Origin of the sequence: Bradyrhizobium sp. LA2.1 (assembly GCF_040547725.1) — a bacterium.
Taxonomy (GTDB): Bacteria; Pseudomonadota; Alphaproteobacteria; order Rhizobiales; family Xanthobacteraceae; genus Bradyrhizobium; species Bradyrhizobium barranii.
Genome location: NZ_JBEPQI010000014.1, coordinates 1 through 57,671 on the forward strand (window position 1 = coordinate 1; position 57,671 = coordinate 57,671).

The following is a 57,671-nucleotide window of genomic DNA, read 5'->3' on the forward strand; positions in this document are numbered from 1 at the left end:
CTCTCGAATCATCTCAAAGTCGTTCTCGCAAAACAACTTTCGCTGATTCGGCGCCTCGATGCGCTCGATCCGTGTGAGATATCCGGGCTAGGCCGGTGCACTGCGCTTCGCGCTGCAGGCAAACCCACCCTACGGGTCATCCGCCGATAGTCGCAGGAACTGCCGCTTCATCGCGTTGACCCTGGCGATATAGCTTGCAACCGAGTGATCGCCGCAGCGTTCGTCGGCGATCATCTGAAACTTGCGGCGCGCGTAGGCTGTGGCGGGACCGGCGCCGCAGAGATGGATGAAGGCGGCCAGATCCTGCTTCTGCTCGCGGCTTGCCTTCACATCGCCCGCGCGGGCGAGAACGTCAGCCACGTTGCGGTCCAGGTACACCGATGCAAGCTCGATGGCGTGGCTCGGGATCGCGCGGCTATAGAGGCCAGTGAACCCGCAGCCGGTCTCCGTGACCGCGTTGCCGCGGACACAGAACCGTGCGGCGTCGGCGAAGGCTGGATCGGTCATCTGGTAGAGGCCGACGGCGCTGGAGGCGGGCCGGTAGATCGCGAGCGGATTGAGGCTCAATCGCCAGCGCCAGTAGGTGCGCGCCACCGGATTGCCCGAACTCTCGACCTGCGCCAGCGCCGCCAGCAATTCCGGCGTGATCGTCGCGGTGGAAAAGCTTCGGAACAGCGGCCCGTATTGCCGCCAGTTCTCGGCCGGTTCCTTGTCCAGCGCGTTGCCGACAAGGACGAACAGCTCGGTCGGCTTGCGGATGACGTGATAGACGATGTTCACAAGCGCTGCGACCGCAAGCAGGATCGCCACGCTACCCGCGATCCGAACCACGCTCGGTGCGCGCGCGAACCTCTTTCGCACCCACCGGGCGCCCCGCCGGACGCTGCGAAGGCGGGGGAGGCGGCTCTTGCTTTTCCTTGGCATGGGTCTGGTGGAAGCGCGTGGATGAGTTGAGGCTTTGCGAAATCCATCACCTGACGAAGTTGATGGGGATCGATCCGCTCCACCCATCCTATGGATCGTGTGGGGGTATCACTGCAACGATTCGTCCCGATCCTCTGAGAGTTGGGGGCACCGTCGCCGCAATTCGAACCGCGACTAGGAGAGGTTGAGCGCTGATGACATCCATCATCGCTGCGTGCCGCGGCGGCAACTGCACAAAAATGGCAAAGCTGCGACTGTCAACTGCATATCTGATTAGAAGGTCGCTTATCCACGTAATACACTCAGTGCCGTTTGGGGTACGGGGAGCGTATTGGGAGGGTCAATCATGGCAAGTGTCGAACAATTGCGCAGACGTGAAGGCGTAAACTTGGTCCAGCTCGAGGCGGACATTGCATCGGTGCGCACGGGAAGCTCGATTGCTTCAATTGCGCTGCCCGATTACGTCGAGCACACCGAGGGGGTCACGCGCGTGGGCGCGCTCAGTGCAGAGGCGGTCATTCGTGACTATGAGTCCGCTGCGAAAGAGATCGAGGCCATGGGCGCCGAGCTGATCGATGCCGCGCGAAAATGCGAGGCGCTGACAGCCCAGGTCCATGATGCGATCGCCTTCATGCGCGAGACGGCAGCGGGGTATCGCGACGAGGGGCGGAAGATCTTCAAACGCATCGAGGAATGCGCGCTCTTCACGGAAGACGTCCGCAAGACGTGCGAGCAGGTCAAGCGCAGGATGAAGGACGTCTCGGTCGGCGAGTACTGCAGCGAGGAGCTTGCGACGGAAGAGCTCGAGCCGACCGGGATCGAAGCCAAGGTGTCGGTGTGCGAGGTACGGTGAGGCGGGCGTAGAGCGTCGTTCGCAGGATGGGCTGAGCGCTCGCGCGCCCCCATCCTGCGGGCTGGGCTTCAAAGCCAATCGCGCGTCGACGGGAAACAAGCCCGTTTGCGAGAGTCCCAGACGTAATCTGAACCGCCGCAAGGCGGACGCGCACGCGACGTGGCCGGACATTGATTCCAGACCCGCGCACCCGTTGCCCAGCCATCGACCACGCACGCGCCGGAAACGGTGGCGTGGCAACCGGTGCCGCAGCCGTCTGCGGCGCTGGCCGCGCAGACTGCAAACAGAAGCATCATTGGGGTCAACAGGGCGCGTGAAAGGTGCCTGGTCATGGGCTTGCTCCTTCATGCCGAGGCCCGTCGTGACGTCGCACAGATCTGGCCGAGGGCCTGCCGGCCGATCACCGCCCAGCATAGCACCAAGGTTCTTGGCACCAACGGTCTTGGCACCAAGGCTCTTGGCACCAAGCCTCTTGGCCGAGAACGCTGACGGCTTACCAATCCGGATCGTAGGGGTCGGCCATATAGGGCGGGGGCATCCAGCGTCCTCGCGGCGGCGGTGGCCTGGGCCGCCGGGGTGCCGCCGCTTGCACGTGCGGCCGTGCAGGCGCAGCCGTCTCGTTGCTCGTCGCGCTCCGCACGACCGGTTTCGCGGGTGCAGGCGCGGCTGACGTCGTCAGTTGCGTTTGCAGCGCCTGGACCTGTGCGGCGAGGCGCGCATTGTCCGCGGCATCCTTCTCCTGCGCCGCCTTGAGCTGTTGAATGGTGTCGGCCTGCTCGCGCAGCGTCTGCTCGTTGCGGCTTTTCAGTTGCTCGAGCTTTCCGTTGATGCTCGCAAGCTCGCTGGTGATGGTCTTGAGCGATTGCGCGAGATCGGACGATGACGGATCAGGCGCCGTGGCGCCGGTTCTTGGCGCGTCAGGTCTTGCAGCGTCAGGTTTTGGAGCCTCAGCTCTTGGAGCGTCAGTTCTTGGAGCGCTTTCCGTTTCCTTGCCGAGCGGCGGCGCGGGCACCGGACTGGGCCCATCCGCGGCAGCCAGTTGCACGGCCGGCGGTTGCGCCGGACTTTCGACCACGGACGCTCGCGCGGGTTCGCTCGCGGCCGGCGGAGCCCATCGCGCCATGATGGACCTGGTCATCGACTTGGCCTCATCGCGATATTGCGAAGCGAAGGCGGCGCCGAGAAGGCCGATCGCCAACACGAGGCCAACCAGGGCACACAGCATGGTCCGATCTCCCTTCAGGCCTTGATTGCCCACCTTGCTAACCGGTGCCGGCACCTTGTCCTTGGGACCCTCGGCTGCCTTCGCTCCGGCGCTGGCCTGCGAGGTCCGCGGGGCTTCGTTGCCGCGTTCCATTCCGGAAACCAGCCGGTCCAGCCGCGCAAGGTCTTGCTCTGCGCTCTTGATCTGGTCATAAGCCCGCGCCAGCCCGCCATCGGCGCGCACCTCGTCCGGCTTGGCGGCCTCAGGCTTTTGGGCCTCAGGCTTGTCGGTATCAGGCTTGGGGTCGTTCGCTTCAGGCACCGATGCGCGCTCCATCCAGTCGGGCGTCAATGGGAGTGCGGCAGTCCGATCGTCGGAAGGATAGGCCTCACCGTTGTCCAACACAACGCGCGAGCGAAGGAGAAATTATGGCGGGCTACGGTTGCTGAAGCAGCCGGGCGCTGCTCCCCGGGGCATCCCTGCGACGTGCTGTGCTATCGCGGGAGGAAGCGCCATGAGGGTCTCCACCGCGACACTCGCTCTGCTTCTTTCAGGTCCGGCCGCGGCCCCAGGAGTGCCAGACATGCTCAATGGCCGACGCCTGCATGATGGAGTACGTTAAGACGACGTCGGAGGCCCAAAAGGCCACCAAGCAAGCCATCCGGGATTGGAAGCAGAATCTGGACAGAAAGGCCTCCGCAGAATTGTCCAGCAGGGGCATACTCGCATTGCAAGACGCCATGGAGGCGCAGGTTCGTACGGAGCTGGAGCGCCTGAAGGAGTCCCGGCGAAGATCAGGTAGGGAGGGGCGCAAAGGAGGATCCAATGAAATCGCTTCTGCTGCTCACGGCGAGCGGTCCGCTGCTCATTCTCACCTCGCACCAGTCCCTGGACGACCAGAAGCTCCTTGGGGTGCTCAGGCAAAAAGGCATCGGCAAGTTCGTCGCGTTCGAGGTTCCCTTGTCGCTCGCCAGAGAGCGCTACGGCGGGCACTTTCACGCGGTCGAAAGCAATCTGCACGAGACCGATGATTTGAGAGTGCTCGACTTCAACGGCCAGCGGGTCTTTCAGCTCTTTCATTTCGAAGAGCTCGGTTCACCGATCCTGGTAGAGCGGTCGTGATCCGGTTTTGTTCGGCGGCGAAAGGGGATGTGTCGAGCAGGGCTGTTCCGAAGGGACGCCGATTGAGGTACGGTGAAAGCCTGGACCCGTGGAGTCTGCCATGACGTCATATACTGTCGGGTTGAAGCTCGGGGTGCGTGCCAAGGTGCTCACGATCGAAGCCGAGGACGCATTGGTCGCGGCGCTGAAGATCAAGCTCGAGAACCCCGAGGCACTCGTCACCTACGTTCGCAAGTCAAATCGGCGCGGCGATCGTCGCCACCCGCACGAAGTGCAGCGGGCCAAGACAACCGGCTAAAGCGCGATGAGATTGGGATGAATCGTCATCGCGCTTTAGGTTGTTGTTTGAGCATGATCTTTTCGGAAAACCGCTTCGCACTTTTCCGGATCATGCGTTAGCCGATGCCGAGACCGCGGCAGGTAGCCCGGATTTCGCTTCCGCCTTCGCTCTTCGAGCTACGGCGGACAAGTCGCTCCATCCGGGCTACGCTCGCTCCCCCCCGCTGTGTCGGAATACGCAGTTGTCGTTAGTGACGTGTCGCGCGAATTTCGAGCGTCGTCTGGGTGAGCTTGGCCACGAATCCCTCAAAATGCATGACCCTTTGTCTGGTCAATTGTCCATGCAACTCAGCGATCTTCTGGGATTCGGCAATCAACGATCCGCACACCTGTTTCGCGTACTCCATCTGAAGCTCAAAGGCCTCGACGGGTGAGCGCGCCGCCGCGAGCTTTCCCAGGAAGTTCCAGGCGTGCTCAAGCGACGTCCTCGTGTAGTCGCTATAGGCATCGGCAATCGCCTGCGGACTGGCCTGGGAGGGTTCCACCGGTGCGACGGGCGCGCTTGCAGCGATCTCCATCCCGGAAGCCTCGCCCGGCAAGGCTGCAGCCGAGGGTACCTGAGCACTGATCTCTCGGCTCGTCTCTTGCCTTATCTCTTGCTCGGCCTCTTGCCTGTTCTCTTGCTTGTTCTCTTGCTTAGTCTCTTGGCTGATCTCCGCCGAGGCATCCGGCAGTTGATGGGCGGCAGCTGCGTGTTGCTCGCCGGCCCTGGTCCGTTGCCCGGCCTTCTTCTTCGCGCCGCGCCGGCCGGATTTTCCCGTTGTCTTATTTTCGCCCGCACTCAACATTGCAAATAACTCCTGAATATCGCTGAAGCCGCAAGCCTCCGTCGTGTTTGCGCTGAAATCGCGATTGTGGGTTGTCGCTTGCGTGGCGGCCATGTGGTGAGATTTTGCCGGGCATCGGCAAGGCGCAATTCGCGGGTGACGGCCTGGACTGCTTCGCAGAGCCCGTCATCGGGCCGCGCTCCGCGCGGACCCGGTGGCTCGCAATGACGGGCGTCCTGGTCCTCGCGCGTTCGTCGTCACCCGAACAGGGCGACATAGACCACGTAGAGCCAGCCCAAGATGCCGTGGATGATCGCCCACAGGATCGAATGATTGTTGGTGTAGGAGATTGCGATGGCGAGTGCGGAGCCAAAACCCACGCCGTATTTGGCGCCCTCGACCCGAACCCCGTAGTAGCGATTGCCGTTCATGGCGGTCCTTCCTGCGGGCCACGCTTGCTCATCACGCCTTATAAAAGTCTTCCGCCAATTGTGAAATGGCACACAGACGGCAGCCCTCGGGTCTGCTTCTTTAGCACCGACGCTATACCCTCGTGCGCTTGCTCGGCGATGCGCACCGGCGGGTCGGCATTTGGCAATTTCGGGATGATCGCTATGGGCGTTTTTAATCGCACGGCCATGCTTTGCAGCTCTTTCATCGTGTCCACCATGAGCGGGTGAACCGAGAGATTTTCGCGTGCGCGCAACGGCGCGTGCAGGGATTTTTCTTGAGGCCCCGCCGGTGACGGACGGGGCCTTTCCATTTTTCATGTCAGCCCACGACTGCCCGGCGGTGCCTTCGCGAAGAAGGATGCAGGGTCATGTGGGAGTATTTTGGACCCGATTTCGCTTTTGACGTGGTGAAGGGATTTGTCGCCGGCGTTGCCTCCATGGCGTTTCAGGTCGTGGCGCCGCGGGCGTTTCATGCCGCGAAGCGATTTCGCGCGCACTGGGTTGCCAGAAAAGACGCAAGACAAGCCGCAAGGCAAGCACGCCGCAACGCGCCGGCGAATGAGGAGCCGTGAGGTCTCGCAGGATGGGTGGAGCGAACGCTCCACCCGTCCTACAGCGTACTAAGCGGCACCGATATTTTTGCGGGCGGTAGCTCTATAGGATTGGTGAACTGCAGAGGCCACGCTCTGTGACGATCGGCTCCACTCATGAGGTGCCCGCAGAGGTTGTTGTCCAAAGTCAAAGAAAGCCGCTCTCTCGAGCGGCTTTCCGTGGTGTCGTCGTTTAGAAACCGGGAAGGAGAGCGCTCATGCTCACGAACACCCGGTCGTGCTGCCGCAAGTATCGCACTTCATGCACGTGCCATTTCGCACCAGCGTGAAGTTGCCGCACTCGCTGCACATCTCGCCTTCGTAGCCCTTGGCCTTGGCTTCCGCGCGGCGCTCTGCCTTGGAGGGGACGAGTGTCTGTGCGGTGCTGCCGGCCTTGCTCCACTGGAGCGCCTCGAGCTTCTCCGTCGGCGAGAGGTCGTGGCTGGCTTCCTGCTTCAGGGCGACGGCGCCTTCGATGGCATCGCCGGCGCGGGCCGAGGTGCCGTGCGAGGCGAGAGCGGTGACCTTGCTGCCGCCGGTCGGGGCGCTGTCGTTGCCCTGGGCGACCGCGGCGGAGCCGCCGCGCATCACGACGAGGTTGTCGGTGCGGGAGCGGGTGAGGCCGCGCGAGACCAGCTTGGTCGCGTGCTGGGTCTCGTCCGGCTCCTTGCCTTCCTCGACGCCCTTGCCGAGCGCGTCGAAGTTCGACTCGGTCGGATCGACATGGGCGAGGTCGAAGCGCGACATGTAGCTCACCGCGAGCTCGCGGAAGACATAGTCGAGGATCGAGGTCGCGTACTTGATGCTGTCGTTGCCCTGCACGGGGCCCGCCGGCTCGAAGCGGGTGAAGGTGAAGGCGTCGACATATTCGTCGAGCGGCACGCCGTACTGGAGGCCCAGCGACACCGCGATGGCGAAGTTGTTGATGAAGGAGCGCAGCGCCGCACCTTCCTTGTGCATGTCGATGAAGATCTCGCCGAGACGGCCGTCGTCATATTCGCCGGTCCGGAGATAGACTTTATGTCCGCCGACGACCGCCTTCTGGGTGTAGCCCTTGCGGCGATCCGGCATCTTCTCGCGCTCGCGCATCACGATGATCCGCTCGACCAGCTTCTCGACGATCTTTTCCGAGACCTGGGTGGCACGCGCCGCCATCGGCTTCTCGTAGAGGCTCTCGACCGCGTCCTCCTCGTCCTCATCGTCGGCGATGAGCTGCGAGTTGAGCGGCTGGGAGAGCTTGGAGCCGTCGCGATAGAGCGCGTTGGCCTTCAGCGCGAGCTTCCACGACAGCATGTAGGCGGACTTGCAGTCCTCCACCGTGGCGTCGTTCGGCATGTTGATGGTCTTGGAGATCGCACCCGAGATGAAGGGCTGGGCCGCCGCCATCATGCGGATGTGGCTCTCGACCGACAGATAGCGCTTGCCGATCTTGCCGCAGGGATTGGCGCAGTCGAACACCGAATAGTGCTCGGCCTTCAGGTGCGGAGCACCTTCCACCGTCATCGCGCCGCAGATGTGGACGTTGGCCGCCTCGATCTCGCGCTTGGTGAAGCCGACAGCCTGAAGCAGGTCGAAGCCGGGGGCCGCGATCGCCTCGGCACCGATGCCGAGCTGGTCGCGGATGAAATCCTCGCCAAAGGTCCACTTGTTGAAGGCGAACTTGATGTCGAAGGCGGTCGGCAGGGCCTTTTCGACCTTGGCGATGGCTTCATCGGTAAAGCCCTTGGCCTTCAGCGTCGAGGCGTTGATGGCCGGCGCGTTGGAGAGCGAGCCGTGGCCGACGGCGTAGGCCTCGATCTCCGCGATCTCGCTCTCGCGATAGCCGAGCGCGCGCAGCGCCGCGGGGACCGCGCGGTTGATGATCTTGAAGTAGCCGCCGCCGGCGAGCTTCTTGAATTTGACCAGCGCGAAGTCGGGCTCGATGCCGGTGGTGTCGCAATCCATGACGAGGCCGATCGTGCCGGTCGGCGCGATCACCGTGGTCTGGGCGTTGCGATAGCCGTGCTTCTCGCCGAGCTCGAGCGCCGCATCCCAGGCGGCCTGCGCGTGGCTGACGAGGTCAGCCTGCGGGCAGGACACGAGGTCCATCGGCACCGGGTTCACCGAGAGCGCCTCGTAGCCGTTGGACTGGCCGTGGGCGGCGCGGCGGTGGTTGCGGATGACGCGCAGCATGTGCGCGGCGTTCTTCTTGTAGCCCGGGAAGGTGCCGAGCTCGGCCGCCATCTCCGCCGAGGTCTTGTAGGTGATGCCGGTCATCACAGCGGTGAGGGCGCCGCAGAGCGCGCGGCCTTCCTTGCTGTCATAGGACAGGCCCATGGTCATCAGCAGGCCGCCGATGTTGGCGTAGCCGAGGCCGAGCGTGCGGAACTCGTAGGAGAGTTCGGCGATCGCGCGCGACGGGAACTGCGCCATCATCACGGAGATTTCGAGCACGATGGTCCAGAGCTGGCAGAGGTGCTCGTAGCCGGCGACGTCGAACTGCTTGGTCTCGGTGTTGTAGAAGGTCAGCAGGTTGGCGGAGGCGAGGTTGCACGCCGTGTCGTCCAGGAACATGTATTCCGAGCACGGATTGGACGCGCGGATGTCGCCGGACGCCTTGCAGGTGTGCCAGTCGTTCATGGTGGTGTTGAAGTGCAGGCCCGGGTCGGCCGACGCCCAGGCGGCGTAGCCGATCTTCTCCCAGAGGTCGCGCGCCTTCAGCGTCTTGGTGATCTTCTTGGTGGTGCGTCCGACGAGATTCCAGTCGCCATCCGTTTCCACGGCGCGGAGGAAGTCGTCCTTCAGCGAGACCGAGTTGTTGGAGTTCTGGCCCGACACCGTGAGGTAGGCTTCCGAATCCCAGTCGGTGTCATAGACGTCGAACTGGATGTCCTTGTAGCCCTGCTTGGCGAACTGCATCACGCGCTTGATGTAATTGTCAGGCACGAGGCTGCGGCGCGCGAGCTTGATCTCGCGGCGGAGCGCCGGGTTCTTCTCGGGATCGAAGCAATCGTCGCCCGAGCCTTCGCAGTTCACGCAGGCCTTCAGCACCGCCTTGAGGTGCTTCTGGTTGATCTTGGAGCCGGTGACGAGAGCGGCGACCTTCTGCTCCTCCTTCACCTTCCAGTCGATATAGGTCTCGATGTCGGGGTGATCGACGTCGACGACGACCATCTTGGCCGCGCGGCGCGTGGTGCCGCCCGACTTGATCGCGCCGGCTGCGCGGTCGCCGATCTTGAGGAAGCTCATCAGGCCGCTCGAGCGGCCGCCGCCGGAGAGCTTCTCGCCTTCGCCGCGCAGGCGCGAGAAGTTGGAGCCGGTGCCGGAGCCATACTTGAACAGGCGGGCTTCGCGGACCCAGAGGTCCATGATGCCGCCCTCGTTGACGAGGTCGTCACCGACGCCCTGGATGAAGCAGGCGTGCGGCTGCGGGTGCTCGTAGGCGGACTTGGACTTGGTCAGCTTGCCGGTGAAGGGGTCGACGTAATAATGGCCCTGGCCGGGGCCGTCGATGCCATAGGCCCAGTGCAGGCCGGTGTTGAACCATTGCGGCGAGTTCGGCGCGACCATCTGCATGGCGAGCATGTAGCGGATCTCGTCATAGAAGGTCTGGGCGTCCTCGTCGGAGGAGAAGTAGTTGCCCTTCCAGCCCCAATAGGTCCAGCAGCCGGCCAGCCGATCGAACACCTGCTTGGCCGAGAGCTCGCTGACGAAGCGCTCTTTCTCGGGGAGAGCGGCGAGCGCCTCGGTGTCGGGCACGGAGCGCCACAGGAAGGAGGGGACGGACTCCTCCTCGACCTTCTTCAGGCGCGCGGCGACGCCGGCCTTGCGGAAATACTTCTGGGCGAGCACGTCGGAGGCGACCTGCGACCAGTCGGTCGGCACCTCGACGTTCTCAAGCTTGAACACGACCGAGCCGTCGGGATTCCGGATCTCCGACGTGGTCAGCCGGAAATCGATCCCGGCGTAAGGTGACTGTCCCGAAGTGGTGTGGCGCCGCTCAATCCGCATGGTCTTGCCCCGTCCTTTTATCTGCCGGACTGCCTCCGCAAGGCGCCCGGGTCGCTATTTCGGTTCGCGATTCCTCCGAGGGCCTCATCGGCCCAAAGGCTTCGCAGTTCAGCCGGTGGATCCGGCCCAGTTTCTCCCGGCGCGATGGTTCTCATCCGCCGGCATGTCCACACCCATCCGCCCCCAAGGGGATGTGCGCGACATGCGTTCAACGCCCCACACGCCACTTCAACCAATGCCATCCGAGCCTGTTGCCGGCCCGTTCTGGCGCCCGAAAGGTCTGCATTTCGAGGGCAGACAAGCCCTCATCCGCGGCCTTTGGCTGGCTTGGCGGAGTGACGATTTGCGAGACCCTTTGGGGGAGTGCCGGCGGGACGCAAACTCACTCGCGCCGAACGGACCGAAAGCTAGGACTCTCCGTTGCGCCCGTCAAGAACTAGTGCGAGTTCCTGAATCAAATACTAAATATGGTGGATTGCGGGGGATAACAGGGGGCAAGCCCGCGCCTGTTGTTGAGCCAAGTATCAGTGAGTCCTCAGGGATTCCCAACCAAAAAAATTTGCATCCCGTGACGATATGGACCCTTCACCCCGCTGTTCACAGGGCAGGTATATTTTTCGGGACCGGGGTTGCCTCAGCGGGACTCACGTAGGGCTACGGAAGGTGAGGGCAGGCATGCCCGCCGGGGTGGTGGTGGCGCGCGCGAATCCGCGCCAAGCTGACCGCGATTTCGCCGGGTACCCCACATGCTTGATTCGACTCGCCGGGATGCGCGACCGCGCATCGCCCCGGCCGGCCTGATGTTCCTCGCCATCACCTCGATCGGCTGGGGCTTCAACTGGCCGGTGACGAAGTTCCTGCTGTCCGAGCTGCCGCCGCTGACACTGCGCGGGGTGACCGGCGTGCTGGGCGCGGTGCTGCTCGCCGCCCTCGCGCTGATCCGCCGGCAGAGCCTCAAGGTGGGGCCGGGGATCTGGCCGCGCTTACTGACCGCCGCCGTCCTCAACGTCACCGGCTGGATGGTGCTGATGGGCCTGGCGCTGCTCTGGCTGCCGGCCAGCGAGGCGGCGCTGATCGCCTACACCATGCCGGTCTGGGCCTCGCTGATCGCCTGGCCGGTGCTGGGCGAGCGGCCGACCGTGCTGCGCACGCTGGGGCTGGTGATGGCCTTCGTCGGCTTGGCCTCGATCATGGGCGGCAATGGCTTTGCGGCGAGCGTGGAGAAGCTGCCTGGAATCATCATGGCGCTGGGCGGCGCGATCGGCTTCGCCGTCGGCACGGTGTTCTCGAAGAAGTACCCGATCCACCTGCCGCCGATCACGGCTGCGGCCTGGCAGATCGGGATCGGCTGCCTGCCGATCTCGATCATCGGCCTCTTGGTCGAGACCACGCATCTTTCGCTGGTGACGCCGGTCGGCTGGTGGCTGCTGGTCTATTCGACTGTAGTGCAGTTCTGCATCGCCTATGTCAGCTGGTTCGCAGCACTGGCGCGCCTGCCGGCGTCGGTCGCCGCGATCGGCACCATGGCGGTGCCTGTCATTGGCGTGGTCGCCTCCGCGCTGGCGCTGGGCGAGCCGTTGGGGCCGGGCCAGATCGCCGCGCTGATCTTTACGCTCGCCGCCGTGGTGCTGGCGACGCGGTAGATCGAGAACCAGGCATCACCATGCGTAGCGGATCGCGCCCTTGCCGGCGTAGCTTTGCGTGACATTCGAGAACTCGCCCTCGAACGTCGCGGCGGCAGACCAGCCGTTGGTCCATTGCCATTCGGCCGAGGCCGTGGTCAGCGCGGAGTCGGACGCCTGCGCCGCACCGTTGACGACGAAGCTTGCGCCCGGCAGCGACTGGAAGGTCGGGGCAATCGAACGATCCGGATTAAAATCATGCGCCCATGCAAGGCGGCCGCGCAGCGTGACGATGCCATTCTGCATGGCGAATGATTTGTCGGTGCGAATGCCGAGCTCGCTGCGCGTGTCGGTCACGCTCTTGGCGGCATAGGTCTGTGCAAACAACAGCGAACCGGCGACGACACTTTCGGCATAGGCCGGCAGGTCGAACGTGGTGAATTGCCCTGCGGCGTAAGGGGTGATGCCGAGACCGCCCAGCGTCGGCATGACGAAGCGGTGGCCACTCTCCACGCGACCCGAATACGCATTCGCATTGAACTCGGCGCGCAGGTGGTCGATGCCGGCGACCGTGACGATGCGGTTGGTCGTGATGTCCTGCCAGCCATAAGCCAGCGCAGCAGTGATGTAGGCCGCACCGATGTTATGGCGAACGAAGGCGCCGGCCTGGAACAGGTCGGAGCTGCCATAGCCGAGGCCGTTGACGTTGAAGCCGGTGCGGCCGCCCGCCAGCGCAAATCCCGCGAGCGTGTCCGGCGAGACCCGATAGTCCGCACCGACCGCGATGCCGTAGATGCTGCTCGCGCTGTTGTTCGAGCCGATGATGGCGTTGCCGGCCGTGGTCTGCGACCCGCCGAAGCCGGCGGTCCACACGCTCCAGCGTTGTTCGAAGGTCGGCGCTGCCAGCGCCTTGGTGTACATCGCCGCATACGCGTTGCGCTCACCATCCGTTCGACCGCGTGCCGCGGGGGCCGAACTCTCCTCGGCATACGCATTCGGCGTGCCGGCAGCACTGACGGGAGCGCTGCGACCGGCGATGAAGGGATCCGTCATCACGCCGATGAACTGGTTCATCGCGTTGAACGTCGTCTGCTGAGAGCCGGTGGCGCTCTCGCCGGAGACCTGGGTCAAGCCGGCGGGACTGAGTCCGAAGAAGCCCATCGGAAGGCCGCCGTAATTGTTGAAGGCGTAGGTCAGCGCGTTGGCGACGTTCTGCTGGTTGACGTTGAGGCCGGTGTAATTGGTGAAGGCGGCCGTCAGGTTCAGATAGGCGTTGTTGGCGTCATAGCTCAGCGTATCGCTCGCGCCTGTCGGCAGTCCGACATTGGTGATGCCCGCGAACGTCGTGCCGCCACGTCCGCCGGCCGCGGTCAGGATCGTGTATGTCTTCGAGACATAGCTGCCGGGCAGGAAATTCGCGACCACGGTCGCGCCTGTCAACGTCGCCGCGCCCATGACATTGGCGAAGCTCGACGTCGATGGATTGACCGCAACGACGTAGAGCGCGCCCGATTGGAAGGCCAGATTGCCGGCGACCATCGTCGACGTCCCGGGCGTGTTGACGGCTCCAGGCATGAACGTGCCACCGGCATTGATCGTCGCTGCGCCGATAGTGCCCGTGCCGCCAAGCGTGCCGCCGGCGTTCACGGTCATGGTCGAATTGGCCAGCGAGCCGTTCACCAGCAGCGTGCCGGCGGCGATCGACCACGGCAATGCAGCGCTATTGGTGCCGCTTAGCGTCCAGGTCGAAGCGCCCGTCTTCTCGAAGCTCGCGAAGCCCCGATACTGCGCAGCGGCGCCGATCAGCGAAACGTCGAAAGAAGCAGTGGGGTTGGTGTTGCCGCCGAACTGCAAGGCGCCGTTGCCCGTCTGATCGACGACGTTGCCGCTGAAGCTGTAGCCGGCCTGAAGCTGCAGCGTGTTGGTGCCGCCGGTGAAGGTGATGGCGTTGGCACGCGTGACGCCGTCGCCGGCGAGACCGCCGGAAATCGATCCGCTGTTGATGATGCTGAGATTGGTGCCGATGACGCCGGCGCCGCCTGGACCGACCGCTCCGGAGACCCCGGCGGTGACGGTGCTGCTGCCGGAGCTACCGCTCGCGCCGGCGCTGCCGCTCACGCCGGAGAAGCCGTTCGTCCCCGTGGTGCCGTTCGTGCCGCCGCTGGCGGCCAAGGCCCCGGCACCGCCGACGCCGCCGGAGCCGCCGACACCACCGCTGCCAGCGCTGCCCGCGGTGCCGCCGAGGCCACCGCTGCCCGCGGCCCCGGCGATGCCGCCATTGCCGCCGGTGATCGTGCCGCGATTGATCAGCGTGCCGCCGTTGGAGAAGGCGGCGCCAACGCCGCCGGTGCCACCATAGCCGCCATTGCCGCCGCGGCTCGAGGCGCTGCCACCGTTGCCGGCATTGCCGCCGGCACCGCCAAATCCGCCGGTCCCGCCGTTGCCGCCATTGCCGCCATCGGTCGAGCCGACCACGTTGACGCCAGCGGTGCCGTTGCCGCCAGCGCCGCCAACGCCGCCGACACCGCCGTTGCCCGCATTGCCACCGGCGCCGCCGTTGCCGCCACTGCCTGCGGTGCCGCCGCGGCCGCCATCGCCGCCGGTGATGATGCCTTGATTGGTCAGCGTGCCACCGTTTGAAATGGTCGCGCCGGCGCCGCCGGCGCCGCCATGACCACCTACGCCGGCATTGCCGGCGCTTCCCCCGCTCCCGCCGTTGCCACCCATTCCGCCGGCGGCGCCGCTGCCGCCGCTGCCGCCAGCGACGGCCGGGAGAAGGGCACTTGCGCCAGCACCGCCGGTACCCGCTGTGCCGGCGTCACTGCCGTTGCCCCCGGCGGCGCCGTTGCCGGCATTGCCGCCGGAGCCGCCAATCCCGCCGGCGCCACCAGCGATGTTGCCCGAAACTGTAACGGTCCCGCCGTTCGTAAACTGAACACCATCGCCGCCGCTGGATCCGCTACCACCAATGCCGCCATTTCCGCCGGCGCCACCATTCCCGCCGTTGCCGCCCGCGCCACCAACCAGACCGTTGTTGCCATTGAGAAAGCCGGAGCCGGAGGACCCGTTGGTGCCGTTGTCACCTGTGCCGCCGGCGCCGCCAGTCCCGCTCGCGCCGCCATTGGCGCCGTTGCCCCCAACGCCGCCATTGCCACCGGCGCCTCCCATGATCGTTTGGGAAATTGCGAGCGTGCCGCCGCTCGTCACCTGCACACCAACGCCACCGCCGGCACCATTGGCGCCATCGCCTGCGTGGGTGCTGGCGCTGCCGCCAGTGCCACCATTGCCGCCGCGCCCGCCGGCTACGCCGAGTCCGATGCTGGATCCTGCGTTGCCGCCGTTGCCGGCCATGCCGCCGGCGCCGCCTGCACCGCCAGCGCCACCGCTGCCGCCGGTACCTGCCGTGACGCTTTGCAGAATCGTCACGGTGCCGCCACCCGTGACCTGGATGCCATCGCCACCGCTGCCGCCGATCGCGCCGTTGCCGCCGGCACCAACCCCGCTATTGCCGCCGTTTCCACCGGTCCCGCCATCGAGCGCGCCGAGAACATTGGCGCCGGAAGCGCCCGCACCACCGCTCCCGCCGTGACCCGCGGTACCGCCGCGCCCGCCGCTGCCGCCATCGCCGCCGGCGACCGTTTGCTGGACCGTCGTGGTGCCTGCGCTGGTGACCTGCACGGCGGTGCCGCCATTGCCGCCGCCGCCGGCAGCGCCCCCGCTGCCGAGGACGTCGCCACCGGTCCCGCCGGCAACACCTGCGACGCCCAGGGAGAGGGCGCTGGCTCCGTTGCCACCAATCCCACCGGCGCCGCCATTGCCACCGACCCCACCCGCGCCGCCGGTCACCGCTATCGAAAGCGTGGTGCCGCCGACGCTGACCTGCACGCCGGCGCCACCCGCACCACCGCCGCCACCGATGCCGCTGCTGCCCGTTCCCGCGCTGGCATCAAGGCCACCAATGACAGCAGAACCATCGGCGCCGCTCGCGCTGGCGCCGCCGTGACCGCCAGCGCCACCCGCTCCACCGGAGCCGGCACCGAGCGCACCTTCGCCGCCACCGCCGCCGCCACCGCCACTACCCGCAGTCAGGGCTGAGTTGCCGTTGCCGCCATTGCCGCCGTTGCCACCGGCAACGCTGCCGCCGTCACCGCCAAGTCCGCCGTCGCCGCCCGAGGTCGCCGTGCCCCCGGAGCCTCCGGTTCCGCCTGCGGCAGCGCCGCCGCCGCCGCCCGCGCCTTGTCCGGTCGCGTTGTCACCGCCATTCCCACCGTTAGGAGAGGCGCTGGTACCGGCCGCGCCACCGCCGCCGCCCGTGCCATTGCCACCGGCTCCGCCAGCGCCGCCGTCGGCGCGCACCGACACGATCGTCAGCGCCAGTGCGACAGCCGTGCTCGCCAACAATGTAGGGAGCCTGAAACGGCGCCGGGTCGGACAAGAACCAATTCTCGATTCAATTATCAATTGTATTACCGGCAGCCTTGGCACCGACCCGCAGGCCATTCCGAGGTGAAATCCTCAGAAACAGACCGCAACATATTCGCTCGCCGAAGCGGCTCAACGAGAATGGTCTTGCCTGCCAGGAATACCGTTTGATTTCGGTCGCCTGTCACCCGGAAACAACATCGACACCCGCCGCGAGACCGCGGATGACGTCAGCGAGCATTCGTAATTCAGTGCAGTTCTCAGTCAGCGCACAGACAATCCGCGCGCTTTCGAAGCCGTGAGAAAATGCTCTAGCCTGCCGGCATCCCGCCGCCGTTCAGCGCCTTCCTGATCATCTCGGCGAGCTGGTTGCGGCGGTAGGGCTTTGTCAGCAGGAGCACGCCGTCGTCGAGCTTGCCGTGGTGGACGATGGCGTTGTCGGTGTAGCCGGAGGTGTAGAGCACCCTCACACCCGGCCGGCGCTTGGCCACCTCTTCGGCGAGCTCGCGCCCGCTCATGCCGCCGGGGATGACGACGTCGGTGAACAGGAGGTCGAAGTCCTGGCCGGCCTCGATCATGTCCAGCGCGGCCCGGCTGTCGGGCGCGGCGACCGTGTCGTAGCCGAGGCTCTGCAGCTGCGCGGTGACGAAGTTGCGCACCAGCGTGTCGTCCTCGACCACGAAAATGGTCTCGGCGCCGCCTTCGGCCTGCGGCGCCACTGGGGCCGCCGCGTCTGTCATGCCGTCGCCCGGCGGCAGATAGAGCTTGATCGTGGTGCCGTGGCCTTCCTCGCTGTAGATCTTGATGTGGCCGCCGGATTGCTTGACGAAGCCATAGACCATCGAGAGGCCGAGGCCCGAGCCCTTGCCGACCTCCTTGGTGGTGAAGAACGGCTCGAAGGCCTTCAGCTGGATGTCCGCCGTCATGCCGGTGCCGGTGTCGCTGACCGCGAGCATCACGTAGGGGCCGGGCTGCACCTCCGCGTGGGCCTGCGCATAGGCCTCGTCGAGCACGACATGGTGGGTCTCGAGCAGCAGCTTGCCGCCGTTCGGCATGGCGTCGCGGGCGTTGATCGCCATGTTGAGCACGGCATTGGTGAGGCGGGACGGATCGATGTGCGCGGTCATCGGTCCCTGTTCCAGCACGGTCTCGATCTGGATCTGCTCGCCGAGGGTGGGGCGCAGCAGCTTGGCGATATCGGCGATCGCGCCGTTGATCTCGACATTGCGCGGCTGGAGCGGCTGCCTTCGTGCAAAGGCGAGCAGATGCTGGATCAGCTCGGCGCACCGCTCGGCGGCATCGTCGATCAGCCGCGCCACGCGCTGGAGCTCAGGCTGCTGCTTCAGGCTCGCCACCAGCGTCTCGGTATTGCCGGAGATCACCGTCAGCATGTTGTTGAAGTCGTGCGCGACGCCGCCGGTCAGCTTGCCGATCGCATCCAGCTTCTGCGACTGGTGCAGCTGCCGCTCGGTTTCGCGCGACGTGGTCGCGTCGTGATAGACCAGCACGGCGCCGGAGACGTTGCCTTGTCCGTCGCGCATCGGCCGGCCGCTGATCATCAGATGGCGGGGATCGTTGCCGTTATGCGGACGGACGATCATCTCCAGATTCTCGAACTGCTCGCCGCGCAGCACGCGCGTCGAGGGCAGTTCGTCAGCCCTGAGCGGCGTGACGCCGTCGCCGTGAAACACGTCGGACAGGGCGCGCAGATTGCGCAGGCTCATGCCGGCGCGATGCAGCAAGATGCGCTCCGCGGCCGGATTGGACAGAAGGACAGTGCCCTCGGCGTCGATCACCAGCACAGCCTCGGCCATGCTGTGGAACGTGCTCTGGAGCACGTTCACCGACAGCCGCAGCTCGTCATGCGCGTTGACGAGATGCTCGGTGCGCTCGGCGACGGCCGCCTCGAGTTGCTCCTTCGCCGCCGTGGTCTCCAGCAGCGTGCTCTTCAGCGCGACCGTGGTGCGCTGGCTCTCGCGCATCAGCATCGCGACCAGCAGCAGGATCACCAGCGCGCCGATCACGTCGATGCCGAGCAAGACGATGCCGGTGCGGCGGGAACTTAGGGCGCGCGCGGCGAGCAATCGCTCTTCCTCCGCGCTCAGCTGATCGAGATTGCCCATCACCGTGTCCATCAGGCCGCGGCCCTCGCCCTTGCCCTGGAGCGCGGCAACGCCGGCCTGGTCGTTCTCGGCGCGCAGGCGCATCACCTCTGCGGCGATCTCGACCCGTCGCAGCGCCAGCGGCTCGGTGCCCTCGATGAGCGCGACCTGATCGGGATTGTCACGCAGGCTGCGCTTGAGGTCGGCGAGCGCCGGCGCGAGCTGGGCGTGCACCGCCTGAAACTCGTCGCTGAAGCTCGGGTTGCGATAGATCTCGTAGCCGCGCGCGGCGCTCTCGGCGTGGCGCATCAGCACGCGCAGATCGGAGATCTTCTTCTGCGTCTCGATGGTGTGATTGACCCAGGCGGCATCGTACCGCGACTTGACGTCGAGTCCAATCGAGGCGGCGGTGATGATCAGGAGGATTGCAAGTCCAGCACCGAGAATGACGCGCTGCGTTGGGATCAAGGGGCTTCTTTCTTGTCCTTCGGCTGCGCGGCCTCGCCGAGGCATTCCCGGATCGTGGTCAGGAGCGCGTCCGGCGTGAACGGCTTGCGCAGGCAGCGTGTCGCGCCGAGTTCCAGTGCCATGCGGAGGAAATCGGGGGAGGGCGACGCAGACGAGGCGAAGGCGTAGCCGGACATCGCGATCAGAGGGATCGCCGGGGCGCGCTCGTGAAAGATGCGGATGGATTCGAAGCCGCGCATGTGCGGCATGAAGATGTCGACCAGCATCACGTCAAACGTCTGCGCTTCGAGCGCAGCCAGCCCTGTCTCGCCGCCGTCAGCCATCGTGACATCGAAGCCCTGACGTTGGAGCAGGACCTCGATGGTCGCGCCGACCATCGGATCGTCATCTACCACGAGGATACGCGGCATGACATTTCCCAGTAGATCGAAGTCCCAACATTCATCGGTGATATAGGCGAATCGCGGGACGGGTCAATTTGGGATTGGATCATTGTAGATATGCACGGTGCGGTGAATAAAGGTCCCTCGCGCTCGCGTGCATAGTTCCTCCCGCGCGATGCGCGGGCTGCGCGCGAAACAGGCGATGAGCGCGCGACAAACGAAAGAGGCGCCGCACCGATGCGACGCCTCTTCCTTCAAGCGTTGTCGATCTGCTTACGGGCAGGGATGACGCTGGCCGTCATAGCCGAGATACGTGCCCGAGGCCGGATCGTAGGATCTGTATCGCTGCGCGCAATAAGCCGACGAGTCACCACCGCTATCCGGCACCACTGGGACCGACGGTTCGTCATAATAGCTGTCGTCGCCATAGTAGTAGGGATCGTTGTAGTACCCGCCACCGTAGTAGGCGTAGGAGCCGAGCCCGCCGATCGCAGCACCGGCTGCGACGCCCGGCCAGAAACCGCCGTCGTGACGACGCCAGCCGCCACCGTGCCAGTTGCCACCGCCGCCGCGCCAGTTGTTACCCGCGACTGCGAGGGGACGGCCGCCGCCACCACTAAACGTGGCTCCTGCGGTCGGACGCATGGCTAGGCCGGCGCTCGGGCGCATGGCTCCGGCTGCGAAATTGCCGCCGCCGCCACCGAACCGCGCGCCGCCAAAGCTGCCGCCGCCCATGCGGGCGCCGCCACCGCCGAAATGGGCGCCGCCGCCACCGCCAAAATGACCACCGCCGCCACCGCCGTGGCCGCCACGGCCCTGGGCGAAGCTCGGCGTCGCCAACGGAAGGACCAACGCGACCGCTGCCGCGGCGCTCAAAATTCTCAGACTTTTCATGTTCAAACTCCTTATTCCCTGAAGCAAACCTCTTGAAGGGCCCGCGGTTCCAGGGTTCACGCCGGTGTGCGCGTGTGGCGCAGGTTTCCATGCGGCCGCTGTACCCGGCATGAACGGATCGCGTCCGATTTGCGGCAGGGCTTACGCCGGGCATTTTGCGGGGGCACGGCCGTCCCCGCGGAACTGGACATTTCGCCGCCCGGATGGCATCAGGGCCTCACGAAGCAGGGCCCTAGCCGTATGAAACAGTTCTTCCTCAAGTTCTTCACCTGGTGGAGTGGCCAGACCTTTGGCACCCAGCTCTGGACCAAGCGGTACGGCGAGCTGGTCGGCCAGGACGAGCAGGGAAACCGCTATTATCGGACCCGCGGCGGGGCGATCGATCCGACGCTCGGATTCGAGCGGCGCTGGGTCATCTATAACGGCTACGCCGAAGCGAGCCGCATTCCGACGGGTTGGCACGGCTGGATGCATCACGTCGTCGATGTGCCGCCGACCGAAGAGAACTACCAGCCGCGCGAATGGCAAAAGCCGCACCAGCCGAACCCCACCGGCACGCCGAACGCCTATCGGCCCTCCGGCTCGACGCTTGCCAGCGGCAAGCGTCCCAAGGCGACCGGCGACTACCAGCCCTGGACGCCTGGCTAGCTTTCCGATCTCCGTCCGAATCCTTGCCGTGGGGGAGGATGCACCAGCATCCGCCTCACCTTGCTGTGGACAGCGGGAACAGCGGGGACAGCGCCTGCGCGGGCGTTGCAGCTACGCGAGCGATGCGGCTCAATGGTCCCATCTTACGGAGATGGGAGACCATCGCGTTCGGTTCGGGCAACAGTTCGCGACTGTCCCGAGATGCAGCGGCCGCCGACCAGGACTCGATCGGGAGATAGGCCCCCGGTCTGGAAGTTCGAAATCGCCCGATGGAATGTGCAGCCGCCGTAAGACAGGAAAGGCCGCTTGGGAAACCGAGCGGCCTTTTTCTTTGATCTGTTGCGCTGCTCGCTTCTCAGAGATGGAGCGTCGGTGAGTTGCCGACTGGCATCATCTCATAGGGCGGCTTCCAGCCCGGCAGTTCGGCGACACGCCGGCGCCAGGCATCAATCGCCGGGAAAGTCACGGCGAGATCGAAGCCCGTCTCCTCGGTCGGATAGTACAGATAGCCCAACATTGAGAAATCGACGATCGTCGGCCGATCGCCCAGCATGAAGCTGCGGTGGCAGAGGTGTCTGTCGACGATCGAGAAGGCGCTGTCGGTCCGCGCGCGCAAGTAAGCGAGCACAGCGGGATGGGCGGGCTCCGGCATGAAGCAGCGTTGAAACCGGTGCTGGGCAAAGTTCGCGGTGAACTTGTGGTTGTCGAACAGCAGCCAGCGCGTGGCTTCGAACGTCTCCTCGGGCGTCGGACGGAACACGCCGTGAGTCTCGGCGAGCCACAGCAGGATCGCACCGGACTGGCTCATGTGCCGGCCATCGACCTCGAGGACGGGGACTTCGCCCATGACATTGGTTGCGGCCCGCCAGTCAGGCGTGCGGGTCTCGCCGCCGGCGAAGTCGAGGCCGACCGGTTGCCAGTCGACCCCGGCGCAGTTGAGGAATAGCGCGACCTTGAACGAATTGCCGGAAGCTCCGATGCAATGCAGCCGGTATCGCGCCATGGTGAGACCCTCCTGTGCGCACGCGACCGGGAAGCGTCCGTGGGTGTTGGGCGCGATACGGATTGTCGCGACAGGCTCCTGACAGCGTCATGTCAGCAGTGCGGAGCTTCCGGACGATGCTTTGCATTGCCCGGGAAGTGCTGCGCTGCGTTCGGGGCGCGTGAGCAAAGCCTCTGCTCTACACCCGCTCAGCCGCGCGCTTGACCGCCTCGAGGCGGCGGGCCTGGTTTGCGGCGCCGCGCTCTCTCAGCAAGGCCAGCACTTCGGCCGGCGCGGTGTCGGGCGAGCCGGAAGTGAACGGTGGTGCCGGGTTGTATTCGATCTGGAGCTGGATCGCTTCCGCCGTGGTGCGGTCGACCAGGATCGACACCAGCGTCAGCGCGAAATCGATCCCGGCGGTGACGCCACCGCCGGTGACGCGGTTGCGGTCGATGCAGACGCGCGTCTTGGTCGGCGTCGCGCCGAACTGGCCGAGCATCTCCATCGCGCTCCAATGGGTGGCAGCGCGGTAGCCCTTGAGCAGGCCGGCAGCGCCGAGCGCCAGCGCCCCCGTGCAGACCGAGGTGACGTACTTGGCGCCTTCGGCCTGCCTGCGCAGGAAATCCAGCACCTCTTCGTCATTGAGCAGGTCGTTGGTGCCGCCGCCGCCGGGCACGCAGATCACGTCGAGCTGCGGACAGTCGGCGAATGTCGTGGTCGGCGTCAGCGTCAGCACGGAATCGCTCGGCACCGGCTCGATCCGTTTCCAGATCAGGTGCAGCTTCGCGCCGGGGACGGAGGAGAACACCTGCAAGGGACCGGTGAAGTCGAGCTGGGTGACGCGCGGAAACACCAAAAGACCGATCTGGAGCGGTGACGACATGGGCAGGTCCTCCAAAGATGAGCTTGACGGACGCAGCCTCTCATGATGCCATTCCGTCCAAAATGGCGTATTTCCCTCACTTTCGGACATGACCATGATCGGCATCCTGATCTTCCCGGATTTCCAGTTGCTCGATGCGGCCGGCCCGATCTCGGTGTTCGAGATCGCGGCGCGCTGCACGGGCAAGACGACCACCGGAATCCGCGTGCTGGCACTGAACGCGGGGCCCGTGCGCAGCTCGTCCGGCGTGGAAATGATGGCGCGCGACTTCAGGTCGGCGAACGCGATCACCACACTGGTCATCGCGGGTGGCGCAGGCGTGACGGACGCCGCACGCTGCGAGGTCACGCGCGCCTTCGTGCAGCGGTTGGCGCGGCGCGGCGTGCGGGTCGCCAGCGTCTGCTCGGGCGCCTATGTGCTGGCCGAGGCGGGCCTGCTCGATGGACGACGCGCCACCACGCATTGGGGCCGCACACGGGATTTCGTCGCGCGCTATCCCAAGGTGAAGTTCGAGCCGGACCAGATCTTCACGCATGACGGCAATGTGTGGACGTCGGCGGGCATCACCGCGGGTATCGATCTCGCGCTCGCAATGGTCACCGAGGACCATGGCGAGGAGATCGCGCAACAGGCCGCCCGCCAGCTCGTGCTGTATCATCGCCGCAGCGGCGGCCAGTCGCAGTTCTCATCGCTCTTGGAGTTGAAGACGCCGAACGGCCGGTTCGGCGCGCTGCTGTCCTGGGCGCGCGAGAACCTCGACGCCCGGCTGACGGTCGAAGATCTCGCCGATCGTGCCGGCATGAGCGCGCGGCATTTTGCCCGCGCCTTTGCCGCCGAGACCGGCACGACGCCGTCGAAAGCGATCGAGCGCTTGAGGATCGAGGTCGCGCGCGAGCGCGTGCAGTCCTCGCGCGAGGCGATCGAGCTCGTCGCGGAGGCGACCGGATTTGGCGACCCCGAGCGCATGCGGCGCGCCTTCATCCGCGCCTTCGGCCAGCCGCCGCAGGCGCTGCGGCGCGCGGCGCGGGCGGGTTAGGAAATCTCACCTGGCACTCGAGCGTGGAGGCGAAGATGGGCGGGATGGAGTACAGCAACGAGAACGCGAAACGGCTCCAGAGAATCTATCTCACGGGGGACGTGACCGCCCAGCGCGCCGAGACCATTCGGCAGCTCAATCTGTCCGCCGGCGAGAGCGTTCTCGATATCGGATGTGGTCCCGGCTATCTCTGCGAAAGCATGGCGCAGATCGTCGGGCCTGATGGTGCTGTCGTCGGTATCGATGTGTCGACTGACCTGATCGAGGTCTGCAACCGGCAAAAGGCTTCCGACTGGATTTCCTATGCGATCGGCAACGCCACGGAATTGGGTCAATCCCATGCGTCGTTCGATGTCGTCGTGTGCACGCAGGTTGCCGAGTACGTGCCTGACGTTGACCGCGTCCTCGCAGAGACATTTCGCGTGCTCAAGCCAGGGGGCCGCACGATTTTTGTCGCAACCGACTGGGACGCGGTGGTGTGGCATTCCGAAAGCCCGGAACGTATGGCCGCGGTGATGAAATCATGGGAAGCGCACTGCGCTCACCCGCGTCTCCCGAGGTCGATGGCCCACAGATTGGTGAATGCGGGACTTCACCTGGACGGTGCGTCGGTCTTTCCAATCCTGAATTTGCAGTACGATGACGATAGCTACAGCAAGGGGCTGGCCCAGGGCATTCGGGACTTCGTCGCCCGCAGGAACGACGTTTCAGCCGATGATCTCGAAGCATGGCACAGCGATTTCGAGCGTCTCAGCGGGGCGGGACAATACTTCTTCAGCACCAACCGGTATCTCTTCAGGGCCTCAAAGCCAGCCGCGCCGCCGCTATGATTGCGTCCTAGGTCGCCTCGCCCGCGGCTGCCGTGCCTGCGCCATCCGCGCGGGCCACCAGGCGCCGTGCAATCGGCGTCAGCATGTAGGGCGCAAGGTGGATCGGAAACTGCGTCATCGCGAAATAGAGCCAGGTGGTTGGCGGCAGCGCGCCGGCGGTCGCGGCCAGCATCAGGCCCAGATTGCGCTGTGACACCATCAGCCCGAGCGCCAGCGCGCGCTCATAGCCGATGCGGCGGAACAGCAGCGTTGTGACGGCGAGCAGCGTGAAATAGATCGCGAAGGACAGAGCCGCCAGGCCGATCGTGAAGAGCGGCTGGGCCACGAGGTCGCTCACGACATCGCCCATGATCGCGGCCGCGAAGATCAGGAGGATGATGATGTTGAAGCCGTCGATCGGCTTCCTGTGGCGCTGGATCGCTTTTGCGCCGAAGACCCATCGGATCAAGGTTGCGGCCAGCAACGACGCCGCGAGGATGCCGAGCAGCTTCAGGCCGAGCGTCGCCGGCGTGACGCTGAGCATTCCGTCGAGGAATAGGCTTGCGAACAGCGACGCTGTGAAGGGGACCAGCGCGGTGGAGGTCACCAGCGTGACAAGCACGAGCGTGGCATCGAGGCCCATCAGCGCGGCGAGCGCCGGAGACGCCATCATGGGCGAGGCCATGCTCTGGAGCATCAGGGCAACGGAAAGGCCGGGCGAGCGGTCGTTGAGCCCTGTTGCATAGATGATCAGTCCGACGATCAGCGGCACGCCCATCGTAGTCCAGGCGGTTGCGGTCGCAATCAGCGCCGGGCGGCGTAGGTGACCGTACAGCGCCGCGAGATCGACTCGCATGAAGGAGATGCAGAGCAGGACGAGGATCGCTTCGGTGATGTAGGGCCGCAGCAGCGCGCCGAGCGGCGGCACGGCGGCGGCGACGAACACGACCGCCGCGACCCCGCGGGTGCCCTGGCTGCCGAGCCATGTCAGCGCGCGCAGGGGGAGGGCGAAGACGGTTTGAAGAACGAAGGGCATGGGAGGCGTCAGCCCAGCTCCTTCAACCAGGCGCCGATCTCGCGCACCGCGACATTGGCCTGCGGCAGCAGCTTGCCCATCGTGAAGAAGCCGTGGAATTGGCCGGGATAGTGCTTGTACGCGACGGGCACGCCGGCCTGCCTGAGGCGCTCGGCATAGTCGTCGCCTTCGTCGCGCAGGGGATCGGCGCCGGCCGTGAGCACATAGGCCGGCGGCAGACCGGCAAGGCTTCTCGCGCGCGCCGGCGAGGCACGCCAGTCCTGGATGTCGGCGGTGCCGTTGAGATAGTGATCGCGGAACCAGCGGATCACCGAATGCGTCAGCAGCACGCTGGTCTCGGGCTCGCGGTGGGAGCCGTGCGTCATGGCGAAATCGGTCGCAGGGTAGATCAGGACCTGGCCCGCGATCTCTGGACCATTGCCGTCGCGTGCGGTGAGTGCGACCACGGCGGCGAGATTGCCGCCGGCGCTGTCGCCGCCGATCGAAAGGCGCGAGGCATCGATGCCGAGCTCGCGCGCATTCGCGGCAATCCATTTCGTGGCGGCGATCGCGTCATCGGCGGCGGCGGGAAACTTGTGCTCGGGCGCGAGGCGGTAATCGACCGCGATCACGATCAGCGCGCCTGAAACGGCGAGCTGGCGGCAGACGACGTCGTGGGAGTCGAGATCGCCGATCACCCAGCCGCCGCCATGGAAGAACACCAGCGCCGGCGACAGGCCGTTCTGAAGGCGTGGCTGCTTCGGGACGTAGATGCGGGCGGGGATTTCGCCGTGCGGCGCCGGGATCGCCAGCGCCGCGACGCGCGCCAGTTCTGGCGGCTCGGGGTTGGTGGCAAAGCGGGCCTGCGCGTAATAGGCGCGGGCTTCCGGTGCCGTCAGCGTCTCGTAGGCGGGGCGGCCGGCCTCCTGGAAGGCCTTGTAGACAGCGGCGGCATCGGGATCGAGCACGACGGGCATGGGAGCGACCTTGAGCTTTCTGTTGTCGTTGGACGTCGTTTCCGGGGGCGCTGCCCGCCTCGGCCCCGGGGAGGGACCGGTCAACTATCCCATCCGGTCGCCGGTCTGGCCAGCCGGCGGCGGGCAGGGCAGGGATGCCGCCCTTCCCCCGCCGTATTCGCCGTGTTAACCGGGTGGCCTGCGAGCGGCGGTATCCCCTGTAGAATGTCCAGCAAGCCCGATTCGCTGTTGAAGCCGCGCGAGAAGATGGTTCGAACCTTTACCCTGACAGGTCTTGCGGCGCTTCTGGCCGCCACCGCATTGACGGTTGCGACGCCCGCGCAGGCGCAGATCGGCACGATCTTCTCCGACCCGCCGCCGCGGCCGCCGGGTTCGATTCCGCGTGGTCAGCCGCAGCCTCAGATCCCCGATGACGATGAAGAGGTCCCCGAGCTGCCGCCGCAGGGCCGCGTGCTGCCATCGCGCCCGATGGCGCCGCCGCCGGGCCGGCAAGGTAACGTGATGCCGGGGCCGGTCGAATCCCAGCCCCTGGCGCCGCCGCCGGGCTCAACCGTCGCTCCGCCAAACCAGCCGCCGTCCGTGGCGGTCGCTCCGCCCAATCCGCAAGCCGCCCCGGGTGCGCCCGGTCAGCGCCAGCCCCAGCAGAAGGGCGGGCCGGGCGGCACTGTCCCGCAGACCCCGGCGAGCCTCCAGCCGGGCGACGAGGTCGTGACCGAGCCGCCCGCCCAGAAGATCGTGAACAAGAAGGCGACCTTCTCCGGCCTCGACAAGATCACCGGTCGCATCATCAATTTCGACGAGGACATCGGCGAGACCGTCCAGTTCGGCGCGCTGCGGGTCAAGACCGACGCCTGCTATACCCGGCCGGCGACGGAAGCCACCAATACCGATGCGTTCGTCGAGGTCGACGAGATCACCTTGCAGGGCGAGGTGAAGCGCATCTTCTCGGGCTGGATGTATGCGGCAAGCCCCGGCCTGCACGGTGTCGAGCATCCGATCTACGACATCTGGCTCACCGACTGCAAAGAGCCGCAGCAGACCATTGCGACCGCGGCGCCCGATCCGACCGCGGCAAAGCCGGCGGCTCCGCCGCCCGCGCAGAAGAAGGCGGCGCCACCCAAGCAGGCCGTGCAGCAGCGCCCGCCGCAGCCCTTGCCGCCGATCCAGCAGCAGCAGCCGGCGCCGCCACCCCCGCCGCCGCCGGAGCAGCGGCCGGGCCTGTTCGGTATCCCCGGGTTCGGGCGCTAGGCCCCATCACCGATCATGGACGGGAGGCGATGATATCGAGCGCGCGTGCGCCCGGGATCGCGTCACCGGCTGACAGCCTCAGGAAATCACCGGGCTCGCCGGCGAGCGCCTTGTCGAGCAGCGCGGTGTAGCGCCGCCGCGAAATCTCGACCGCGCCAAAACTCTTCAAATGCTCGGTGACGTATTGCGTGTCGAGCAGCTCGAAGCCGCCATGGATCAGCCGCGCGACCAGGTGCACCAGCGCGACCTTCGAGGCATCGCGCGCGGTGTGAAACATGCTCTCGCCGAAGAAGGCGCGTCCCAGGCTGACGCCGTAGAGCCCGCCGACGAGGTCGTCGCCCTGCCAGGCCTCGACGCTGTGGCAATGGCCGAGCTCGTAGAGGCCGCCATAGAGGTCGCGGATGCGCTTGTTGATCCAGGTGTCCTCGCGCCCCGCCTGCGGCGCGGCGCAGCCGGCGATCGTTGCCTTGAACGCGGTATTGACGGTGACGCGAAAGGCGTCCGTACGGACGGTGCGCGCGAGCCGCGAGGCCACGCGAAATCCCTCGAGCGGGATCACGCCGCGCAATTCCGGCTCGACCCAGAACAAGGTCGGATCGTCGGCGCTCTCGGCCATCGGAAAGATGCCGCAGGCATAGGCGCGCAACAGCACGGCCGGCGTGATTTCAGACGAAGCGGAGTCGCGCGAAGTCATGGCGCAACAATAGCAGGATCGTGGAGGTGTTGCGAAGGGGGCGAGGGTCAGCCTGCGGCGGCGTTGTTGGTCTTGTCGGGGGCCGCGGGCGTGCGGCGGAACCTCAGCATGACGCGAGTTCCGGAATGGGCGGGGTCGCGCTCGACGGTGGCGTCGAGCTTGGTGGCCATCGCCGCGACGATGCGCTGGCCCATGCCGGTCGAGCGCGGATCCGCCTTGACCTTGTCGCCGACGCCGTCGTCGGTGATCGCCAGCAGCAGATCCTCGCCCTGCGAGGTCAGCTCGACATGGATGGGGCCGGCGCCGTCGGGATAGGCGTATTTCACCGCGTTCATCACCAGCTCGTTGACGATGATGCCGACGGCGACGGCGCGGTCCGGATCGATCTCGATCGGCTCGGCCTTCACCGTCAGGCGCGACATCCGGTTGCCTTCGGCCGAGCGCCTGAGATCCTCGAGCAGTGAATCCAGATACTGGTTCAGCACCACGCTCTTCAGGTCCTGCGAGGTGTAGAGCCGGCGGTGCACCTGCGCGACCGCGGCGACGCGGCCCATCGCGTTGGTCAGCGCCGCCTTGACCTCTTCCTGGCCTGCGGAGTTCGCTTGGAGATGCAGCAGCGAAGCGATGATCTGGAGCGAGTTGCCGACGCGGTGATTGACCTCGCGCAGCAGCAGTTCGCGTTCGGCGGCGAGCGCGGCGTAGCGGTCGCGCGACGCGTGGATCTCGGCTTCGGCTTCCTCGCGCGCCTTCTGCAATTCGGCCTGGCGCAGCGCGCCGTCGGCGGCGACGTGGAGCAGGGGGATGAAGTCGCCCTTGACGTCCTTGACGAGATAATCGGCCGCGCCCGCCTTCAGCGCGGTGACCGCGATGCTGGAATCCTGCGATGCCGTGACGAACACCACGGGCGGCGCATTAGGGATCGCCATGATCTGCTCGAGCGTCTCCAGCCCGTCGAGGCCGGGCATGTACTGATCGAGCGCCACGACGTCGATGCAGCCGTCGGTCTCCGCGCGGCGGATACGCTCCAGGCCTTCCTCGCCGCTTGCGGCATGAATGACCTTGTAGCCGCGCCGCGTCAGGCCGCGCTCGACCAGGCGGGCCAGCGCCGCGTCGTCGTCGATGTAGAGCAGTGTAGGCGGGTGCTGGTTCATGAGGCGGCGGGCGGGACCTGGATGACCGAGAAGAACAGGCCGAGCTGCCGGATGGCATTGGCGAAATTCTCGTAGTTCACGGGCTTGGTGATGTAGACGTTGCAGCCGAGCTCGTAGCAGCGCTTGATTTCCTGGCTGTCGTCGGTGGTGGTCAGCACCACCACGGGCGAGGCCTTCAGGTACTTGTTCTCCTTGATCTGCTTCAGGATGTCGATCCCGGTCATGTCGGGGAGGTTGAGATCGAGCAGGATCAGGAGCGCATTGCCCTTCTGCACGAGCCCGCTGCCGTCGGCGCCGAACAGGTGCTTCACTGCGTCCGTGCCGTTGGCGAAGGGAATGATCTCGTTGTTGACGCCGGATCGGCGGATGTTGCGCTCGATCAGCCGGGCGTGGCCCTCGTCGTCCTCGATCATGATGATGGTGACGGGTTGAGTCATTGGTCGGCGTTCCGGTTGCTTGTGTTCCAGGTGATGGGGAGCGTGATGGTGAAGGTGCTGCCGGTATTCAGTTCCGATGATACCGACATGGTACCGCCGAGGCGGCGCACAAGTGCACGCACATGCGCAAGACCGATGCCCTGACCAGGCTTGTCCTGGGTTCCCGCCCGGCGAAACAGGTCGAAAATCCGCTGGTGATCTTTCGGATCGATCCCGCGGCCGTTATCGCTGATCTCGAAGATAGCGTAGCCAAGCTTGGTGCGCCCGCGGATTCTGATCTCGCCGGGGGCGCCGGCCTTGAGATATTTGATGGCGTTGTCGATCAGATTGGAGAAGATCTGCTCCAGCGCAAGGCGGTCGCTGACGAGATCCGGCAGCGGCGCGACATGAATCTCGGCCTGCGCTTCGGCGGACTGATGCGCCAGCGTCGAGACGATGGCTTCGATCAGCTCGCGGGTGTCGATCTTCTCGGGCACGAATTCGCGCCGGCCCTCGCGGGTGAGGTTGAGGATCGCCGAGATCAGGCGGTCCATCTTGGCGATCGACGACTTGATGAAGCCGAGCGCTTCGGAAAAATCCGTTGAAAGCTGCTTGTCGGGGCCTTCGAGCGTGACCTCGCCGTCAGCTAGCGGCGGGCCATCGGCCGGGACATGGGTAAGGCTGCCGATACGGCGGAAAATGTCGCCGCTGAGCTCTTCGAGTTCGCTGGTGAAGCCCATGATGTTGACGAGTGGCGAGCGAAGATCGTGACTGACGATATAGGCAAAGCGCTGAATCTCGTTGTTGGCCTCGCGCAGGTCTGCCGTGCGTTCGTCGACCACGGTCTCGAGGTTGGCGTAGGCGTCGCGCAGGCGCGTCTCGGCCTCGTCGCGGGCCAGCACCGAGCGCCGCACCAGCCAGATCGAGATCAGGGTCAGCAGCACCACGAGGCCCGAACCGATGCCGGTCATCGAGGCCGCCAGCGTCTGGCTGCGGTCGGAATTGGCCGATCGGAGCCGGAACAGACGCTCCTCCTCCTGGATCATGGAGACGGCGACTTTGCTGATCTCGGCCGTGGTGTCGGTGGAGGCGGCCTCGCGGACTTGCGCTATGGCCTTGTCCGGCCGATTCTGGCCGATGAAGTCCAGCTCCTGCTTGAATTGCCCCAGCCGGATTTCGATAGCCGCGCTCAGCTTCTCGATGTTGCCGCGTTGGTCCGGATTATCGCGGGTCAGGCGCGTGAGCTTGTCGAGGGCAGGTATGATCGCTCCCACGGCTCTCTCATGGTCGGCCTTGAAATCCGCCCCTTGGGTCAGGAGATAGCCGCGGGCGGCGCTCTCGGCACGCCGGATTTCCAGCAGCAGGGCGTTGATCTGATTCTCCGCCTCGATGGTGTGGATCACCCATTTGCTATCGTCTCTGGCCTTGTTGACCAGGTAGACGGAGCCGGCGCTGATCACGGTCAACACCAGAAGACCCGCCGAGAACAGCAGGATCTGCCACATGGAGCGCCGTCGTTGCGCTTCAGTCGTCACGACGGTCTCGCTTCGTCACGTCAACGGAACTCAAAAGGCCCCCTCGGAACTGTCCCCGTCCAGAACGCGATGGGGGCCAAAGGGTTCCATGGAGAGAGGGTCACCCCGCGGCCGGTTCCTTACCCGCGAGGTACTGTTCCAGCCAGTGGATGTGATAGTCGCCGTTGATGATGTCGTCCTGGCGCACCAGGTCGCGGAACAGCGGCAGCGTCGTCTCGATGCCCTCGACCACCATCTCGTCCAGCGCCCGGCGCAGCCGCATCAGGCATTCGGCGCGGGTCTTGCCGTGGACGATGAGCTTGCCGACGAGCGAGTCGTAATAGGGCGGGATGGTGTAGCCCTGATAGACCGCGGAATCGATGCGCACGCCGAGGCCGCCGGGCTGGTGATATTGCGTGATGCGGCCTGGCGAGGGACGGAAGCTCTGCGGGTTCTCGGCGTTGATGCGGCACTCGATCGCATGGCCGATGATCTGAATCTCGCTTTGCTTGGCCGGCAGATCGCCGCCGGCAGCGATGCGGATCTGCTCCAGCACGAGGTCGATGTCGGTGATGCTCTCGGTGACGGGATGCTCGACCTGGATGCGGGTGTTCATCTCGATGAAGTAGAACTCGCCGTCCTCGAACAGGAATTCGATGGTGCCGACGCCGAGATATTTCATCTCGCGCATCGCCTTGGCGCAGGTCTCGCCGATCTTGGCGCGTGCAGCGGCGGCAAGGACGGGCGAGGGACCTTCCTCCCAGACCTTCTGGTGGCGGCGCTGCAGCGAGCAATCGCGCTCGCCGAGATGGATCGCGCCGCCGCGGCCGTCACCGAGGATCTGGATCTCGATGTGACGCGGCTTCTGGAGGTATTTTTCGAGATAGACGGACGCGTCACCGAAGGCGGACTTGGCCTCGTTGGCTGCCGTCGACAGCGCCACCTGGAGGTCGGCCTCGCTCTGCGCGACCTTCATGCCTCGGCCGCCGCCGCCGGCGGCTGCCTTGACCAGCACGGGGAAGCCGATCTTCCTGGCGATCGCCATCGCGTCGTCCTCGGGGCCGACCGCGCCGTCCGAGCCGGGCACCACGGGAATGCCGAGTTTCCTGGCCGTCTTCTTGGCCTCGATCTTGTCGCCCATCAGGCGGATGTGCTCGGCCTTGGGGCCGATGAAATGCAGATTGTGCTCGCCAAGGATTTCGGCGAAGCGCGCGTTCTCGGAGAGGAAGCCGTAGCCGGGATGCACGGCATCCGCGCCGGTGATCTCGCAGGCCGCGAGCAGCGCGGGCACGTTGAGATAGCTGTCCTTGGACGGCGGCGGCCCGATGCAGACGCTCTCGTCCGACAGGCGCACATGCATGGCGTCGGCGTCGGCGGTGGAGTGCACGGCGACGGTCGCGATCCCGAGCTCCTTGCAGGCGCGCAGGATGCGAAGGGCGATCTCGCCGCGATTGGCTATGAGGATCTTGTCGAACATGGTGTCCTTAAGGGACTGGCGCGCGGGAGGCGGCTAGGGCGGCTGACCGCCCACGACCATTACTCAATGATGACGAGCGGCTCGCCGTACTCGACCGGCTGGCCGTCTTCGACCAGAATCTGCGTCACCGTGCCGGCGCGCGGCGAGGGGATCTGGTTCATGGTCTTCATGGCTTCGATGATCAGCAGCGTCTGGCCGACCGAGACCTTGCTGCCGACCTCGATGAACGGCTTGGCGCCGGGCTCCGGCGCCCAATAGGCGGTGCCGACCATCGGCGAGATCACCGCGCCCGGATGCTTCGACAGGTCGGCCGCGGCTGGCGCGGCGGCAGCCGCGGCTGCCGGCAGGATGGCGGGAGCGGCCGCCATCTGCATCGGCATGGTCGCGGCGACGCTGATGTTGCGGGCGACGCGCAGGCGAAGGCCGGCCCGTTCGATCTCGATCTCGGTGAGGCTGGTCTCATCGAGCAGAAGTGCGAGCTCGCGGACGAGCGCGGAATCCTCGCTGGAAAACTTTACGGCTGCTTTGTCGTCTGGCTGGCGCGCCATGTTCTGATCCGAATGTTCTGTGTGAAGAGGGAGCGTCAGGCTTTGGGCTTGATGCCGAGCTTGGCGGCAAGGCCCTGGATCGCGAGGCGGTAGCCCTCGATGCCGAAACCGCAGAGCGAGGCGAAGGCCGCGCGCGCGGTGTAGGAATGGTGACGGAAGCTCTCGCGGGCGTGGATGTTGGTCACGTGCACTTCGACGGTCGGGATCTGCACCGCGAGCAGCGCGTCGTGCAGCGCGATCGAGGTGTGCGAATAGCCGCCGGCATTGATGATGATGCCCTTCATCTTGCGGGCGTGCGCCTCGTGGACGAAGTCGATCAACTCGCCTTCGCGGTTCGACTGCCGGCAGTCGGCCTTGAGGCCGTACGCCGCCGCCGCTTCGCGGCACAGCGTTTCGACGTCGGCCAGCGTCGCATGGCCATACTTCTCGGGCTCGCGCGTCCCCAACATGTTGAGGTTCGGCCCGTTGAGAACGAGGATCGTGTCGGTTGCTGGTTCGGCCATTCCAATCCCGCAAGAGGTGCTTCGGCGTGGCGGGGGTTATAGGTAACAAAGCGCCCTAGGGGAAGCCTTGAAGGACCTCCCAGGGGGCTTCAAACAGCTCATCCGGGGTGCAAAAACCTGTGCGGAAGTTACGGAAATTGCTTGTTAACCAGTTCTAATCGTGGCTGCCGGGCGGGATAGGCAGGGGAGGCCGCCCAATAGGCCAAAAGCCCCTGCCGATCTCTCGGCAAGGGCTTATCGGGCCGTCAGCCAAGCGGCTTAGCCTTCGATGATGTACACGATCTCGCGCGTCTGCGGACGGACGATGATGTACTGTCCGCGGACGTAGATCACGTCATAGCCGCGCCACTCCGGATAGATTTCCACGATCCGGGGCGGCAGCGGATGGAAGCGAACGGACGCCGGGATCGCGGCGCCGACCGAGATGTTGAAGTTGACGTTGGTGGTCTCTTCGATCTTGGTCGACTTGATCGCCGTTGAGATCTCGGTCCGCTTCTCGGCAGGCGGTGCCGCAGCGGTCGCCGGCGCGGCGCCGGTCGTGGTCTGAGACTTGGTGTCGGCAGCCTTGCTGTCCGCGCCCTTGGTCTGGGCGTTCATGTTGCCGCTCTTGGTGTCAGTCTCGGTGCTCTTGGACTTGTCCATCTGGGACTTGTCCATCGTGCTCTTGGACTTGTCCTGCGCGCCCTGGGCGTGCTCACCCTTCGTCGCGCCGGCCTTCTCGTCAGCCGCGTTCTTGTTCATCGTGCCGGATTTTTCCATCCCGCCTGACTTTTCCATCGCGCCGGATTTCTCCGTCGCGCCAGACGACTTCTCCTCGGCTGCTCCGCCGGGCTTCATGGCGCCGCCAGCCTGGCCGACGGTGCCCCTCTCGGGAGCGGCTTCCTTGCCCATCGCGCCACGTTCAGCTGCGCCGCCGGCGGGTTGCGAATGTTGCGTCGGCTGCGCGCCGGCCCCGCCACCGCTATCGCGGTTCATGGTGCCCTGTGCGTTCGCCAGTCCGGTGCCCGCCACGAGCGCGAGTGCGGCAACCGAGATCATAAAGCGGTTAGACATCAAATTTCTCCTCACGTGTTTCTTTGCGTCATTGCCCGCGCCACCAACGAAAGGAGATTTGAGTTGTTCCGGAACATCGGCGGTTCCGGGGTATTTGTTTCTTAAACGCGAGATGAATGCGCGCGCCGGATTCGCGCCCGAATTCGCGCAGAGCTGCAGTCAACGAAAAAGGCCGGCTGTTCAGCCGGCCTCGTCGCATGCGCATTTTGTGAAATGCGAGATCAGCAGGTCGCCTTGTTAGCAAGTCGCCTTGCCGCAACGGGCAACGCCGATCTTTTCCTTCAGGCCTTCGAGGCCGACGGCGCCGATCACGATCTGCTTGCCGATCACGTAGCTCGGCGTGCCGTTCATGCCCATCGCTTCGGCGAGCTTGAAATTCTCCTCGATGGTGGCGCGCACCTCGGGGCTGCCGATGTCCTTCTCGATCTTCGCGGTGTCGAGGCCGGCTTCCTTGGCCGCCTGCAGCGCACGCGCCTTGTCGGCGGCGCCACGGCCGCCGAGCAGCTTCTGGTGGAAGTCGAGATACTTCTTGCCGGTGGGATCCTGCATGCGCACGGCGACCGCGACCTGCGCCGCTTCGACCGAGCCCTGGCTCAGCACCGGAAACTCCTTCAGCACGACCTTCAGCTTCGGATCGGCCTTCATGAGGTCGAGCATGTCGCCCATCGCGCGCTTGCAGTAGCCGCAATTGTAATCGAAGAACTCGACGAAGGTGACGTCGCCGTCCTTGTTGCCGAGCACGACCTGGCGCGGCGAGTTGAAGATCGCATCGGAGTTCTGCGCGATGCTGGCTTCGTGCTTCTGCGTTTCGGCCGCGGCCTGGCGCTTGGTGAGCTCGGTCATCGCTTCCTCGAGCACCTCGGGATGGGTGACGAGATAATTCTTGATGATCGCCTCGATGTCGGTGCGCTGGGCATCGGAGAAGCTGTCGGCCGACGCGGGCGCGGCTGCGCCGAACATGGCGAGCGCGAACAGCGCGGGAGCAAGCAGGCGCAGCGAAGGCATAGGCAAATCCTCTTATCGAAAGCTGGTTTCGGAAAACGTCCCGGCGGACTTAAGCTCGGTGTCGTGACGTCGTGGTGTCAGGCGTCGTCTTGGTCGCGTTAGTTGCGCGGCGGCTTGGCCGCCACGATGTCGTCGGCCTTGACCCATCCGGGCGTGCCGACGGCGAAACGGGTTTTCGCGCGCGTGGCGAGCTCGCGGGCGGTCTTGTTATCGCCGCGCAGATAAGCGGCCTGCGCCGACGCCAGATCCGCCTCGGCATAGTCGCCCTTCCGGCCATAAGCCATCGCGAGCTGCATATAGCCGAGCGCAGCCTCCGGTTCCCGTGCCACCGCGGCCCGGAGAATCCGAACGGCATCATCGGTGTAGGCCTTATTATCCGATCCAACCAGAGCCTGCCCAAGTAACATCTCGATGAGGGGCGCGTTGTTGGACAGCTGCACCGCCTTGCGCAGGGCAGGGATCGCCTCGGCCGGCTTGCCGCCCTCCAGCAGTGCCTGGCCGCGCACCTCGTAGAAATACGGGTTGTTCGGCTGGACCTGGATCAGCGCGTCGATCTGGGCCAGGGCGCTGCGCAAATCGCCGTGCAGATAGGTGCTGATGGCGCGGGCATAGCGCGCCGGCATGCTGTCGTTCGTCTGGGGATAGCGGCGGTAGACCGTCTCCGGCCGCTCCATGAACGCGGAAATCTTGGCGCGCGCCATGTCGTGGCGGAGCTGGAGCGCGGGATCGTCCTTTTTGTCCCAATAGGGGCTGGAACTGGCGAATTCCTGAAGCGATGCGACACGCTCGGCGGGCATCGGATGCGACTGGAGATAGGGATCGGCGCCGCGGGACGCGAACAGGCTCTCGCTGGTGAAGCGCTTGAAGGTCTCGTACATGCCCTTCGGCGACTGCTGGGTCGCGGTCAGGAATTTCACGCCGGCGCGGTCGGCGTTCTCCTCCTGCTGGCGCTGATAGGACAGCAGCGTGCGGCGGATCATCTCCTGCGGTCCGGCGATGGCGGCAGCACCGGCATTGGCGAGCCCGTTATTGCCGGCGCTGTTGTTGCCGCGGGTGCTGCCCACGGCAATCGCGCCGGCCCCGAGCAGCATGGCGATGATCATCTGGGTCTGGGCGTTGGCGAGCTGTTCGCGCAGCTTGGACAAATGGCCGCCGGCCAGATGTCCGGTCTCGTGCGCGAGCACGCCGATGATCTGGTTCGGCGTCTCCGACTGCATGATCGCGCCGTAATTGACGAAGATGCGGCGGCCGTCCGCGACGAACGCGTTGAACGAGCCTTCGTTGATGATCACCATCTGGATGTTCTGCTTTTCCAGACCGGCAACGCGCAGGATCGGGCGCGTGTATTCGCGCAGCAGCTGCTCGGTCTCGGTGTCGCGCAGGATCGGCGGTCCCTTGGCCTGCGCATGCGCGGCCGGCATCGGCAACAGCGCGATCGCCGCGGCAGTGACGAGGGCGGTGAGGGCGGAGGCCTTCTTGCGCAATGCGATCTGGAGCAACATCAGGCGGTCTGGGTCAAACGGTCTTGATCAAGCAGTTTCGTGATTGGTTTTTGGCGATTGGCGGCGGACCGGATACGAGATATGCCCTTATGAGCCGTACAATGCGGCCAGTCTGGGGCGCAAGCGCCCCGTTTCCGGGACCGAACCGACCGGTTCGCCAGCGAATAGCAGAATTCGATGCACGATGCGACATTGAGGAACCGGGTGGGGCAGTGGCTCGAGCCCTCCCGCCGCAGCGATGTTCCCCCGTTCATGGTGATGGACGTGATGGCCGCCGCGGCCCGAATCGAGGCGGCAGGCGGCCATGTCATCCACATGGAGGTCGGCCAGCCCGCAACCGGCGCCCCACAGACCGCGATCGCGGCCGCCCATGCGGCGCTCGAGGCGGGGCGGATCGATTACACCTCCGCGCTCGGCATCCCCTCATTGCGCGAACGCATCGCGCGCCACTATCGGGATGCCTATGGCTGTGATGTCAGCCCCGAGCGGATCGTGGTGACGACAGGCTCCTCCGGCGGTTTCATCCTGGCCTTCCTGTCGATGTTCGCGCCCGGCGACCGCGTCGCCGTGACGGTGCCGGGCTATCCGCCCTACCGTCACATCCTCACCGCGCTTGGTTGCGAGCCGGTGCTGATCGAGACTGCCAATGACACGCGCCACGCGCTGACTGGCGAGGCGCTGCTGGCGGCGCATCGCAAGGCGCCGCTGAAGGGCGTGCTGGTCGGCAGCCCGGCCAATCCGACGGGGACGATGATGTCCCGCGAGGCGCTCGCCGGCCTGATCGCTGCGGCGGAAGACGCCGGCATCCGCTTCATCTCCGACGAGATCTATCACGGGCTCGACTACGCGTTTCCGGCGGCGACGGCGGCGGCGCTGTCGGAGCAGGCACTCGTGATCAACTCGTTCTCGAAATATTTTTGCATGACGGGCTGGCGCGTCGGCTGGATGGTCGTGCCCGAGATCCTGGTGCGGCCGATCGAGCGGCTGCAGCAGAACCTGTCGATCTCGGTGCCTTCGCTGTCGCAGATCGCGGCCGAAGCGGCCTTCGACGGCGCGGCCGAGATGGAGGAGATCAAGCACGGCTATCAGGAAAACCGGCGCATCCTGATCGAGGGATTGCCCAAGGCGGGCCTCAGCAAGTTCCTGCCTGCCGACGGCGCCTTCTATCTCTATGCCGACGTCTCGGACTTCACCTCGGACAGTTTCGAGTTTGCCAAGCAGATGCTGGAGCAGGCGCACGTTGCGGCCACGCCGGGTCTCGATTTCGATCCGATCCATGGTCGTTCGTTCATACGGCTCTCCTATGCGCGTTCGGCAGCGGAGATGCGGGAGGCAGTTGACCGGATCGCTCACTGGCTTAAATAGCCGCGAGTTTTCGACAGCCGTTTCGACACCAGCCCTGCGGAGTTCAACTTTGTCTGACCGTTCCCTCCCGTCCGTCGCCACGCCGCATTCTCCTCTCGCCGCATTGATGTGGCCGACCCGTCCGGGTGAAACCGTCGGCGCACTTCGCGCCGTCGTGCTGATTGCGCTCGGCACCGCCTTGATGGCGCTATCAGCCAAGGTGAATCTGCCACTGCCTTACGTGCCCATGACCCTGCAGACGCTGGTCGTGCTGATGATCGGCGCCGCCTATGGCTGGCGCCTTGGCAGCGCAACCATGATCGCCTACCTCGCCGAAGGCGCGATGGGGCTGCCGGTGTTCGCCGGCCCGGTCGGTGGAATTGCACCGCTGGTCGGCCCGACTGCCGGCTACCTGTATGGCTTCGTGCTGGCTGCCTTCATCACCGGCTGGCTGGCCGAGCGCGGCTGGGATCGCAACGTCGTGTTCCTGTTTGGAGCAATGGCGCTCGCCCATGTCGTCATCTTCATCGCCGGCTTCGGCTGGCTGGCCTACGTCATCGGCCTTGGCGCAACCAAGGCTTGGGCGGTCGGCGTCGCGCCGTTCATTGCGGCATCGGTGGTCAAGAACGCGCTGGGCGCCGCGCTGATGCCGGCGGCCCGCCGGATCGTCGATCGACGCGGGTAAAGCGCACCATTCCGAGCAGTTCCGATTGACAGAGCCGGCCAAGTTGATCTTGGCTGGCTCTGAGTTTGAGGGGGAGTGAAACAATGACGACGACAACGATGGCGGGGGCGCCGGTCGCGCCGGCCGCCGCCAAGCCTTGGTACAAGGTTCTCTACGTCCAGGTGCTGATCGCCATCGTGCTCGGCGCCTTGGTCGGCTGGCTGTGGCCGTCGCTCGCCACCAACGAGTGGATCAAGGCGATGGGCGATGGCTTCATCAAGCTGATCAAGATGGTGATTGCGCCGATCATCTTCTGCACCGTGGTCTCCGGCATCGCGCATATCCAGGACGCAAAGAAGGTCGGCCGCATCGGCGTCAAGGCGCTGGTCTATTTCGAGGTCGTCTCGACCTTCGCGCTGGTGATCGGACTCATCATCGGCAACCTGGTGAAGCCGGGTGCGGGCTTCGGCAGCGCCGCCGCCAACGCGCAGGCCGTCGCCAACTACGCCAAGCAGGCAGAGGGCCAGAGGTCGGTCGACTTCATCCTGCACATCATCCCCGACACCGTGGTCGGCGCCTTCGCGCAAGGCGAGATCCTGCAGGTGTTGCTGTTCTCGGTGCTGTTCGGCTTCGCCATCATGGGCCTCGGCGAGCGCGGCCATACCATCCGCAGCTTCATCGATGACGCCGCGCATGCGGTGTTCGGAGTCATCTCCATCGTGATGCGCGCGGCGCCGATCGGCGCCTTCGGCGCAATGGCCTACACCATCGGCAAGTTCGGCACCGGGGCGATCCTCAACCTGGTCGGCTTGATCGCGACGTTCTACGTCACCGCGGCGCTGTTCGTGTTCGTCGTGCTCGGAACCATCGCGCGCCTCGCCGGCTTCTCCATCTTCAAGTTCCTCGCCTACATCAAGGACGAGCTGCTGATCGTGCTCGGCACCTCGTCCTCGGAAAGCGCGCTGCCCTCCTTGATGGAGAAACTCGAGCGCCTCGGCTGCTCGAAGTCGGTGGTCGGCCTCGTGGTGCCCACGGGCTATTCGTTCAATCTCGACGGCACCAACATCTACATGACGCTGGCGACGCTGTTCATCGCGCAGGCGCTTGGCTTCGATCTCTCCTTCGGCCAGCAGCTCACCATCCTGGTGGTGGCGATGCTGACCTCGAAGGGTGCCTCCGGCATCACCGGCGCGGGCTTCATCACGCTGGCCGCGACGCTCGCCGTGGTCGATCCGCGCCTCGTGCCGGGCATGGCGATCGTGCTCGGAATCGACAAGTTCATGAGCGAGTGCCGCGCGCTGACCAACCTCTGTGGCAACGGCGTGGCCTGCGTGATCGTCGCCTGGTGGGAAGGTGAGCTCGACCGCGACAAGCTCAACGCCAACCTCGCCAGACAGATCGATCCGACCGACATGGAAACGGCCGTCACGACGGACTGATCTGCAAGCGGAATCTGACGGCGCGGGCGGCGCCGTCAGACCTCGAAATAATGGGGCTGGTCGAGATCGTCGATCAGCCCTTTTTCTTTCGGCGCCCAGCTGAGCGAAGCGCGCGTCTTGGCGCTTGAGGTCGGAACGTCGATGCCGGCGAACTGTGCGAACCAGCCGAAATGCGCGGCCGCTTCCTCAGGCGATTTGGACACGACGGGGACGCCGAGCCGTCGGCCGATCAACTCGGCAATCGCCTTGAACGGCACGCCTTCCTCGGCGATCGCATGATAGCGCCGCGCGGTCGCACCTTGCTCCAGCGCGAGACGATAGACGCGCGCGGCGTCGAGGCGGTGCGCGGCCGGCCAGCGGTTTTGGCCTTCACCGATATAGGCCGCGGCGCCTTTCTCCCGGGCGAGCGCGATCAGGCGCGGCACGAAGCCTTGATCGCCCTCGCCATGGGTCGTGGGCGGCAGCCGCACGATGCCGGTGCGGACGCCGCGCTCTGCGAGGTCTTCGGCGGTGGCTTCCGAGACGCGCGGAAAGTGGCGGGCCGCCGCATCGTCTTCGGTCGCGAGCCGTCCGGGCGCCAGCAGCGCCACACCGGAGGTGACGATGAGAGGGCGGTCGGAGCCTTTGAGTTCCTCACCGAGCGCGAGGATCGCGCGGCGGTCGAGCTCGCAATTGTCGGCGAATTTCGAGAAGTCGTGGTTGAAGCCGAGATGCAGCACACCGTCCGAAGCGGCGGCGCCGCCGCGTAAGGAGGCATGATCCTCTAGCGCCCCACGATGGACCTCGGCGCCCATCGCGGTGAGCGCTGCGGCGCCGGCATCGGAGCGGGCGAGGCCGAGCACGCTATGGCCGGCGGCCATCAGGTCTCGAACGACGGCGGAGCCGACGAAGCCGGTGGCACCGGTAACGAAAACACGCATGCGAATTCTCCTAGGGTTGGTGGAGAGAACCATCTGCGCTAGAGTTATCCGGGTAAAGTAGTGACGTTATCAGGGTATAATCGCTAACAGGATGAGCGAGAGCACTGCCGCCGAGAACCTGCTTGGGGCCTATCTCAAGGACCGTCGCACCCGGCTCGATGCAGCCGCGTTCGGCTTCTCCGGCAGCCGCAGGCGCACGCCGGGCCTGCGCCGGGAGGAGGTGGCCCAGCGCGCCAATATCAGCTCGACCTGGTACACCTGGCTGGAGCAGGGCCGCGGCGGGGCGCCGTCGGCCGATGTGCTCGACCGGATCGCGCGCGCGTTGATGCTGACCGATGTCGAGCGCGAGCACCTGTTCCTGATCGGCCTCGGCCGCCCGCCCGAGGTGCGCTACCAGGCGAGCGAAGGCGTCTCGCCGCGGCTGCAACGCGTGCTCGATGCGCTCTCATTCAGCCCGGCGCTGGTACGCACCGCGACCTGGGACGTCGTCGCCTGGAATCGCGCCGCAAGCGTAGTGCTGACCGACTACGGCGCGATCCCGCCGGGACAGCGCAACATCCTGCGCTTCATCTTCTGCGATCCGCGCGTGCGCGCCGCGCAATATGACTGGGACAGTGTGGCACGCTTCGTGGTGGCCGCATTCAGGGCAGACGCGGCGCGAGCAGGTGCAGTCTCGCATGTCGCCGATTTCGTCGACGAGCTCTGTCGGACAAGTCCGGAATTCGCGGCGCTCTGGCGCGACAATGACGTGCGCCATCATGGCGACGGCACCAAGCGGCTGCGGCATCCCGTTCACGGCACGATGTCGTTCGAATATTCGAGCTTCAATGTCGAGGGCCGCTCCGATCTCAGCATGATCGTCTACAATCCGGCGACGCCCGAAGATGCCGACCGCATCAGGAAGCTGCTGGCCGAGCGCGCCGACTGACGGAATTTGCCAGCTCGCGCATCTCAGTCGCGCTCGCGGTGCGCACTGCGGACGCCGACAGCTAAAAGCGCTCAGGCCGGTATGGCGTCGGATCGATCGCCGGCGTCTCGCCGCTCATGATCTCGGCGAGGAGGCGGCCGGTCGCGGGCCCGAGCGTAAAGCCCTGGTGGCCGTGGCCGAAATTCATCCAGAGACCGGGATGACGCGGAGCTTGCCCGAGCACCGGCAGCATGTCGGGTGTACAGGGGCGGGTGCCGAACCACGGGTCGGGCTCGACCCGCCTGCCGAGGTCGATCAGCTCTCGCGCGGAAGCTTCGGCACTGGCGAGCTGCACGGGCGTTGCGAGCGCGTCCATGCCGGTCAATTCCGCACCCGTGGTGATGCGGATGCCCTTCGCCATCGGACCCATGGCGTAGCCGCCGGCCTTGTCGACCAGCGGCAGATCGAGTGACGCGCCGCCACTGTAATGCATGTGGTAGCCGCGCTTGCGCACCAGCGGGATGCGGTATCCGAATTTGTGCAGGAGATTGGGCGACCAGGGCCCGAGCGTCACGACGGCGGCCGCGGCGTCGATGGCTCCCTGGTCCGTGTCGACCGACCAGCCGGTCGCGGTCTGCCGCAAGGTCTGGGCATCGCCGAGCACGATGGTGCCGCCGAGGCGCTCGAACAGCTCGGCATAGGCCGTGACCAGTGCGCCGGGATCGGACACGGTCCAGGTGTCGAGCCAATGGATCGCACCGGGCAGATCGTCGCGCAGGATCGGTTCGGCCTTGGCGAGCTCGGCCCCCGAGAGCGCGCGAAACCTCACGCCGAATTCGCGCTGGTCTTGTTCCGCCGCCTTGACGGCGAGATCGAAGGACGATGCGTCGCGATGCAGATGCCGGTAGCCCGCGCGGCGGATCAGATTGTCGGCATGGGCTTCGCGAATGAGAATGTCGTGCTCCGCCGTCGCGTAGGCGATCAGCCGCGCCCAGGCGTCGATCGCCTCGCGATGCCGCTTCGGCGCCGAATGCCACCAGTAGCGGAGCAGGGGCTCGATATGGAGATGAAGCGACGACAGGCTGTAGCGCACGTCATTGGTGCGGCCGGTCGCGATCTTCAGGAGCGAAGCGAGGTCGCGCGGCATCGGATAGGGACGCACGGCTTCGGCCTGGATCATCCCGGCATTGCCGTAGCTGGTCTCGCGGCCCGGCTCCCTGCGGTCGACGAGCGTGACCGACCAGCCGCGCTGCCGGAGGTGCAGCGCCGCGCTCACGCCGATCATGCCGCCGCCGAGAACAATTGCGCTTTGCATCGAAACTGACCTCGCTAAATCAAAACCGCCCGGTTTGGCCGGGCGGTTTCAACTGCTTTGTTCGCTCTACTCGCCGCCGCCGAACCGGCGAGACCACCAGCCAGCGCGACGCGGGGCGGCCGGGGTTTCGGTTGCCGCCTCCGGCGTGGGTTCAGCGGCTGGTGCGGGCGGGGCAACCGGCTCAGGCGCTGCCGCAACCGGTGTTGCCGGCTCGCTCGCGCTGCTCGACAGGAAGCTCACCTTTTCCCGGACCGTGGAGCGGCGACGCGCAGCCTTGTCGTCGGCCGGCTCTTCGTCCGCGGCGGCAGGAGCGGGAGCGGGCTCAGGTTGGGCCGGCGCCTCAATCTGCACCTCGGCGCGCGGCTCGGGCTGGCTGACCTCAGGCTCGGCGGTAGTGTGTTCGGCCTGCGCGATCGAGGGCGCAGCCTCGCCGCCAAAGCTGTCGAAATCGGCGACGGCGTCGGTCGCTTCCGACGGCGCATTGGCTGCGAGCTCGTCGCCGATGGAGCCAGCGAGACCTTCCTCGTTGCCACCGCGACGGCGACGTCCACCGCGACGACCACGCCGGCGGCGGCGATCGCCGTTGCCCTGCTGCTCGCTGCGGGCCGCCTGGTCCTCGCCTTCCTCGCCGTCCTGTTCGGATTCGGAATCCTCTTCACCTTCGCTGGCCGCCACGGCCGCTTCGGACGACGCCGGAGCGCCATCCTCGCGCAACTCGCCGTCGCGCGGGGCACCGCGGCCGCGCCGACGCCGGCGGCGCTTGCGGCGCTGGCCATCCTGGTCGGAAGCCGCTTCGCCGCCAGCCTGCTCCTCGGCGAGGCCTTCGGTTTCTTCGGTCTCGACCTCGGATTCCAGCTCCGGATCGAATTCCTCGTCGTCATAGACTTCTTCGACTATGGGCGGCGGGCTTGCGGCGGCCTGTGCCGCCAGCAGCGCCTTCGCGGCTTCCAGCGTATGCACCTGCTCGCCGCGGTCGATGAGATAGGCCTGCGGTCCGCTGACGCTGGGGTCGGCGATGACGGCCAGCGTGACCTTGAAGCCGTTCTCGAGGTCGCGCAGATGGCCGCGCTTGTGGTTCAGCACATAGAGCGCGACGTCGGTGCGGGTGCGGACCACGAGATTGTGGGTCGCGCCCTTCATCAGGATCTCTTCGAGGCCGCGCAGCAGCTGGAGCGCAACCGAGGAAACCGAGCGGACATGGCCGGTGCCGCCGCAATGCGGGCAGGGATCGGTCGAGCTCTCCAGCACGCTGGCGCGGATGCGCTGGCGCGACATTTCCAGCAGGCCGAAATGCGAGATCCGGCCGACCTGGATGCGCGCGCGGTCCTGCCGCAGGCAATCGGACAGCTTGCGCTCGACCGCGCGGTTGTTGCGCTTCTCGTCCATGTCGATGAAGTCGATGACGATCAGGCCGGCGAGGTCGCGCAGGCGAAGCTGGCGGGCTACCTCTTCGGCCGCTTCCAGATTGGTCTTGAGCGCAGTGTCCTCGATATGGTGCTCGCGGGTCGACCGTCCGGAGTTGACGTCGATCGAGACCAGCGCCTCGGTCTGGTTGATCACGATGTAGCCGCCGGAGCGCAACTGCACGGTCGGCGAGAACATCGCGTCCAGCTGGCTCTCGACGCCCATGCGCGAGAACAGCGGCTGGCCGTCGCGATACTGCTTCACCGCGCTGACATTGGCGGGCATCAGCATCTTCATGAAATCGCGCGCTTCGCGGTAGCCGGACTCACCGGCAACCGAGATCTCGTCGATCTCCTTGTTGTAGAGGTCGCGCAGCGAGCGCTTGATCAGCGAGCCTTCCTCGTAGACCAGGGTCGGGGCCTGCGACTTCAGCGTCAGGTCGCGCACCGTCTCCCACATCCGGATCAAATATTCGAAGTCGCGCTTGATCTCGGGCTTGGTACGGGCGGCGCCGGCGGTGCGCAGGATGATGCCCATGCCCTCGGGCACGTCGAGATCCTGCACAACTTCCTTCAGGCGGGAACGATCCTGGGCGCTGGTGATCTTGCGGCTGATGCCGCCGCCGCGCGCGGTGTTCGGCATCAACACGGCATAGCGGCCGGCGAGCGAGAGGTAGGTGGTCAGCGCTGCGCCCTTGTTGCCGCGCTCTTCCTTGACGACCTGCACCAGCATCACCTGGCGGCGCTTGATGACTTCCTGGATCTTGTACTGGCGGCGCGGGCGGAAGGTGCGCTCCGGCACTTCCTCCATCACGTCGTCGCCGCCGACGGATTCGACGTGTTCCTCTTCGGCTTCCTCGCCGTCCTCGTCCTCGTCGTCTTCCTCCTCGGACTCCTGATGGCGAGCATCAGTGCTTTCGCCGGCAGCGTAGACCGCGTCGGCCGGTTCGGCGGAGGCGGTCACGGCTTCGGCGAGAGCCTCGGCATGGGCCTCGGATGCGATAGCCTCCTGCGGTTCGGCAGCGGTCTCGGTCGCGACCACGAGCTCGGCGCCGAAGGCTGCGACAGGCGCGGGCGTCTCGTCGGCATGATCATGGTCGTGATGATCGTGCTCGTCATGACCATGGTCGTCATGACCGTGGGCGTGATGGTGATCGTCATCATTGGCATGATGATGGTCGTGACCATGTCCTTCGTGGTCATGATCGTGATGATCATGGTCGCCATGATCGTGGTCGTGGTGGTCGTGGCCTTCGTGCTCGCCGCGATGTTCCGCATCGGCGTGCAGATGCTCGCCCTCGTGCGACGCACCCTCGGTGTGCAGGGCGTCGCTCTCGACCGGCTGGGCCGCTGGATCGGCGCCGGCCTCGAGGCCCTCAACGATGTCGCTGCGGACGCGTTCGCCTTGACTGCGGCGGCGGGAATTGCGGTGGCGCGACCGGCGGCGGCCGTGGGAGCGGTTCTCGCTCTCTTCCTCGGCTTCGCGATGGGCCTGTTCCTCGGCCTCGATCAGCGCCTGCCGGTCGGCGACCGGGATCTGGTAGTAATCGGGATGGATTTCGCTGAAGGCGAGGAAGCCGTGGCGGTTGCCGCCATATTCGACAAAGGCGGCCTGGAGCGAGGGCTCCACCCGGGTGACCTTGGCGAGGTAGATATTCCCGCGCAGTTGCTTGCGTTGCGCGGTCTCGAAATCAAACTCTTCGACGCGATTGCCGCGGACCACGACGACCCGGGTCTCCTCCGGGTGGGTGGCATCGATCAACATCTTGTTGGGCATGTCTTAACTCTTGGCGGCGGCGGGCGCGATTCACCGTGGGCGCGATCTGCGCTGCCGGGTGACGCGACGGTCCACCTGATTCGGGGGTGAGGGGAAGGCCGAAACGCCGTCTCTCGCGCCTTGCCGAAACGGAAGCTGGAGGGCCGAAGCGGCGCGCGGGATTGTCACTCCGCAGCGTCGCGAACGGTCCTTCAGAATTCGTCGGCACAGTCTGGCGCATCAAGCGTCGGCCCGTATGAAACATTGGGCGGCGGGGCCGCCCCTCAATCAGTTGCTGCTGGCCAGGCATGGCGCGAGCGCGCTCGCCTTGGGGATTACGAACCGCTCCCTTGGGATTAAGGGACCGGGTAACGAGTCACGTCGCTGTCAAAACCGTCCCGGAAACGCGGTGGTAACCAGGGACCGTCCGCCACCGGGGCTTGACCCGCTCCACCTCGCTGCCGCGCACCGCGCTGGTCTTTGAGGGGAACGGAAAAACGCTGGAATTCCCAAACCTTGAGAGTTCCGGCGCTGCACCGGGAGGCTGAACGCGACACAACCGGAAATATCGGCCGTCAGCACTCCGTACATACGTGGAATGGACCAACCGTGCAAGGGAGCGTCGCACGACGGTCACAGTCGGGGAGTTTCGTATATCTGTCATTAAGCGGCGATTAACCCTGTGGTTCTATTGCGTTAGAAGGGCCGCTCGGAGGCACTGAATCGGTGACGAGCCGCACAAATCAAAGGGTTTTGCTGGGATGCGCGCTTCTGTGCGCCGCAGCATTGGCATGCGCTGATTCCTGGCGCCTGAGCGCGGCGGAAAGCCAGCCGCAACCCTCTGTTGCGGTAGCGAATTTTCCAACCGCGTCCGCCGCCCGGCTGGCCGGCGATGGCAAGCAGACCCGTTTCATCCTCGACATCGATCAGGCCGTCACATTCCGCGCCGTGACGCTCGCCGACCCGTATCGGGTGGTGGTCGATGTGCCCCAGGTCAATTTTCAACTGCCCGCGGGCACCGGGGTCGAGGGGCGGGGACTGGTCAAGGCCTTCCGCTACGGGCTGGTCATGCCCGGCGGCTCGCGAATCGTGTTCGATCTGACAGGCCCGGCCAAGATCGCCAAGTCCTACGTGCTGGAGGCCGCCAATGGCCAGCCGGCCCGGCTCGTGCTCGAGCTGGAGGAGGTCGACCGGACCGCCTTCGTGCAGTCGCTCGTCCCCGAGAAACGCCCCGAACTGCGGCCCGCAATCGCCGACGCGCCGCCGGCAACGGTTCCGGCCGCCGCAACTCCGGAAGCTGGGCAGCAAAAGGTCGACGGCCGCCCGATCGTCGTGATCGATCCCGGCCATGGCGGCATCGACAACGGCACGCAGTCGAGCGGCGAAAGCGAGAAGAACCTGGTGCTGGCCTTTGGCCTGGCGCTGCGCGACCGGCTGGACAAGACCGGCAAATTCCGCGTGGTGATGACACGGGATGATGACACCTTCATTCCGCTCAACGACCGGGTCAAAGTCGCCCGCGGGCTCAAGGCCGCATTGTTCGTCTCGATCCACGCCGACGCGCTGCCGAAGGCCGAGGGCGATGCGCAGGGAGCGACCATCTACACGTTGTCCGACAAGGCCTCCGACGCCGAGGCGCAGCGGCTGGCGGATGCGGAAAACCGGGCGGACGCGATCGCCGGTTTCAACCTCGCGGAGGAGCCGACCGACGTCGCCGACATCCTGATCGACCTCACCCAGCGGGAAACTCGCACCTTTTCAAGCCGTTTTGCCCGCCTGTTGATGGGCGAAATGAAGTCGTCCGTGCGGATGCATAAGCATCCCCTGAAGTCGGCCGGCTTCCGGGTCCTCAAGGCGCCCGACGTGCCGTCGGTGCTGGTCGAGATCGGCTATGTCTCCAACAAGGGCGACCTCGAGCATCTGGTCTCGGAGGGGTGGCGGTCCAAGGCCGTGGGCTCGATGGCGCAGGCGATCGACGGGTTCCTGACCAAGCGGATGGCGACGGCCGGATCGTCAAATTGACGACCGGGGGATCGTCAAATTGACGACCGGGGGGGCGTCGGATTGAGAGGGATTTTCCGTCCCGTTGCAAAAGCCCTAGTTTGGCCACAGCGGGCGCTTTATAAAAATGCCGCAGGGGGTTCCGGAATCGGCGAGAATCCCGTTCGGCAAGCGTCTTGGTCCGGCACTGATGTAATTGAGTAGGCCGGTGAATTCGCGACGTGGAGTTGGCGCCTGTTTTGGGTGCCTTGAGCTGATCCAGAGTTTGAACGGATAAACATATAATGCGCTTGCTGGTGCGGTTCATGGGCTTCCTGTTCGCCGCGGGAACGGTGGTGTTCCTTGTCGGTGTCGGGGCCGTGGCAGGCCTGATCTGGCATTTCTCCAAGGACTTGCCCGATTACTCTCAGCTTCAGGATTACGAGCCGCCGGTGATGACCCGCGTGCACGCGGTCGACGGCTCGCTGCTCGGCGAATACGCCAAGGAGCGCCGGCTGTACCTGCCGATCCAGGCGGTGCCGAAGCTCGTGATCAACGCCTTCCTCGCGGCCGAGGACAAGAATTTCTACGAGCATGGCGGCATCGACTACACCGGCATGGCGCGCGCGGGCGTGCTCTTCATCCAGAACTACGGCTCGAACCGGCGTCCGCAGGGCGCCTCCACGATCACCCAGCAGGTCGCCAAGAACTTCCTTCTGACCAACGAGGTCTCCTTCGCCCGCAAGATCAAGGAAGCCTTGCTGGCGATGCGCATCGAGAAGACCTACTCGAAGGACAAGATCCTCGAGCTGTATCTGAACGAGATCTATCTCGGCCTCGGCGCCTACGGCATCGCGGCCGCTTCGCTGGTCTATTTCGACAAGTCGGTGAACGAGCTGACGGTCGCGGAAGCGTCCTATCTGGCCGCGTTGCCGAAGATGCCCGCGACGCTGCATCCGGTGCGTAACCGCGATCGCGCCATCGAGCGCCGCAACTACGTGATCGACCGTCTGCTGGAGAACGGCTGGATCAAGCAGGCCGACGCCGACAAGGCGCGCAAGGAGCCGCTGGCCGTCACCAACCGTTCCAACGGTGCCCACACCTTCGCCGGCGAATATTTCGCCGAGGAAGTCCGCCGCGACATCTTCGAGCGCTACGGCGAGAAGAAGCTCTACGAAGGCGGTCTGTCCGTCCGCACCACGCTCGATCCGAAGATCCAGGTCATGGCGCGCAAGGCCATGGTCGCCGGCCTCGTGAACTATGACGAGCAGCAGGGCTATCGCGGCGCCATGAGCAAGCTCGATATTTCGGGCGATTGGGGCGTGAAGCTCGCCGAGATCAAGTCACTCTCCGACATCTCGCCATGGCGCATGGCGGTGGTGCTGGAGACCAGCGACCAGTCGGCGCGCATCGGCTTCCAGCCGAACCGCGAGCTCGGCGGCGCCATCAGCAAGCAGCGCGAGACCGGCATCGTCACGGTCGACGGCGTACGCTGGGCGAGGGCGGCCCAAGGCAATGCCAAGGGCAAGACCCCGACGTCCGTCGCGCAAGTGTTGCAGCCCGGCGACGTGATCTATGCCGATCCGCTCTACACCAAGGAGGGACAGCCGGTCGAAGGCCAGTACCGCCTGCGCCAGATCCCCGAAGTGTCGGGCGCGATGGTGGCGATGGATCCCTGGACCGGCCGCGTGCTCGCGATGGTCGGCGGCTTCTCGTTCGACCAGAGCCAGTTCAACCGCGCCACGCAGGCCTATCGCCAGCCGGGTTCGTCGTTCAAGCCGATCGTCTATTCGGCCGCGCTCGACAACGGCTATACGCCCTCGACCGTGGTGCTCGACGCGCCCATTGAAATCGACCAGGGCCAGGGCGCCGGCGTGTGGCGGCCCGAGAACTTCTCGTCCGGCAAATTCCAGGGACCCGTCACGTTGCGCAACGCGCTGCGGCAGTCGCTCAACACCGTGACTGTGCGCCTCGCACAGGACATCGGCATGCCCCTGATCGGCGAATATGCGCGCCGCTTCGGCGTCTATGATGAATTGCCGAACTATCTGTCCTACGCGCTCGGCGCCGGCGAGACCACGGCGATGCGCATGGTCACGGCCTATTCGATGCTCGCCAATGGCGGTCGCCGGGTGAAGCCGACCTTGATCGACCGTATCCAGGACCGTTACGGCCGCACTATCTTCAAGCACGACCAGCGCGAATGCCGCGGCTGCGACGCGCCCGGCGGCTGGAAGAACCAGGCCGAGCCGCAGCTGATCGACCGTCGCGAGCAGGTGCTGGATTCCATGACCGCCTATCAGATCACCGAGCTGATGGAAGGCGTGGTCCAGGCCGGTACCGCAACCGTGGTCAAGGAGGTCGGCAAGCCGATCGCCGGCAAGACCGGCACCACCAACGAGGCCAAGGACGCCTGGTTCGTCGGCTTCTCGCCCGACGTCGCCGTCGCGATCTATATGGGCTACGACAAGCCGCGCGCGCTCGGTAGGGGCAACGCCGCGACCGGCGGCCATCTGGCCGCACCCATCGCGCGCGACTTCCTCAAGCTTGCGCTCGCCGACAAGCCCGCGGTTCCGTTCAAGGTGCCGGCCGGCATCAAGCTCGTGCGCGTCGTCTCCAAGACCGGCATGCGCGCCGGCCCCGGTGAGACCGGCGGAACCATTTTGGAAGCCTTCAAGCCGGGCACGGCGCCGCCTGACAACTACTCGGTCATCGGCGTCGCCGATGCCGACGGGCGCGGTGGCGTGCCGGCGTCGCAGCAGCAGCAGCCGGATTCCGGCTTCTTCATGCGGCCGGGCACCGGTGGTCTGTACTAGCGGATAAGACTGACGATCGCGGTTCCGGCGGTTGCGCTTTGCAGCCGCCGCCGCTACATCCCAGCTTCAATGCACGCGGGATTCCGCGAGATCAGAGAACAACATGCGCGCCGAAATCGAACGGTTGGTAGAAGAGATCAAGCAGTCGGTCGGGCTGCTGAGGAGGCATCTTTGACGTCGAGAAATCGACGGCGCGCCTCGCTGAGCTGAACAAGCTCGCTGAAGATCCCAACCTCTGGAACGATCCCCAGAAAGCCCAGAAGCTGATGCAGGAGCGCACCTCGCTTGAGGATTCGCTCTCCGGCATCGGCAAGGTCGAGCAGGAGCTCGAAGACGACATCGGCATGATCGAGCTCGGCGAGGCCGAGGGCGATGCCGGCGTCGTCACTGAGGCTGAAACCGCGCTGAAGAACCTCAAGAAGGAAGTCGCGCGGCGCGAGCTCGAGGCGCTGCTGTCGGGCGAGGCCGATCGTTTCGATTCTTATCTCGAAGTCCATGCCGGCGCCGGCGGCACCGAGAGCCAGGACTGGGCGCAGATGCTGCTGCGCATGTATACGCGCTGGGCCGAGACGCACGGCTTCAAGGTCGAATTCCTCGAAGAGTCCGAGGGCGAAGAGGCCGGCATCAAGTCCGCGACGATCCAGGTCTCGGGCCACAACGCCTATGGCTGGCTGAAGACGGAGGCGGGCGTGCACCGGTTGGTGCGCATCTCGCCGTTCGATTCCAACGCGCGGCGGCACACCTCGTTTTCGAGCGTGCAGGTGTTCCCCGTCATCGACGACAGCATCAAGATCGACATCAAGGAAGCCGACGTCCGCGTCGACACCATGCGCTCGGGCGGCGCCGGCGGCCAGCACGTCAACAAGACCGAATCCGCGGTGCGCCTGACGCATATTCCGACCGGCGTTGCCGTGGTCTGCCAGGCCGGCCGCTCCCAGCACAAGAATCGGGCGCAGGCCTGGGACATGCTGCGCGCGCGGCTTTACGAAATCGAGCTGAAGAAGCGCGAGGAGAAGGCCGCCGCCGACCAGGCCGCCAAGACCGATATCGGCTGGGGCCACCAGATCCGCTCCTACGTGCTGCAGCCCTACCAGATGGTGAAGGATTTGCGCACCGGCGTGCAGACGTCCGACACATCGGGCGTGCTGAACGGCGAGCTCGACGACTTCATGGCCGCAACCCTGGCGCAGCGCGCCTTCGGCACCACCGGCGCCGACATCGAGGACGTCGACTGATGTCCCGCGTCGCCTTCATCGGGTTGGGGCGGATGGGCCACGGCATGGCCGGCCGCTATCTCGATGCCGGCTTCACGGTGACGCTGTGGAATCGCAGCAAGGCAAAGGCGGACGACCTGATCGCGCGCGGTGCGCATTGGGCGACGTCGCCTGAGGATGCCGCGATCGATGCCGATGCGGTCGTGACCATGGTCGCCGATGACGAAGCCTCGCGCGCGGTCTGGCTCGGGCCCGAGGGCGCGGCCAAGACGGCAAAGGCCGGCACCATTGCGATCGAGTGCTCCACCGTCTCCTATGACCACGCCCGCGAGATGGGCCGCGAACTGAACGCGCGCGGGCTGATCTACATCGACTGCCCCGTGACGGGATTGCCGGATGCGGCAGCGGCCGGAAAGCTGACGCTGCTCGCCGGCGCTGACGCAGCTGATCTCGAACGTGCGCGGCCGTTTCTCGAACCGATCGGCTCGACCATCCGCCATTTCGGCGCGGTCGGCTCCGGCACGGTCTACAAGCTCATCAACAATCTCCTGGGTGCGATCCAGATCGCGGGCCTTGCCGAAGGCCTCGCCATCGCCGAACAGGCCGGGCTCGACATGAACCTGGTGCTGGAATCGATCCAGGCCGGCGTCGCCGCCAGCCCGCAGGTGCAGCGTCATTCCAAGCGCATGGTCGCCCGCGATTTCAGCGCCGCGACCTTTACGGCGGCGCTGCGGCACAAGGATGCCGCCTATGCGGTGAAGCTCGCCGAAGGCCTGCTCGCCGACAAGCCGCTGGTCTCGCGCGCTGCGGTCGAGTCCTACGCGCAGGCCAAGGCCGCAATGCCCGACGACGATGAAGGCAAGATGATCGAGCTGGTGTCGCGGCCGAAGAAGCCGACCTAGCTGGGCGCATCAACATGGGGCAGCCTCGTTCGGATCGCGGTCTCGGCATTGCCCTCGTCATCGCTGCCGCAGTTGCCTGGAGCACGGCGCCGTTCTTCACGCGCCTCTTGCCGTTCGATCCCTGGACCATCCTGTTCTGGCGCGGCCTGTTCGCGGGCAGCCTGATCAGCGTGTTTCTTGTCGTGATGCAGGGCCGCGCTGCGCTGTGGCAATTGGTCGTGCCGGGGAAGGGCGGCCTGCTCGTCGCGTCCTTGTCCGCGGTCGGCATGGTCTCGTTCATTCCCGCGCTTCAGATGACCACGGTCATGAATGTGGCGGTGCTGATCGCCACCCAGCCCTTCGTTGCGGCTGCGCTGGCGTGGCTGTGGCTCGGCGAAGCCGCGACGTGGCGTACGCTGACCGCGAGCCTGATCGCCTTTGCCGGCGTGGTGATCACGGTCGGCGGCGTTCGGGCCGGCGCCGATCTCGGCGGCGTCGCGCTGAGCTGCCTGATGGTGCTCGCCATCTCCGCCATGACGGTCGTGGTCCGGCGCCATCGCGAGACGTCGATGGTGGCCGCGGCAGCGCTGTCGAACTTCATGGGGAGCCTCGTCAGTCTTCCCTTTGCCCACGACATCGCCCATGTCGGCGGCAACAGCCTTGCGATCCTCGCGATGTTCGGCTGCCTCCAGGTCGCGCTCGGCCTGACCTTCTACATGCTCGGCTCGCGCTTGTTGCCTTCGGGGCAGGCTTCCCTGATCGCGACGCTGGAAACGCCGCTAATGCCGTTCTGGATCTGGGTCGCTTTTCGCGAACTGCCCGCCGTGCATGCGCTCATTGGCGGCGCGCTGGTGATCGGAGCGGTTGTCGCCGATATTGCCGGTGACGCTCGCTCGCGGCGCCCCTCCTGAGCAAATTTGTCGGAAATCGGGTGGCGGCCTGTCTCGCGCCGTTCTAGGCGGCAGGCTCGGCCGCCGAGGTGAAGCAACATGTCCCCGAACGATAACAGGATCGACGCGCGAGACTGGTCGCTGCTCGCGGTGCTCTCGGTTCTCTGGGGCGGATCGTTCTTCTTCAATGGCGCGGCGCTGCGGGAATTGCCGCCGCTGACGCTGGTGCTGCTGCGCGTCGCGCTTGGGGCGGCCATTCTGCTGCCGTTGCTGCGGATGCAGGGTATCGGTCTTCCCAAGGGCATGGCGGGCTGGAAGCCGTTCGTCGCGATTGGGCTGCTCAACAACGTCATCCCGTTCTCGCTGATCGTGCTCGGCCAGACCTACATTCCGAGTGGGCTGGCCTCGATCCTGAATGCGACCACGCCGCTGTTCACGGTGATGGTGATGGCGGCGGCCGGCGAAGAGGCCCTGCAGATGCGTCGGGTGGCCGGCGTGGCGCTCGGGCTCGCCGGCGTCATCATCCTGCGCGGATGGGAAACGAGGCCGGGGCAGGGGCTCGGCATCCTGCTCTGCCTGGGTGGCGCATTCAGCTATGGCTTTGCGGCGCTGGCCGCGCGGCGGCTGCTGAAGGACACGCCTCCGCTGGGAACGGCGACGTTTCAGCTGATGGCATCGACTGTGATGATGGCGATCGTCGCCGGCGCCATGGAGCAGCCGTGGCATCTTTCGATGCCGGGCCTGACGACCTGGCTCGCCGTGCTTGGCCTTGCCGCCCTCTCGACGGCGCTCGCCTACATCGTCTTCTTTCAGATCCTGCGACGTTCAGGCGCGACCAATGTGATGCTGGTGACGCTGCTCATTCCCGTCACCGCCATCCTGCTGGGATGGCTGGTGCTGGGTGAGCCGATCTCCGCGCGCGAGATCGCGGGCGCCATCGTCATCGGCAGCGCACTGCTCGTGATCGACGGGCGCGCTGCAAGGCTGTTGCGGCGCGTGCCGTAAATTCTCGATCCGGCGTTTCACGCCACGGAAAATCGCGGCGCTTGCCAGCGGCGAACGGCCTTGCGACACTCTCCGCAAAATAAGACTACAAAACATAGGGGAGAGAACGATGCCGGGTCGTCGCGAAAGCCTTGCTGCCCTCGCCATTCTTGCTGCCGGCGTGCTCGTCACGGCACCGGCCTTGGCGCAGAAGAAATACGATCCCGGAGCCACCGACACCGAAGTCAAGATCGGCAACATCATGCCCTATAGCGGGCCGGCGTCGTCCTATGGCGTGATAGGCAAGACCGAGGCCGCCTATTTCAGGATGATCAACGATCAGGGCGGCATCAACGGCCGCAAGATCAACTTCATCAGCTATGACGACGCCTATTCGCCGCCGAAGGCGATCGAGCAGGCGCGCAAGCTGGTCGAGAGCGACGAGGTGCTGCTGATCTTCCAGCCGCTCGGCACGCCCTCGAACTCCGCGATCATGAAATACATGAACGCCAAGAAGGTGCCGCAGCTCTTCGTCGCCTCCGGCGGCACCAAGTTCGGGGACCCCAAGAATTTCCCGTGGACCATGGGTTTCCAGCCGAACTACCAGAGCGAGGGGCGGATCTACGCAAAGTATATCCGCGATCATTTCCCCAACAGCAAGGTCGCCGTGTTCTGGCAGAACGACGACGCCGGCAAGGACCAGTTCAAGGGCCTGAAGGACGGGCTCGGCGACAAGGCCGGCATGATCATCGCCGACAAGTCCTATGAGGTCAGCGATCCCTCGATCGACTCGCAGATCGTGGCGCTGCATGACTCGGGCGCCGACATTTTCTTCTCATGGGCCGCCCCGAAGGGATCGGCGCAGGCGATCCGGAAGGTCGGCGAGCTCGGCTGGAAACCAAAGTTCTTCCTCGCCAATACCGCAACCTCGGTCGCCTCGGTGCTCAAGCCCGCCGGGCTCGACTATTCCAAGGACATCATCTCGACCGTCTATCTGAAGGATCCGACCGACCCGACCTGGGACAAGGACCCGGCGGTGGTGAAGTGGCGCGAATTCATGGACAAATATTATCCCGATGGCGACAAGGCCAACGCCAACAACATCTACGGCTATGTGCAGGCCGAGGCGATGGCGCAGGTGTTGAAGCAGTGCGGTGACAATCTCACCCGTGAGAACGTGATGAAGCAGGCCACTAGCCTGAAGAATTTCCACACTGATCTGATGCTGCCAGGCATCATGGTCAACACCTCCGCCGACGACTATTTCCCGATCGAGCAGATGCAGTTGATGCGCTTCAACGGGCAGGGTGGGAGCTGTTCGGCGACGTCATCACCGGCGAGGTCGGCCACGAGCGGAGTCCGTAGTTCGGTTGTATGTGACCAACAGCGGTCGCGGTGTCCAACTCCGCTAAAGAAATGTCCTCCCGGGTGTGTTCTACTTCACATTGCAGCCGGGTCGGCCCAGCGTAGTCTTCCCTATTGTTCGGGCGCCTGTGTCGACGCGCGCTGCGTCTCCACGATGTCCCTGATCTGAATTGTGCCCTGCCTCGGCGGGGGCAGAGCCA

General features: G+C 65.6%; 46 protein-coding genes and 1 pseudogene. 19 read left to right on the forward strand and 28 right to left on the reverse strand.

The features are described 5' to 3' along the window. Positions 1-129: 129 nt before the first annotated feature. Positions 130-924 carry a transglycosylase SLT domain-containing protein gene (locus ABIB95_RS25665; RefSeq protein ID WP_166096371.1) on the reverse strand — a complete coding sequence of 265 codons (795 nt, stop codon included), beginning with the start codon at positions 922-924 and terminating at the stop codon, positions 130-132. Positions 925-1,270: 346 nt separating this feature from the next. On the opposite strand from ABIB95_RS25665, the gene ABIB95_RS25670 reads away from it, so the two are divergent. Then, positions 1,271-1,777 (forward strand): hypothetical protein, encoded by a 507-nt coding sequence (locus ABIB95_RS25670; RefSeq protein ID WP_071914417.1) that lies wholly within the window; start codon positions 1,271-1,273, stop codon positions 1,775-1,777. Between the two features lie 68 nt (positions 1,778-1,845). Here the strand turns inward: ABIB95_RS25670 and ABIB95_RS47410 are convergent, their stop codons facing one another. Both ABIB95_RS47410 and ABIB95_RS25675 read right to left on the reverse strand, forming a co-directional pair. After that, complete coding sequence (locus ABIB95_RS47410; protein ID WP_502917870.1) at positions 1,846-2,109, reverse strand: GCG_CRPN prefix-to-repeats domain-containing protein; 264 nt, start codon at positions 2,107-2,109, stop codon at positions 1,846-1,848. A 161-nt stretch (positions 2,110-2,270) separates the two neighbouring features. Then, complete coding sequence (locus ABIB95_RS25675) at positions 2,271-3,317, reverse strand: prolipoprotein diacylglyceryl transferase (RefSeq protein ID WP_354243667.1); 1,047 nt, start codon at positions 3,315-3,317, stop codon at positions 2,271-2,273. A 489-nt stretch (positions 3,318-3,806) separates the two neighbouring features. On the opposite strand from ABIB95_RS25675, the gene ABIB95_RS25680 reads away from it, so the two are divergent. After that, positions 3,807-4,103 carry a hypothetical protein gene (locus tag ABIB95_RS25680; protein ID WP_063983569.1) on the forward strand — a complete coding sequence of 99 codons (297 nt, stop codon included), beginning with the start codon at positions 3,807-3,809 and terminating at the stop codon, positions 4,101-4,103. A gap of 100 nt (positions 4,104-4,203) precedes the next feature. Continuing rightward, positions 4,204-4,401 (forward strand): hypothetical protein, encoded by a 198-nt coding sequence (locus tag ABIB95_RS25685; RefSeq protein WP_014495617.1) that lies wholly within the window; start codon positions 4,204-4,206, stop codon positions 4,399-4,401. A gap of 229 nt (positions 4,402-4,630) precedes the next feature. Here ABIB95_RS25685 and ABIB95_RS25690 read toward each other — a convergent pair whose 3' ends face one another. The 4 genes from ABIB95_RS25690 to ABIB95_RS25705 form a co-directional block, all read right to left on the reverse strand. Then, positions 4,631-5,323: a phasin family protein gene (locus tag ABIB95_RS25690; RefSeq protein WP_354243177.1), complete on the reverse strand. Its 693-nt coding sequence runs from the start codon at positions 5,321-5,323 to the stop codon at positions 4,631-4,633. 143 nt (positions 5,324-5,466) lie between these two features. Then, positions 5,467-5,640 carry a hypothetical protein gene (locus ABIB95_RS25695; protein WP_166096372.1) on the reverse strand — a complete coding sequence of 58 codons (174 nt, stop codon included), beginning with the start codon at positions 5,638-5,640 and terminating at the stop codon, positions 5,467-5,469. Positions 5,641-5,678: 38 nt separating this feature from the next. After that, positions 5,679-5,972 (reverse strand): hypothetical protein, encoded by a 294-nt coding sequence (locus tag ABIB95_RS25700; protein ID WP_354243180.1) that lies wholly within the window; start codon positions 5,970-5,972, stop codon positions 5,679-5,681. Positions 5,973-6,473: 501 nt separating this feature from the next. Further along, positions 6,474-10,241, reverse strand: coding sequence for a vitamin B12-dependent ribonucleotide reductase (locus tag ABIB95_RS25705; protein WP_354243184.1), 3,768 nt, complete (start codon positions 10,239-10,241; stop codon positions 6,474-6,476). 746 nt (positions 10,242-10,987) lie between these two features. On the opposite strand from ABIB95_RS25705, the gene ABIB95_RS25710 reads away from it, so the two are divergent. Continuing rightward, positions 10,988-11,884, forward strand: coding sequence for a DMT family transporter (locus ABIB95_RS25710; protein ID WP_283018732.1), 897 nt, complete (start codon positions 10,988-10,990; stop codon positions 11,882-11,884). Positions 11,885-11,899: 15 nt separating this feature from the next. On the opposite strand, the gene ABIB95_RS25715 is transcribed toward ABIB95_RS25710, so the two are convergent. From ABIB95_RS25715 to ABIB95_RS25730, 4 genes are all read right to left on the reverse strand, one after another. Continuing rightward, positions 11,900-16,261, reverse strand: coding sequence for an autotransporter domain-containing protein (locus ABIB95_RS25715; protein WP_354243187.1), 4,362 nt, complete (start codon positions 16,259-16,261; stop codon positions 11,900-11,902). A 335-nt stretch (positions 16,262-16,596) separates the two neighbouring features. Beyond that, the gene (locus ABIB95_RS25720; protein ID WP_354243190.1) at positions 16,597-18,855 is read right to left on the reverse strand and encodes a CHASE3 domain-containing protein; all 2,259 of its coding nucleotides are present in this window, start codon (positions 18,853-18,855) and stop codon (positions 16,597-16,599) included. Beyond that, on the reverse strand, positions 18,852-19,265 hold the full coding sequence (locus tag ABIB95_RS25725) for a response regulator (RefSeq protein WP_028148724.1): 414 nt from the start codon (positions 19,263-19,265) through the stop codon (positions 18,852-18,854). The genes ABIB95_RS25720 and ABIB95_RS25725 overlap by 4 nt, the downstream gene beginning before the upstream one ends. Before the next feature lie 246 nt (positions 19,266-19,511). Further along, on the reverse strand, positions 19,512-20,132 hold the full coding sequence (locus ABIB95_RS25730; RefSeq protein WP_354243193.1) for a BA14K family protein: 621 nt from the start codon (positions 20,130-20,132) through the stop codon (positions 19,512-19,514). Between the two features lie 240 nt (positions 20,133-20,372). On the opposite strand from ABIB95_RS25730, the gene ABIB95_RS25735 reads away from it, so the two are divergent. Further along, positions 20,373-20,780 (forward strand): NADH:ubiquinone oxidoreductase subunit NDUFA12, encoded by a 408-nt coding sequence (locus tag ABIB95_RS25735; RefSeq protein WP_028148726.1) that lies wholly within the window; start codon positions 20,373-20,375, stop codon positions 20,778-20,780. A gap of 355 nt (positions 20,781-21,135) precedes the next feature. On the opposite strand, the gene ABIB95_RS25740 is transcribed toward ABIB95_RS25735, so the two are convergent. Both ABIB95_RS25740 and ABIB95_RS25745 read right to left on the reverse strand, forming a co-directional pair. After that, on the reverse strand, positions 21,136-21,783 hold the full coding sequence (locus ABIB95_RS25740; RefSeq protein WP_354243196.1) for a glutathione S-transferase family protein: 648 nt from the start codon (positions 21,781-21,783) through the stop codon (positions 21,136-21,138). A 178-nt stretch (positions 21,784-21,961) separates the two neighbouring features. Beyond that, entirely contained in the window at positions 21,962-22,645 is a 684-nt protein-coding gene (locus ABIB95_RS25745; protein ID WP_085401104.1) for a DJ-1/PfpI family protein, read from the reverse strand. 94 nt (positions 22,646-22,739) lie between these two features. Between ABIB95_RS25745 and ABIB95_RS25750 the strand changes: the two genes are divergently transcribed. Continuing rightward, positions 22,740-23,681, forward strand: coding sequence for a GlxA family transcriptional regulator (locus tag ABIB95_RS25750; protein ID WP_085401111.1), 942 nt, complete (start codon positions 22,740-22,742; stop codon positions 23,679-23,681). A 35-nt stretch (positions 23,682-23,716) separates the two neighbouring features. Then, a complete protein-coding gene (locus tag ABIB95_RS25755; RefSeq protein WP_354243201.1) occupies positions 23,717-24,511 on the forward strand; it encodes a methyltransferase domain-containing protein in 795 nt (264 codons plus the stop codon). A gap of 7 nt (positions 24,512-24,518) precedes the next feature. On the opposite strand, the gene ABIB95_RS25760 is transcribed toward ABIB95_RS25755, so the two are convergent. Together ABIB95_RS25760 and lipP1 are read right to left on the reverse strand one after the other, a co-directional pair. After that, positions 24,519-25,526, reverse strand: coding sequence for a Na+-dependent transporter (locus ABIB95_RS25760; protein ID WP_354243204.1), 1,008 nt, complete (start codon positions 25,524-25,526; stop codon positions 24,519-24,521). An 8-nt stretch (positions 25,527-25,534) separates the two neighbouring features. Further along, positions 25,535-26,482, reverse strand: a complete 948-nt coding sequence (gene lipP1 / locus ABIB95_RS25765; RefSeq protein WP_354243207.1) for a LipP1 family hormone-sensitive lipase — start codon at positions 26,480-26,482, stop codon at positions 25,535-25,537. A gap of 204 nt (positions 26,483-26,686) precedes the next feature. Here lipP1 and ABIB95_RS25770 point away from each other — a divergent pair, with 204 nt between their 5' ends. Then, on the forward strand, positions 26,687-27,730 hold the full coding sequence (locus tag ABIB95_RS25770; protein ID WP_354131265.1) for a DUF2155 domain-containing protein: 1,044 nt from the start codon (positions 26,687-26,689) through the stop codon (positions 27,728-27,730). 13 nt (positions 27,731-27,743) lie between these two features. On the opposite strand, the gene aat is transcribed toward ABIB95_RS25770, so the two are convergent. The 10 genes from aat to ABIB95_RS25820 all read right to left on the reverse strand — a co-directional run bounded on the left by aat (position 27,744) and on the right by ABIB95_RS25820 (position 37,593). After that, a complete protein-coding gene (gene aat, locus ABIB95_RS25775; protein ID WP_354243210.1) occupies positions 27,744-28,424 on the reverse strand; it encodes a leucyl/phenylalanyl-tRNA--protein transferase in 681 nt (226 codons plus the stop codon). 47 nt (positions 28,425-28,471) lie between these two features. Next, positions 28,472-29,575 carry a sensor histidine kinase gene (locus ABIB95_RS25780; protein WP_354243213.1) on the reverse strand — a complete coding sequence of 368 codons (1,104 nt, stop codon included), beginning with the start codon at positions 29,573-29,575 and terminating at the stop codon, positions 28,472-28,474. Next, positions 29,572-30,012, reverse strand: coding sequence for a response regulator (locus ABIB95_RS25785; protein ID WP_135213475.1), 441 nt, complete (start codon positions 30,010-30,012; stop codon positions 29,572-29,574). The genes ABIB95_RS25780 and ABIB95_RS25785 overlap by 4 nt, the downstream gene beginning before the upstream one ends. After that, positions 30,009-31,526: a sensor histidine kinase gene (locus ABIB95_RS25790; protein WP_354243217.1), complete on the reverse strand. Its 1,518-nt coding sequence runs from the start codon at positions 31,524-31,526 to the stop codon at positions 30,009-30,011. The genes ABIB95_RS25785 and ABIB95_RS25790 overlap by 4 nt, the downstream gene beginning before the upstream one ends. 100 nt (positions 31,527-31,626) lie before the next feature. Next, the gene (gene accC, locus ABIB95_RS25795; RefSeq protein ID WP_354243220.1) at positions 31,627-32,982 is read right to left on the reverse strand and encodes an acetyl-CoA carboxylase biotin carboxylase subunit; all 1,356 of its coding nucleotides are present in this window, start codon (positions 32,980-32,982) and stop codon (positions 31,627-31,629) included. A 59-nt stretch (positions 32,983-33,041) separates the two neighbouring features. Continuing rightward, positions 33,042-33,530: an acetyl-CoA carboxylase biotin carboxyl carrier protein gene (gene accB, locus ABIB95_RS25800; RefSeq protein ID WP_085401096.1), complete on the reverse strand. Its 489-nt coding sequence runs from the start codon at positions 33,528-33,530 to the stop codon at positions 33,042-33,044. 35 nt (positions 33,531-33,565) lie between these two features. Beyond that, positions 33,566-34,033 (reverse strand): type II 3-dehydroquinate dehydratase, encoded by a 468-nt coding sequence (aroQ, locus tag ABIB95_RS25805; protein ID WP_014495592.1) that lies wholly within the window; start codon positions 34,031-34,033, stop codon positions 33,566-33,568. 258 nt (positions 34,034-34,291) lie between these two features. Next, a complete protein-coding gene (locus tag ABIB95_RS25810; protein ID WP_063983551.1) occupies positions 34,292-35,086 on the reverse strand; it encodes a DUF1236 domain-containing protein in 795 nt (264 codons plus the stop codon). Positions 35,087-35,323: 237 nt separating this feature from the next. After that, on the reverse strand, positions 35,324-36,091 hold the full coding sequence (locus tag ABIB95_RS25815; RefSeq protein WP_085401094.1) for a DsbA family protein: 768 nt from the start codon (positions 36,089-36,091) through the stop codon (positions 35,324-35,326). Between the two features lie 98 nt (positions 36,092-36,189). Next, the gene (locus tag ABIB95_RS25820) at positions 36,190-37,593 is read right to left on the reverse strand and encodes a M48 family metalloprotease (RefSeq protein WP_354243223.1); all 1,404 of its coding nucleotides are present in this window, start codon (positions 37,591-37,593) and stop codon (positions 36,190-36,192) included. Positions 37,594-37,770: 177 nt separating this feature from the next. Here ABIB95_RS25820 and ABIB95_RS25825 point away from each other — a divergent pair, with 177 nt between their 5' ends. From ABIB95_RS25825 to ABIB95_RS25835, 3 genes are all read left to right on the forward strand, one after another. Beyond that, positions 37,771-38,958, forward strand: coding sequence for a pyridoxal phosphate-dependent aminotransferase (locus ABIB95_RS25825; protein WP_354243226.1), 1,188 nt, complete (start codon positions 37,771-37,773; stop codon positions 38,956-38,958). A 106-nt stretch (positions 38,959-39,064) separates the two neighbouring features. After that, positions 39,065-39,622 (forward strand): biotin transporter BioY, encoded by a 558-nt coding sequence (locus tag ABIB95_RS25830; RefSeq protein WP_063983547.1) that lies wholly within the window; start codon positions 39,065-39,067, stop codon positions 39,620-39,622. Between the two features lie 83 nt (positions 39,623-39,705). Further along, entirely contained in the window at positions 39,706-41,040 is a 1,335-nt protein-coding gene (locus ABIB95_RS25835) for a dicarboxylate/amino acid:cation symporter (RefSeq protein WP_283018748.1), read from the forward strand. Between the two features lie 35 nt (positions 41,041-41,075). Here ABIB95_RS25835 and ABIB95_RS25840 read toward each other — a convergent pair whose 3' ends face one another. Next, on the reverse strand, positions 41,076-41,960 hold the full coding sequence (locus ABIB95_RS25840; RefSeq protein WP_354243229.1) for an SDR family oxidoreductase: 885 nt from the start codon (positions 41,958-41,960) through the stop codon (positions 41,076-41,078). Positions 41,961-42,051: 91 nt separating this feature from the next. Here ABIB95_RS25840 and ABIB95_RS25845 point away from each other — a divergent pair, with 91 nt between their 5' ends. Then, complete coding sequence (locus ABIB95_RS25845) at positions 42,052-42,888, forward strand: helix-turn-helix transcriptional regulator (protein WP_354243232.1); 837 nt, start codon at positions 42,052-42,054, stop codon at positions 42,886-42,888. Positions 42,889-42,949: 61 nt separating this feature from the next. On the opposite strand, the gene ABIB95_RS25850 is transcribed toward ABIB95_RS25845, so the two are convergent. Continuing rightward, entirely contained in the window at positions 42,950-44,182 is a 1,233-nt protein-coding gene (locus tag ABIB95_RS25850) for an NAD(P)/FAD-dependent oxidoreductase (RefSeq protein WP_354243234.1), read from the reverse strand. A gap of 66 nt (positions 44,183-44,248) precedes the next feature. Next, the gene (locus tag ABIB95_RS25855; RefSeq protein WP_502917873.1) at positions 44,249-47,362 is read right to left on the reverse strand and encodes an Rne/Rng family ribonuclease; all 3,114 of its coding nucleotides are present in this window, start codon (positions 47,360-47,362) and stop codon (positions 44,249-44,251) included. A gap of 705 nt (positions 47,363-48,067) precedes the next feature. Here ABIB95_RS25855 and ABIB95_RS25865 point away from each other — a divergent pair. From ABIB95_RS25865 to ABIB95_RS25895, 7 genes and pseudogenes are all read left to right on the forward strand, one after another. Further along, complete coding sequence (locus ABIB95_RS25865) at positions 48,068-49,363, forward strand: N-acetylmuramoyl-L-alanine amidase (RefSeq protein WP_354243240.1); 1,296 nt, start codon at positions 48,068-48,070, stop codon at positions 49,361-49,363. 263 nt (positions 49,364-49,626) lie between these two features. Then, positions 49,627-52,137, forward strand: coding sequence for a penicillin-binding protein 1A (locus tag ABIB95_RS25870; RefSeq protein WP_014495579.1), 2,511 nt, complete (start codon positions 49,627-49,629; stop codon positions 52,135-52,137). Positions 52,138-52,240: 103 nt separating this feature from the next. Further along, positions 52,241-53,372, forward strand: a protein-coding gene (gene prfB / locus ABIB95_RS25875; protein WP_100213929.1) for a peptide chain release factor 2 whose coding sequence is annotated in 2 segments (ribosomal slippage) — positions 52,241-52,309 and positions 52,311-53,372 — 1,131 coding nt in all. Because the reading frame shifts where the segments join, the coding sequence is not laid out codon by codon here. Next, positions 53,372-54,253 carry an NAD(P)-dependent oxidoreductase gene (locus ABIB95_RS25880; protein ID WP_354243243.1) on the forward strand — a complete coding sequence of 294 codons (882 nt, stop codon included), beginning with the start codon at positions 53,372-53,374 and terminating at the stop codon, positions 54,251-54,253. The genes prfB and ABIB95_RS25880 overlap by 1 nt, the downstream gene beginning before the upstream one ends. 14 nt (positions 54,254-54,267) lie before the next feature. Further along, positions 54,268-55,143, forward strand: a complete 876-nt coding sequence (locus ABIB95_RS25885) for a DMT family transporter (protein ID WP_354179543.1) — start codon at positions 54,268-54,270, stop codon at positions 55,141-55,143. Positions 55,144-55,221: 78 nt separating this feature from the next. Beyond that, the gene (locus ABIB95_RS25890) at positions 55,222-56,127 is read left to right on the forward strand and encodes a DMT family transporter (RefSeq protein WP_354243245.1); all 906 of its coding nucleotides are present in this window, start codon (positions 55,222-55,224) and stop codon (positions 56,125-56,127) included. 109 nt (positions 56,128-56,236) lie between these two features. Beyond that, positions 56,237-57,471, forward strand: a pseudogene (locus ABIB95_RS25895) (ABC transporter substrate-binding protein). Positions 57,472-57,671 lie beyond the last annotated feature (200 nt).

Bases quoted from the DNA above. Each gene is read 5' to 3' on its own strand.
- ABIB95_RS25665 (WP_166096371.1), bottom strand. From the start codon at position 924: ATGCCAAGGAAAAGCAAGAGCCGCCTCCCCCGCCTTCGCAGCGTCCGG.
- ABIB95_RS25670 (WP_071914417.1), top strand. From the start codon at position 1,271: ATGGCAAGTGTCGAACAATTGCGCAGACGTGAAGGCGTAAACTTGGTC.
- ABIB95_RS47410 (WP_502917870.1), bottom strand. From the start codon at position 2,109: ATGACCAGGCACCTTTCACGCGCCCTGTTGACCCCAATGATGCTTCTG.
- ABIB95_RS25675 (WP_354243667.1), bottom strand. From the start codon at position 3,317: ATGGAGCGCGCATCGGTGCCTGAAGCGAACGACCCCAAGCCTGATACC.
- ABIB95_RS25680 (WP_063983569.1), top strand. From the start codon at position 3,807: ATGAAATCGCTTCTGCTGCTCACGGCGAGCGGTCCGCTGCTCATTCTC.
- ABIB95_RS25685 (WP_014495617.1), top strand. From the start codon at position 4,204: ATGACGTCATATACTGTCGGGTTGAAGCTCGGGGTGCGTGCCAAGGTG.
- ABIB95_RS25690 (WP_354243177.1), bottom strand. From the start codon at position 5,323: ATGGCCGCCACGCAAGCGACAACCCACAATCGCGATTTCAGCGCAAAC.
- ABIB95_RS25695 (WP_166096372.1), bottom strand. From the start codon at position 5,640: ATGAACGGCAATCGCTACTACGGGGTTCGGGTCGAGGGCGCCAAATAC.
- ABIB95_RS25700 (WP_354243180.1), bottom strand. From the start codon at position 5,972: ATGGAAAGGCCCCGTCCGTCACCGGCGGGGCCTCAAGAAAAATCCCTG.
- ABIB95_RS25705 (WP_354243184.1), bottom strand. From the start codon at position 10,241: ATGCGGATTGAGCGGCGCCACACCACTTCGGGACAGTCACCTTACGCC.
- ABIB95_RS25710 (WP_283018732.1), top strand. From the start codon at position 10,988: ATGCTTGATTCGACTCGCCGGGATGCGCGACCGCGCATCGCCCCGGCC.
- ABIB95_RS25725 (WP_028148724.1), bottom strand. From the start codon at position 19,265: ATGCCGCGTATCCTCGTGGTAGATGACGATCCGATGGTCGGCGCGACC.
- ABIB95_RS25730 (WP_354243193.1), bottom strand. From the start codon at position 20,132: ATGAAAAGTCTGAGAATTTTGAGCGCCGCGGCAGCGGTCGCGTTGGTC.
- ABIB95_RS25735 (WP_028148726.1), top strand. From the start codon at position 20,373: ATGAAACAGTTCTTCCTCAAGTTCTTCACCTGGTGGAGTGGCCAGACC.
- ABIB95_RS25740 (WP_354243196.1), bottom strand. From the start codon at position 21,783: ATGGCGCGATACCGGCTGCATTGCATCGGAGCTTCCGGCAATTCGTTC.
- ABIB95_RS25745 (WP_085401104.1), bottom strand. From the start codon at position 22,645: ATGTCGTCACCGCTCCAGATCGGTCTTTTGGTGTTTCCGCGCGTCACC.
- ABIB95_RS25750 (WP_085401111.1), top strand. From the start codon at position 22,740: ATGATCGGCATCCTGATCTTCCCGGATTTCCAGTTGCTCGATGCGGCC.
- ABIB95_RS25755 (WP_354243201.1), top strand. From the start codon at position 23,717: ATGGGCGGGATGGAGTACAGCAACGAGAACGCGAAACGGCTCCAGAGA.
- ABIB95_RS25760 (WP_354243204.1), bottom strand. From the start codon at position 25,526: ATGCCCTTCGTTCTTCAAACCGTCTTCGCCCTCCCCCTGCGCGCGCTG.
- lipP1 (WP_354243207.1), bottom strand. From the start codon at position 26,482: ATGCCCGTCGTGCTCGATCCCGATGCCGCCGCTGTCTACAAGGCCTTC.
- ABIB95_RS25770 (WP_354131265.1), top strand. From the start codon at position 26,687: ATGTCCAGCAAGCCCGATTCGCTGTTGAAGCCGCGCGAGAAGATGGTT.
- aat (WP_354243210.1), bottom strand. From the start codon at position 28,424: ATGACTTCGCGCGACTCCGCTTCGTCTGAAATCACGCCGGCCGTGCTG.
- ABIB95_RS25780 (WP_354243213.1), bottom strand. From the start codon at position 29,575: ATGAACCAGCACCCGCCTACACTGCTCTACATCGACGACGACGCGGCG.
- ABIB95_RS25785 (WP_135213475.1), bottom strand. From the start codon at position 30,012: ATGACTCAACCCGTCACCATCATCATGATCGAGGACGACGAGGGCCAC.
- accC (WP_354243220.1), bottom strand. From the start codon at position 32,982: ATGTTCGACAAGATCCTCATAGCCAATCGCGGCGAGATCGCCCTTCGC.
- accB (WP_085401096.1), bottom strand. From the start codon at position 33,530: ATGGCGCGCCAGCCAGACGACAAAGCAGCCGTAAAGTTTTCCAGCGAG.
- aroQ (WP_014495592.1), bottom strand. From the start codon at position 34,033: ATGGCCGAACCAGCAACCGACACGATCCTCGTTCTCAACGGGCCGAAC.
- ABIB95_RS25810 (WP_063983551.1), bottom strand. From the start codon at position 35,086: ATGTCTAACCGCTTTATGATCTCGGTTGCCGCACTCGCGCTCGTGGCG.
- ABIB95_RS25815 (WP_085401094.1), bottom strand. From the start codon at position 36,091: ATGCCTTCGCTGCGCCTGCTTGCTCCCGCGCTGTTCGCGCTCGCCATG.
- ABIB95_RS25820 (WP_354243223.1), bottom strand. From the start codon at position 37,593: ATGTTGCTCCAGATCGCATTGCGCAAGAAGGCCTCCGCCCTCACCGCC.
- ABIB95_RS25825 (WP_354243226.1), top strand. From the start codon at position 37,771: ATGCACGATGCGACATTGAGGAACCGGGTGGGGCAGTGGCTCGAGCCC.
- ABIB95_RS25830 (WP_063983547.1), top strand. From the start codon at position 39,065: ATGTGGCCGACCCGTCCGGGTGAAACCGTCGGCGCACTTCGCGCCGTC.
- ABIB95_RS25835 (WP_283018748.1), top strand. From the start codon at position 39,706: ATGACGACGACAACGATGGCGGGGGCGCCGGTCGCGCCGGCCGCCGCC.
- ABIB95_RS25840 (WP_354243229.1), bottom strand. From the start codon at position 41,960: ATGCGTGTTTTCGTTACCGGTGCCACCGGCTTCGTCGGCTCCGCCGTC.
- ABIB95_RS25845 (WP_354243232.1), top strand. From the start codon at position 42,052: ATGAGCGAGAGCACTGCCGCCGAGAACCTGCTTGGGGCCTATCTCAAG.
- ABIB95_RS25850 (WP_354243234.1), bottom strand. From the start codon at position 44,182: ATGCAAAGCGCAATTGTTCTCGGCGGCGGCATGATCGGCGTGAGCGCG.
- ABIB95_RS25855 (WP_502917873.1), bottom strand. From the start codon at position 47,362: ATGCCCAACAAGATGTTGATCGATGCCACCCACCCGGAGGAGACCCGG.
- ABIB95_RS25870 (WP_014495579.1), top strand. From the start codon at position 49,627: ATGCGCTTGCTGGTGCGGTTCATGGGCTTCCTGTTCGCCGCGGGAACG.
- ABIB95_RS25880 (WP_354243243.1), top strand. From the start codon at position 53,372: ATGTCCCGCGTCGCCTTCATCGGGTTGGGGCGGATGGGCCACGGCATG.
- ABIB95_RS25885 (WP_354179543.1), top strand. From the start codon at position 54,268: ATGGGGCAGCCTCGTTCGGATCGCGGTCTCGGCATTGCCCTCGTCATC.
- ABIB95_RS25890 (WP_354243245.1), top strand. From the start codon at position 55,222: ATGTCCCCGAACGATAACAGGATCGACGCGCGAGACTGGTCGCTGCTC.